This is a genomic window from Planktothrix tepida PCC 9214 (genome assembly GCF_900009145.1).
GTDB lineage: Bacteria > Cyanobacteriota > Cyanobacteriia > Cyanobacteriales > Microcoleaceae > Planktothrix > Planktothrix tepida.
The window spans coordinates 865,074-922,744 of record NZ_LN889813.1 but is presented as its reverse complement, the minus strand read 5'-3'; the positions used below and the strand labels follow the sequence as shown (position 1 = coordinate 922,744).

Annotated in this window: 36 protein-coding genes and 1 pseudogene (2 of these 37 cut by a window edge); 22 read left to right on the top strand and 15 right to left on the bottom strand. The window is 39.7% G+C overall.

What is annotated here, in order from left to right; translation table 11 throughout:
* Positions 1–1,482, top strand: the 3' portion of a protein-coding gene (locus PL9214_RS26620; protein ID WP_072722286.1) for a HEAT repeat domain-containing protein. 861 nt of this gene lie to the left of the window's left edge; 1,482 of the gene's 2,343 nt are visible here — the last part of the coding sequence; its start codon lies off the left edge, out of view; the stop codon is at positions 1,480–1,482.
* Positions 1,483–1,610: 128 nt separating this feature from the next.
* Here the strand turns inward: PL9214_RS26620 and fbp are convergent, their stop codons facing one another.
* The 4 genes from fbp to PL9214_RS26600 form a co-directional block, all read right to left on the bottom strand.
* The gene (fbp, locus tag PL9214_RS26615) at positions 1,611–2,687 is read right to left on the bottom strand and encodes a class 1 fructose-bisphosphatase (protein ID WP_072722285.1); all 1,077 of its coding nucleotides are present in this window, start codon (positions 2,685–2,687) and stop codon (positions 1,611–1,613) included.
* Between the two features lie 101 nt (positions 2,688–2,788).
* Positions 2,789–3,910, bottom strand: a complete 1,122-nt coding sequence (locus PL9214_RS26610; RefSeq protein ID WP_072722284.1) for a fatty acid desaturase — start codon at positions 3,908–3,910, stop codon at positions 2,789–2,791.
* 50 nt (positions 3,911–3,960) lie between these two features.
* Complete coding sequence (locus PL9214_RS26605; RefSeq protein WP_072722283.1) at positions 3,961–4,323, bottom strand: rhodanese-like domain-containing protein; 363 nt, start codon at positions 4,321–4,323, stop codon at positions 3,961–3,963.
* 109 nt (positions 4,324–4,432) lie between these two features.
* Positions 4,433–8,758: a hypothetical protein gene (locus PL9214_RS26600; protein WP_072722282.1), complete on the bottom strand. Its 4,326-nt coding sequence runs from the start codon at positions 8,756–8,758 to the stop codon at positions 4,433–4,435.
* On the opposite strand from PL9214_RS26600, the gene PL9214_RS31625 reads away from it, so the two are divergent.
* Positions 8,757–8,927: a hypothetical protein gene (locus PL9214_RS31625; protein WP_186440465.1), complete on the top strand. Its 171-nt coding sequence runs from the start codon at positions 8,757–8,759 to the stop codon at positions 8,925–8,927. The genes PL9214_RS26600 and PL9214_RS31625 overlap by 2 nt on opposite strands.
* A gap of 5 nt (positions 8,928–8,932) precedes the next feature.
* On the opposite strand, the gene PL9214_RS26595 is transcribed toward PL9214_RS31625, so the two are convergent.
* The gene (locus PL9214_RS26595; RefSeq protein WP_072722281.1) at positions 8,933–10,144 is read right to left on the bottom strand and encodes an RNA-guided endonuclease InsQ/TnpB family protein; all 1,212 of its coding nucleotides are present in this window, start codon (positions 10,142–10,144) and stop codon (positions 8,933–8,935) included.
* 465 nt (positions 10,145–10,609) lie between these two features.
* Positions 10,610–11,752: a calcium-binding protein gene (locus PL9214_RS26590; protein WP_139295163.1), complete on the bottom strand. Its 1,143-nt coding sequence runs from the start codon at positions 11,750–11,752 to the stop codon at positions 10,610–10,612.
* Positions 11,753–13,974: 2,222 nt separating this feature from the next.
* On the opposite strand from PL9214_RS26590, the gene PL9214_RS26575 reads away from it, so the two are divergent.
* Positions 13,975–14,238: a hypothetical protein gene (locus PL9214_RS26575; RefSeq protein ID WP_072722278.1), complete on the top strand. Its 264-nt coding sequence runs from the start codon at positions 13,975–13,977 to the stop codon at positions 14,236–14,238.
* A 254-nt stretch (positions 14,239–14,492) separates the two neighbouring features.
* On the opposite strand, the gene PL9214_RS26570 is transcribed toward PL9214_RS26575, so the two are convergent.
* Both PL9214_RS26570 and PL9214_RS26560 read right to left on the bottom strand, forming a co-directional pair.
* Positions 14,493–14,744, bottom strand: a complete 252-nt coding sequence (locus PL9214_RS26570) for a hypothetical protein (protein WP_072722277.1) — start codon at positions 14,742–14,744, stop codon at positions 14,493–14,495.
* A 1,107-nt stretch (positions 14,745–15,851) separates the two neighbouring features.
* Positions 15,852–17,735 carry a DUF4347 domain-containing protein gene (locus tag PL9214_RS26560; protein WP_072722275.1) on the bottom strand — a complete coding sequence of 628 codons (1,884 nt, stop codon included), beginning with the start codon at positions 17,733–17,735 and terminating at the stop codon, positions 15,852–15,854.
* A gap of 519 nt (positions 17,736–18,254) precedes the next feature.
* On the opposite strand from PL9214_RS26560, the gene rimM reads away from it, so the two are divergent.
* Together rimM and PL9214_RS26550 are read left to right on the top strand one after the other, a co-directional pair.
* On the top strand, positions 18,255–18,878 hold the full coding sequence (gene rimM / locus PL9214_RS26555) for a ribosome maturation factor RimM (RefSeq protein WP_072722274.1): 624 nt from the start codon (positions 18,255–18,257) through the stop codon (positions 18,876–18,878).
* A 191-nt stretch (positions 18,879–19,069) separates the two neighbouring features.
* Positions 19,070–19,339: a hypothetical protein gene (locus PL9214_RS26550; RefSeq protein ID WP_072722273.1), complete on the top strand. Its 270-nt coding sequence runs from the start codon at positions 19,070–19,072 to the stop codon at positions 19,337–19,339.
* Between the two features lie 326 nt (positions 19,340–19,665).
* Here the strand turns inward: PL9214_RS26550 and PL9214_RS26545 are convergent, their stop codons facing one another.
* From PL9214_RS26545 to cruF, 3 genes are all read right to left on the bottom strand, one after another.
* Positions 19,666–20,004: a type II toxin-antitoxin system antitoxin SocA domain-containing protein gene (locus PL9214_RS26545; RefSeq protein WP_072722272.1), complete on the bottom strand. Its 339-nt coding sequence runs from the start codon at positions 20,002–20,004 to the stop codon at positions 19,666–19,668.
* A gap of 114 nt (positions 20,005–20,118) precedes the next feature.
* Entirely contained in the window at positions 20,119–21,345 is a 1,227-nt protein-coding gene (gene cruG, locus PL9214_RS26540; RefSeq protein WP_083580195.1) for a 2'-O-glycosyltransferase CruG, read from the bottom strand.
* 80 nt (positions 21,346–21,425) lie between these two features.
* A complete protein-coding gene (gene cruF, locus PL9214_RS26535) occupies positions 21,426–22,343 on the bottom strand; it encodes a gamma-carotene 1'-hydroxylase CruF (RefSeq protein ID WP_072722271.1) in 918 nt (305 codons plus the stop codon).
* Between the two features lie 247 nt (positions 22,344–22,590).
* Between cruF and PL9214_RS26530 the strand changes: the two genes are divergently transcribed.
* The 16 genes from PL9214_RS26530 (at position 22,591) to sbcC (ending at position 43,989) form a co-directional block, all read left to right on the top strand.
* Positions 22,591–23,760 carry a F420-0:Gamma-glutamyl ligase gene (locus tag PL9214_RS26530; protein WP_072722270.1) on the top strand — a complete coding sequence of 390 codons (1,170 nt, stop codon included), beginning with the start codon at positions 22,591–22,593 and terminating at the stop codon, positions 23,758–23,760.
* Between the two features lie 76 nt (positions 23,761–23,836).
* Positions 23,837–25,069 (top strand): GNAT family N-acetyltransferase, encoded by a 1,233-nt coding sequence (locus tag PL9214_RS26525; RefSeq protein ID WP_072722269.1) that lies wholly within the window; start codon positions 23,837–23,839, stop codon positions 25,067–25,069.
* A 2-nt stretch (positions 25,070–25,071) separates the two neighbouring features.
* Positions 25,072–25,539 (top strand): Holliday junction resolvase RuvX, encoded by a 468-nt coding sequence (gene ruvX, locus PL9214_RS26520; protein ID WP_072722268.1) that lies wholly within the window; start codon positions 25,072–25,074, stop codon positions 25,537–25,539.
* A gap of 206 nt (positions 25,540–25,745) precedes the next feature.
* Positions 25,746–26,333, top strand: coding sequence for a DUF3727 domain-containing protein (locus PL9214_RS26515; protein WP_072722267.1), 588 nt, complete (start codon positions 25,746–25,748; stop codon positions 26,331–26,333).
* A 154-nt stretch (positions 26,334–26,487) separates the two neighbouring features.
* Positions 26,488–27,561 (top strand): endolytic transglycosylase MltG, encoded by a 1,074-nt coding sequence (mltG, locus tag PL9214_RS26510; RefSeq protein ID WP_072722359.1) that lies wholly within the window; start codon positions 26,488–26,490, stop codon positions 27,559–27,561.
* A 154-nt stretch (positions 27,562–27,715) separates the two neighbouring features.
* A complete protein-coding gene (locus PL9214_RS26505; RefSeq protein WP_139295161.1) occupies positions 27,716–28,930 on the top strand; it encodes a hypothetical protein in 1,215 nt (404 codons plus the stop codon).
* Between the two features lie 15 nt (positions 28,931–28,945).
* Positions 28,946–29,458, top strand: coding sequence for a YqeG family HAD IIIA-type phosphatase (locus tag PL9214_RS26500; protein ID WP_072722265.1), 513 nt, complete (start codon positions 28,946–28,948; stop codon positions 29,456–29,458).
* A gap of 252 nt (positions 29,459–29,710) precedes the next feature.
* The gene (proB, locus tag PL9214_RS26495) at positions 29,711–30,844 is read left to right on the top strand and encodes a glutamate 5-kinase (RefSeq protein WP_072722264.1); all 1,134 of its coding nucleotides are present in this window, start codon (positions 29,711–29,713) and stop codon (positions 30,842–30,844) included.
* Positions 30,845–30,848: 4 nt separating this feature from the next.
* A complete protein-coding gene (locus PL9214_RS26490) occupies positions 30,849–31,175 on the top strand; it encodes an MGMT family protein (RefSeq protein ID WP_072722263.1) in 327 nt (108 codons plus the stop codon).
* A gap of 352 nt (positions 31,176–31,527) precedes the next feature.
* Positions 31,528–32,133: a hypothetical protein gene (locus PL9214_RS26485; protein ID WP_072722262.1), complete on the top strand. Its 606-nt coding sequence runs from the start codon at positions 31,528–31,530 to the stop codon at positions 32,131–32,133.
* A gap of 21 nt (positions 32,134–32,154) precedes the next feature.
* Positions 32,155–34,788 (top strand): BON domain-containing protein, encoded by a 2,634-nt coding sequence (locus tag PL9214_RS26480; protein ID WP_083580194.1) that lies wholly within the window; start codon positions 32,155–32,157, stop codon positions 34,786–34,788.
* Positions 34,785–35,312 carry a Rab family GTPase gene (locus PL9214_RS26475; protein ID WP_072722261.1) on the top strand — a complete coding sequence of 176 codons (528 nt, stop codon included), beginning with the start codon at positions 34,785–34,787 and terminating at the stop codon, positions 35,310–35,312. The genes PL9214_RS26480 and PL9214_RS26475 overlap by 4 nt, the downstream gene beginning before the upstream one ends.
* Before the next feature lie 93 nt (positions 35,313–35,405).
* Positions 35,406–37,223 carry a diguanylate cyclase domain-containing protein gene (locus PL9214_RS26470; protein WP_186440463.1) on the top strand — a complete coding sequence of 606 codons (1,818 nt, stop codon included), beginning with the start codon at positions 35,406–35,408 and terminating at the stop codon, positions 37,221–37,223.
* Between the two features lie 96 nt (positions 37,224–37,319).
* Positions 37,320–39,482 (top strand): adenylate/guanylate cyclase domain-containing protein, encoded by a 2,163-nt coding sequence (locus tag PL9214_RS26465; protein ID WP_072722259.1) that lies wholly within the window; start codon positions 37,320–37,322, stop codon positions 39,480–39,482.
* A gap of 51 nt (positions 39,483–39,533) precedes the next feature.
* Entirely contained in the window at positions 39,534–40,667 is a 1,134-nt protein-coding gene (locus PL9214_RS26460; protein WP_072722258.1) for a HetZ-related protein 2, read from the top strand.
* Between the two features lie 217 nt (positions 40,668–40,884).
* Entirely contained in the window at positions 40,885–43,989 is a 3,105-nt protein-coding gene (gene sbcC / locus PL9214_RS26455) for an exonuclease subunit SbcC (RefSeq protein ID WP_072722257.1), read from the top strand.
* A 17-nt stretch (positions 43,990–44,006) separates the two neighbouring features.
* On the opposite strand, the gene PL9214_RS26450 is transcribed toward sbcC, so the two are convergent.
* Entirely contained in the window at positions 44,007–46,571 is a 2,565-nt protein-coding gene (locus tag PL9214_RS26450; protein ID WP_072722256.1) for an adenylate/guanylate cyclase domain-containing protein, read from the bottom strand.
* A gap of 178 nt (positions 46,572–46,749) precedes the next feature.
* Positions 46,750–47,883 carry a glycosyltransferase family 4 protein gene (locus tag PL9214_RS26445; RefSeq protein ID WP_072722255.1) on the bottom strand — a complete coding sequence of 378 codons (1,134 nt, stop codon included), beginning with the start codon at positions 47,881–47,883 and terminating at the stop codon, positions 46,750–46,752.
* Between the two features lie 296 nt (positions 47,884–48,179).
* On the opposite strand from PL9214_RS26445, the pseudogene PL9214_RS26440 reads away from it, so the two are divergent.
* Positions 48,180–49,415: pseudogene (locus PL9214_RS26440) on the top strand (glutamate-5-semialdehyde dehydrogenase); the annotation flags it as partial.
* A gap of 509 nt (positions 49,416–49,924) precedes the next feature.
* Here the strand turns inward: PL9214_RS26440 and PL9214_RS26435 are convergent.
* Complete coding sequence (locus tag PL9214_RS26435) at positions 49,925–56,704, bottom strand: hypothetical protein (protein WP_186440462.1); 6,780 nt, start codon at positions 56,702–56,704, stop codon at positions 49,925–49,927.
* A gap of 817 nt (positions 56,705–57,521) precedes the next feature.
* Positions 57,522–57,671: the final stretch of a response regulator transcription factor gene (locus PL9214_RS26425; protein ID WP_072722251.1), read on the bottom strand. 519 nt of this gene lie beyond the right edge of the window; only the last 150 of its 669 coding nucleotides appear in the window; the start codon falls outside the window, past its right edge — the gene reads right to left on this strand; its stop codon occupies positions 57,522–57,524.

Here is a 57,671-nt window from a genome sequence, read left to right as displayed (position 1 = left end):
TTAGGGAAAATTGCTGTTGGAAATGAGTTAGCAATTCGGGCGTTAATTCGGGTTTTAGAAACCACTGAGGATGAAAATACTCGCAGGATGGTTGCCGAGAGTTTAGGGAAAATCGCCATTGGAAATGAGTTAGCAATACGGGCGTTAATTCGGGTTTTAGAAACCACTAAGGATGAAGATGATCGCAGGTATTTTGTCAAGATTTTAGGGAAAATTGCCGTTGGAAATGAGTTAGCAATACGGGCGTTAATTGGAGTTTTAGAAACCACTAAGGATGAAGATGATCGCAGGTATTTTGTCAAGATTTTAGGTAAAATTGCCGTTGGAAATGAGTTAGCAATACGGGCGTTAATTGGGGTTTTAGAAACCACTAAGGATGAAGATGATCGCAGTTTCGTTGCCGAGAGTTTAGGGAAAATTGACCCTGGAAATGAGTTAGCAATTCGGGTGTTAATTGGGATTTTAGAAACCACTGAGGATGAATTTGATCGCAGTTTCGTTGCCGAGAGTTTAGGGAAAATTGCTGTTGGAAATGAGTTAGCAATACGGGCGTTAATTCGGGCTTTAGAAACCACTGAGGAGGAAATTGAACGCTGGAGAGTTGGCAAGAGTTTAGGGAAAATTGCTGTTGGAAATGAGTTAGCAATTTGGCTGTCAATTCAGGTTTTAGAAACTACTGAGGATGAAGATACTCGCAGTTTCGTTGCCGATATTTTCGAGGAAATTGCCGTTGGAAATGAGTTAGCAATACAGGCGTTAATTCGAGTTTTAGAAATAACTAAAAATCGATCTACTCGCTGGAATCTTGCCACGATGTTAGGGAAAATCATCAAAACACAAAAACAATATGAATATGTAGTTTTTGCCCTCAACCATAACCTAACTGATGAAGTTTACAAGAATAATTTTGATCTTTTTTATAGATGCTATGAACTCCTCTGGCAATGCGCCCAAAATCTACCTTATCCCAAATTCTATCAAGCATGGCATCACAACACCCTTACCCCCCATCCTGAAATTATTGATAATACCCCCGTTGGCAATACCCCAACAGTACGACAATTAGAACAACAATTCACCGATATTTGTACCCAACTTCCTCACCTCCCCCTCCACTGTATCAACGTCAACAAACTACTAACCCTCAACACCAAAAACGAATTTGTCCAAGCATTTTGTAACCGTCTTTATCAAAAACTCTTACCCGATGAAACCCCTCCCGAAGTGCAGACCCCCGCTAACCTAGAAACCAAAATTATCCACCTGAAACAGCAACTCCAAACCCCCCATCTGTTCATACTGTTACTCGCAGATGGGACACCCACCCCCGAAGTCATCGACTGTTGCGACTATCTCACGGACGTTTTACACCTAGGTTGGATAACTCCCGACCCCCTCCCGTTACCATTTCCGCAACGTTCCTTTGTGGCGTCGCAGGAGAATTTATTAGAAGCAGTTGAAAGTTGGGTTAGGGAATATTAATTAACTGCTATTCTAATCTGAAATCCTCAAATCTTTGCTACCCATCCGTCCCCTGTAGAGACGCGCCATGGCGCGTCTCTACGTGGTTTAGGGAATAATTTGTAGTATCAATTGCTGAAATCCGCTATTTATTCCAGACCGCCTTCTTGTTCCCTACGTTTGCGATCTTGAATAAACGATTCAACTAAGGCAACATCCTCTTTACTTCCAATAATTAAAGGAGTGCGTTGATGCAATTTTTCAGGAACAACATCTAAAATTTCTTGCGTTCCCGTTGATGCTCGTCCTCCCGCTTGTTCGATTAAAAATGCCATCGGTGCAGACTCATATAATAACCGTAATTTTCCCTCTGGTTTCTTAACCGTCCCCGGATATAAAAACACACCCCCTTGATATAAAATCCGGTGAACATCTCCCACTAAAGCACCACTATAACGGGCAGTATATCCTTCATGGCGATGCACATAACGAATATAATCCCGAATGGATTCATCCCATTGCCAAAAATTGCCTTCATTAACACTATAAATCGGGCCGTGATTGGGGATAGAAATGTTTTCTTTCGCTAAAATAAACTCTCCTAAACTGGGGTCAAGAATGAAGGAATGAACCCCCGTTCCAATGGAATAAACTAACATTGTACTAGGGCCATAAAGAATATATCCAGCGGCAATTTGTTTATGTCCATTTTGCAATAAATCCGCCGCCGCGCCATCTTCATCATTGCCTTCTTGTTGACGAATGGCAAAAATTGACCCGACATTTAAGTTAGTATCTAAATTCGATGAACCATCTAAAGGATCATAAAGCAAGGTATAGCGTCCGATGGGACAGTTTTCGGGAATATAAAAGGGGTTTTCCATCTCTTCTGATGCCAAACGACAAACTAAACCGCTTTGTTTGAACACAGAAATAAAGACGGAGTTGGCATAAACATCCATCTTCTGGACGGACTCTCCTTGAACGTTTACGACCCCTGTAAACCCTAACGCATCATCCACTAAACCCGCCTGGGATAACCTGCGAGCGATGAGTTTTCCCGCCAGTCCGATGCGATTCATTAAAGCACTAATATCTTGAGCATCGGGGGAAAAACTATGCAATTGTTGAAGAACATGACGAGATAGGGTGGTGCAGTCCCGATCTAAATAATATCCTTGATCAATCGCATCTGAAAAATTAGACCCAACGGATGTTATTACCATAATTGATCGGCTCCTATTTTCCGGTAATTCCTATCTTAACGAAGCCGTTCCAGGGTGTACCAAATCTGAGCAAATTTGGGGGAATTGGCTTTAAAACTGAGTTAGTGAACGCCAATCTCTACCCCTTTAGGCTGGGAAGCCTCACGAAAGGATGAGATCGAAACAAGACGATTTGAAGCAGAATCCCAGAGGATAAACTTAAAACAATCTGAAATATCGGCAATTCGCAGGGTTTTTACACGAGTGAGCAGGTGTTGATTGTGATGATGGCAGGCTTCAAGATTATAATTAGGAATTCTTTCACAAAGATGATGAATATTATGATAGCCAATATCTGCGGAAAACCACTTTAAAATAAGCGGTAACTCTAGGTAACTACTTCCCTCAATCGCTCCTCGTAGATAATTCCAACCTTCGGTTTTATGGGCATAGGAACCCTCAAAGTTATGTTGAACAAAAAACACACAAATAAACAGTGCTGCTGAACAGGTGAGAGTAATAGAATAAACACTCCAGAAGAAACCAACCCCTAAAAAATAACTCAGAAAAATCCAGCTACCCACAACACAAATATTGTTGAAAAGTAGATCCCAAAACTCAGCCGTTGTATACCAAGTTTTGGATTTATAAGAAGAAAAACACCCCATTAAAGTAATATCAGGATATTGTTTTAAGTAATTGAGTAGATGACCCCAAAACCCATAAATTCCGGCGATTAAAGCCAGTCTGGGCTTAATAGCTAGGTAGAAAAAACCACCCGGAAAAATCATGAAGGGATGTCTGAGAAATTCATACCACCATTGACCTGATGGACTCAGTTTGGCAAATTCCTCCGTCGAAATTAAAGCAGATGGCCCCCGATAGCGTTCCCAATCTCCATTAGTTTTGTGATGATAGGCGTGTCCTCTTGACCAAGGGTATTGAGGAATGGCGTTAATCACACCAAACATAAAACCAACAACCCGATTCACCTTTTTTGAACTAAACAATGAATAGTGTCCGCAATCGTGCATTAAAGAAAAACAACGCACTGAAAACAGCACCATTAAAACCATAATGGGCGGAAGCAACCAAAAGGAAATAGAAGCCGCTTTAACGGCTAAAATCCATAAAAGGAAATAAGGAACAACTGTATTTAAAATTTGATAAGTAGCCCGTAAGTTGTTACTTTTGATGTAGGGAGATAGGACAAAATCAGACTTTTTAATCGGGTTTCCTATCATTATAAATTCACCGAATCCAGAAGAATAAAACAGTTGTTGTTCATGAATATTTAATATCGAGGAACTTTGGAGTCAACATAAATTGAGTAAGCATCAATACCCCCGGTAATATTTTTAACCTGGGTGAAGCCCTGGCGAATCAGCCATTGGCACATTTGAGCCGATCTCACACCATGATGACACAGAACCAAGGTTTCTTGGGTGGCATCAAGCTCTACCAAAATTTGCTCAGACCATTGGCTATATTGGCTGAGGGGATAATTCATAAACCCGTCAAGTTTTGCCATCTCAATTTCTTCAGGTTCGCGCACATCAATTAACTGAAGTTGATGGTTAGGAAGGGTTTGCAGTAACGCTTCTAATTCCTTAACGTTGATTTCGAGAATGGGTTGAACAAAAAATTGGGCTGACATAGGGTTATTTGTATTAGCTTTGCTTTTGTTAATTAGAAGCCAAAAACTGGTTAGTCATGAAGATATCTAGCCTTCTTGATTAGAACTGTCTAGGATTCAATTTTATTCCCTACAAGGAAATAATACTAGAGATGCCGCGAATATGCAACTCGACCCTCGGCTTTTCATCTCGATAGAAAACAACGCCTCGATAATCTCCTGTGGTACTATTAAAGGACAGTTGATGACCATCTGCGACTTCTAGCATTAATTCTCCAATTCTAACTTTACCCTGTTTACCATCAACATCAATTTGTAAAGCTTTGGAACTGTAAATATCGGTCAAGAGCACCCATAAACTATTATTCCGTTTAGCGCGTTTCACTTGAATATGACCAATTTGGAAACTAAACCCATCGGCTTCTGGCCCCAAAAGACGGATTTTTGTACCGGGAGGTAAACCTTGAATTTCATTATCGGGTAAACTATCAGAACGATGTTGGGTATCGCCGGGATGAAGTTGTAAAAGTTCAGGACGGTCTAACAAATCTAAGCGCGGAGTGTCAATATTTAAGGTGGCGGGATTGATTTTCCAATCATTAGATTTCCGCATAATATCTTGGTGAATTTCTTCCGCCCGAATGGGTTCGGCGACTAAAGCATAATCTTTTTGTTTGAGTTTGGTGGCTAACCATCGTTCTCTCGCAAAGTCTTGTAAAGCCAGTTCATTACAGTTAATAAATCGTTCATAGAATTTGAGGGTGGGAACAAGTTCCCCAATTTTTTCTAAAGTAATTCCCACTTCAACCATTGTTAATTTTTGTCGCCAGTTGTCACTGGATAAGACTTTTTCAATTAAAGTTAAATAACGACTTCTAAAATCCCGTGCTTGTTCAGGAGTTAAATTAGAACGGGCAATTTGACGCAACAGTTCAAATCTAAATAGAATAGCTTCCAGTTTACTACATTTTTCAATCGCTGCGATCGCATCAATCCAACGTTTAATTTTAATTAAATAATCAATCCAATCTCGTAGGCGATTTTGTCGTTCTAAAGCCCGTCCGAGACAATCTAAATGTTTTAACCATTGTTGACTTCCTGACTTTCCTGATTTTTCCCATTCTACAATCATCCGTTCAAAATCTCCCGCTTTTTCTAAATAAGGTAATCCTTCGGGAAATCCTGATAATTCGGCTTGGGCAATATTATATTCTCGTTTTTGAGTGGTGTTACTATCCTGCCAACAGCGCACCGCCCGCCGTAAATTTCTCGCCCGATAATAACAATCTCCTGCTAATTCTAAAACCCCATTATATTTAGCTTCATCTAATCCTTCTAAAACCTCTGCAAACCGTTGCCATTCTTCCGGGTCTAAGATTTTTTCCCGCATTAAAATCCGAATTTGACGGCTATAATCTTGAACAGCCGCTTTCCAAGCTTTGACTAAACGATTTTCTTGGAGAATTTGGTTGCTTAAACTCTCTTCTAAAAATTGGGTAAATTGTCGAATATTGGGCAAGGTTTTTGGGGTTTGTGCCATAAATTCAACTAAAGGCTGTTCTACCTGTTTTTTCTGAGGAAATTGGCGATACCATTCAGCTAAAGCTTGCCAACACATTCCATCCCAAAAACAATCCCAAGCCTCTAATTCTTGATTACGTTTGAGGAATAAACGCCCTGCTTCTCGAAAGCGTTTATCAAATTTTAGCGCGAAGGCTTCACAAATATCTGCTTTTTCTAAATAGCCTAATTCTCGATAAAATTGTTTCGCCCGTCGCATGGACGTAGCATCTTTTTGATTACGACCATTTTCTTCAAATTCCTGCGCTTGGGAGTTGCGATTATCCCGTTGTAATTCTTCTAAATTATCCCCCCAACGGACTCCCCCAATATAGGTTTCCCAGTTCTCTCGATTGTCAACTTGAGTTAACCAATATTCATCATAATGTAGAGACGTGCCATGGCGCGTCTCTATCGCTGGGTCTGTTTCAACAGTAGCATATTGCCATAAATAGCGATCGCCCATTTCCGTATCAATAACCACTAAATCCGACATTCCCCGACTAGCAGCAACATAAAGCTTATTAAAAAAGTATTCTAATTCTAAAGGATGATTTTCTGTTCCTTGGACATAATCAATTAAGGGACGTTGATTAAATTCTTTAGCAAATTGATCGCCAAATTTATATAAAATTACTAAGGGAAATTCTAATCCTTTCGCTTGAATGGCACTTAAAATATTCTTGGGGGGATGTTCTTCAGTTGCATCAGGAAATAAAGGCGATAAAAATTCATCTCGTCGAATATAGTCTAATTCCCCTCCCGCTTCACAAGGAACAATAAAAATAGGAGATTTTTCAATATGTTTTTTTAAGGCTTCTGAGGAAAAATTATTCTGTCCGAAAATAAACTTTTGAGGAATGGGAGACTCAATATAAGATTGCCAAGATTCTTGGGGTTTTAACTCCTGAATCTTAAATAAAATATGTCTCCAGAGATGAATTAAATTAGTTACTTTGACAATAGACGGACTCGATCTATAATTGGATTCAAGTTCATAAAAGGTCATGGTTAAATTCAGTTGACGAGTTGGGTCAAGGGCGGCAATGACTTGATCAAAAAAGGTCGCCTTGACACTTTCCCAGCGAAATCCTGTCGGGTTTAAAGTTTGAAAGGGATCTCCCGCAAAGGCAAAGGGTAAACACCAGACCGGGGGATATAAATCACAATGGGAAAAGATAGATAACTGCATAATTAATCGCAGTTCTAAGCTGGTGAAATCTTGAGCTTCATCACAAAAAATAGCAGTATAAAGCGGTAAATGATCTCGACGAACTTCTAAGACTTTTCTAATTAAATCTTGATCATCCCAATAGCCTTCTCTAGTCGTTAATTGATAATACCAAGGCCAAACTTGTTTATAAATCGCTTGAAAAATTTCAACCGATAAACTGCGTTCCCGTCGAGGCACTTCTTGATAATCATCGGGGGTCATATACCCTTCATGTTGTCCGCTTAGGGTATAACCTTTAATAAACGTTCTAATAATATGCCAACACAGTTCGGGAGAATAACGACTATAGCGACGACCACATCGTTGCCTAAATTCATGAAAACAAATATATTTATCAGGATCAAATCTATCGCTTTCTTCAGGAGGTAATAAACTTAATAGAAATTGCTGAAAAGATTTAAAACAAACATCAATAGAAGGTTTATTTCCTTGCCCATTAGTTTCTAATAAAAATTTATGGTGACTTTTTAGAAGTTTTTCAACCCCTTCTTTAGCCTTCCCTAATAATTGTTCATTATACGTTAAAAATAAAGGATGGGGAACTTGGGTTAATTTTTGGCGATATTGTAAATAATATTTTTGATATCGATAACAATAATCAGCAAACAAATAAAATAACATGGTAGATTTTCCACTTCCGGCTCGTCCATTAATAAAAACCGGAAGAGAACTACTTCCTAACTCTGGAGTCGATAATTCATGCAGAATCTTTTCTTCCTCCATTGATAACGCCCAATTAATTCCGAATTCCTGTTCAATTTCTAACCAGATTTCGGAATCTCCTAATAAATAATCAGGATAAGAGCGTCGAGTATAACGGGCTAAATCTTCTAACGTTAATTCCTGAGCTAAAATATTACTAAAATTAGAGTGATTTGAAGATTCTGTTAAATCAGGTTCTCCTGAATTAAAATTAAATAAACGAGTAATTTGACCGACTTCAAGAATATCATTGAAGTTAGGATGATGATCAAACGTAGATAGCAGAAATAAAACGCTGCGGTTAGGAATATCTGAGGTGAGAATCCAACTATAGAGAATATAACGATTGTCTTCAGGTTTACCTGCAATTTCAATATTATCAAACTCTGTTTTTATAATTTTAATTGCTTCTTTCCCTTCCACTAAACTATCAACAATGTCATAATAAGTTCGCCATTGTAGTTGAGTGTCTCGCTGCTTAAACTGTGCCACCCAAATTTCACTTTCACAAATAACCGCATCCGTTGTATTCTTAATCCAATCTGGCCCTTTTAACCAAATTTGGCGTAAATCTTCCGGCAAACTCGGACGACGGGGAAAGGATTTTTGTTCCTCCCGTTGGGCATTAATACTATTATCTAATTCTTTTTGATCAATTAAGGTATCCAGATAATCTCTTCCATAGTCATCGGGATTTCTCAAAAAGGCCTCATATTCTTTTCCCCCTCTGGGAAAAACGGCCAATAAACATAAAATTGGGTCATTTTTAACCCATAGAATTTTTCCCAGCAAGCGCAAATTCCGTATAGGCCGCTTTAAGTAGGGATAATTCCACTCAAATAGTGCCTGTACTGCTACTGTCCCTTGAGCCTTGAGGGTGACGAGTAATTCTGCCACTTGACTCTGGATGCCCTGCTGTTTCGCTTGTGCGTCGAATGTCGGGGTTGTGTAGATTAACATGACTTCGATTTTGACACAATCTGATAAGTGTCACCATAAAGTCATTGTGCGTTATTTAATGGGAAAATATCAAATCGAGGTGAAGCTTAATCTTCAACCGTTAAGGGTGATCCCGATAATCTCCAGTATTTTAGGACATTATGGACTCGAAAACCTGGAAAAATGGTGAACTACCTACACCGCCCTAATCGGGTCGGTGTAGGCTTCCGAATTCACAGACCGATGCCCCTTACTTTTGCAAGCAGGTGGACTTACACAGCCTCCATCGGCAAAGACGGGGTTCCCTCCGCCTTCAGTTAATATTCTGATGCCTTCGTTCCTGATATTTAATGCAGCGTTTTCATCACGGTCATGATGAGTTTGACAATTTAGGCAATCCCATTCTCTAACATCCAGAGACAACTCACTTAGGATATAACCGCAACTCGAACAAGTTTTGGAACTAGGGAAAAAGCGATCAATTTCTACAAGTTCGCCATTTTTTTGCTTCAACTTGTAATCAATAAAATTGACAAATTTTCCCCAACCCACATCAGATATAGCTTTTGATAGCTTCCGGTTTTTAACCATCCCCTTGACGTTGAGGTTTTCAACGACAATGACTTGGCTTTCGTCAACCAATTTTCTTGATAATTTATGCAAGAAATCTTGGCGGGAATTGGCTATTTTCTCATGAACCTTAGCTACAGTTTTCCTAAACTTCTCTCTCGATTTACTACCTTTAGTTTTTCGAGAGAGTTTTTTCTGTTTTCGGGCTAAATTTTTCTGATGACGATATAAATATTTAGGGTTAGCATATTTAGTTGCATTCTCTCCATTGTGAGTAATTGCAAAATCTTTTAACCCCAAATCAATCCCAATAATCTGATCTCCCGACTGTTTAACGTCGGTTCCTTCAATTTCACATAAGATGGAAGCAAAGTATTTATCAGTCGAAGTTTTGGAGATTGTTACCGTTTTAATTTTTCCCGTAATCTCTCGGTGAAATATTGCTTTAATTTCACCAATCTTAGGGACTTTTAGATATTCACCGCTAACAGTAACACTTTGGGGATACTGAATTGATTGCTTGTGATGTTTAGATTTGAAATTAGGAAATTTAGCTCGTCCCTCAAAAAAGTTCTTGTAAGCTCTATCTAAGTTTATAGCTACACACTGGAGAACCGATGAGTAGCAATCTTCTTTGAGCCAAGGATATTCTTTTTTGAGTTGAGGGAGCATTCCCTTATAAGATGGTAATTTTAGGCTTTTGCCAGTTTCTTGATAGTGCTGAACACAGGCATTTAAGGCAAAATTCCAATACCATCTTGCACAACCAAATGACTTGGCTAACGCCAATTCCTGTTCTGGTGTTGGATAGAGTCTAACCTTTGTAGCCTTCAGCAATTTGAATCACTTCCTTTTTTATTATATTATATTTTATAATAGCCAATTATTGAACATTCTATAGTCCCCGGCCGCAATTCATCCCACGCTGCCCTATCGGGTCAGTCGTGGGGCTTCTTGCGGAAGATGCTAAAATTAACAAAAACCCATGTATTATTTTTGAAGCATGAGTGTTTCCTAATCTGGCATTATGTCCAGGGCTATTTCATGGGTCGGGTCAGAAACCGAGGGTACTAGCCATATTTGCTAACGTATCGCCAGCAAATAATATGAAATCCTGAAAATTATACTACAGATAATCCCCTAAACCCCCTGTAGAGACGCGCCATGGCGCGTCTCTACAGGGGGGAATTTGTAGCAAATATTTAGGGATTTCATATTACTATCTGTGTTTGCAACAGCAGTCTTCGCTAAACATTTTGTTTTACAAAGACTGCTATACGGATACTTCTTTGCTAACTGCTATCAAGCGATAAATTCTGAGGAATTAATTAAGGTACTATCAAAACCCAACAGTTTAACAAGTTCCTCTCCCGTATTGGCAAGTTTAATGATTGTATTACCATTAACGGTTGTGATTTGCAACGCTTCAAGACTTAATCCGCCTGTTAACTGAATTTGATCTTCGCCTAGAGTAAAATCATTAATGATATCTACTCCTGTATTCCCTGCAATATAAAAGCGATCGCGTCCTTTACCTCCGATTAAAATATCATTTCCTAAATCTCCAAATAGGTGATCATCCCCTTCTCCTCCCTCTAAGAAATCATCTCCTTGTCCACCATAAAGGCTGTCATCTCCTAAATCTCCAAACAAGTTATCATTGTCTTGATTTCCAAATAGCAAATCATTATCTTTTCCACCATAGAGAAGATCTCCAGCAGCGCCGCCATGTGCTTCATCATCTCCTTGACCTAATGCAATGGTTTGGCCTAGTTTATCTCCAACAACAATATTTTTTCCGGCATCGCCCAAGAGTTGCATTTGCCCCCTTAATAAAGCAACATTAATATTTTGGAGTTGAATAATAGAATTAGGCAAATCCGTACTATCAATCAAGCTAATTTGTTGATTTCCGACTCCTGTTTGTTGTGATAAAGCTACATTGGCTTGTATCAGAATGGGCTGACTACTCGGTAAATCTCCTGGCAATTGGGAGAAAGGAGCAAACATAGAGAAATCCCATTGGGTATTGGCATCAAACCGAGTTAAAATTTGTTGAGCCAATTGATTGAGTTCAGAAGATTCAGTTCCTAGCGTTTCTTGAAGATCTGTTTGTAAATTTTGCAAGGTGCGATTATTTCCTGTCAAAATTGCACCGCCAATCTTTTCAGGGACAGAAACTTCAAAGCTTTCTCGATTGAAATGTTCAAAGATTTCTTGATTCGTCGCGTTGGCCTTAATCGGTTGTTCAGAAATACTCAATTTCTGGGGAACTTCCAGAGGGAATACCATACCCCCATTGGAATTCAATACATAATAATGCTGAGAAAATGTATCGTCTCCTGGATCTAACAGGGGGATAGAATTAAAGTTCTCAGATGCCAGGTCATCAACAAAGGATATCACATCATATTGAGGTGCGATTAAGGTTTCTTGATATTCCATGCCCTCACGCTCGTCGTCATTATTGCTACGCTGTCTATTGAAAATGAAACGACTGGGGGGGACAATTTGGCCACTAAGCCCCGTAAGCTTATAACGAACCATGTCACCTAATGTGATCCGAAAGTATCGGATTCTCCTTTTGCTGCTAAATTCTCTAGCTCGACGTAGAGGCCAATTGTCAAACTGTCCCAAACCTAATCGATTTAGCAAAGTAAATTGTGCAACACTTAGTCCGTTCAATGTTTGTATAAGGTCAGATGAATTTGCTGCGGTTGTTATTAGGTTTACAAAGGCGGAATTGCTGAATGCGCTAATACCTATACTACTAGCATTCGTTTTAAATACAAATGCTTCAAGTATGGGCTTGGGATCTTTATAATTTGCGAATGTTGCTTGAAACAGTGGTGTTGTCGCTAGTTGTTCTGGGGTAAGCCCCAGAGATGCAGCAATAGGGTTAAGATAGTCAGGGAGATTGTTGTATTTTATCAGTTGATCGATGACGGTATTCTGTAGGTTAAAATTGCCCGCTTCATCGGTAACAGTATTGGCTGNCATCATATTGAGGTGCGATTAAGGTTTCTTGATATTCCATGCCCTCACGCTCGTCGTCATTATTGCTACGCTGTCTATTGAAAAGACCGGGGACAATTTGGTTACCAGGCCCCGTAAACCTGACCAGCGTAAACTTATAAGTCGCCATCTGAGTTAACGAGATCTCAGAGTATCTGATTCTGCTAAATACTCTAGCTCGACGTATAGGTGAACTGCCAAACTGTCCCAAACCTAATCGATTTAGCAAAGCAAATTGTTCAACACTTAGTCCGTTCAATGCTCCTATAATGTCAGATGAATTTGCTGCGGTTGTTATTAGGTTTACAAAGGTGGGATTGTTGAATGCCGAAACATTAAAGAGACCACTAGCCTTCGTTTTAGATACAAATGCTTCAAGTATCGGCTTGGGATCTTTATACTTTGTCAATATTGCTTGAAACAGTGCTGTTGTCGCTAGTTCTTTTGGGGTAACTCCCAGGTCTTTAGCAATAGAGTTAAGATAGTCAGGGATATAGTTGTATTCGATGACGGTATTCTGTTTGTTAAAATTGCCCGCTTCATCGGTAACAGTATTGGGTAGAAGTGTAGCCGAAACATTCCCAGAGGTTGTCATTCCCCCAACCGCTACCTCATAGATGCTCCCACTACCTGTAATAGTTGCGGTTTTGGGGTTCGCAGTTCCTCCTAAGATGAGATCATTCGCTTCAAACCCCTGAACCGATTCACTAAATGTAACCTTCAAGTAAACAGTATTGTCAGAGGGGGGACGATTTTGCTCAATGATAGCCGTCGGGGGAGTGGTATCACCAGGAGGTAATGGTGTTGGCGTCGGGGCTAAGGTTGGTGTGGGTGTTGGGGTCGGGGCTAAGGTTGGTAAGGGTGTGGGCGTTGGAGCTATTGTCGGCGCTGGAGTTGGTTCTAACGTCGGTGTGGGCGTTGGAGTCGGTGATATTGTCGGTGTTGGAGTTGGAGTTGGTTCTAACGTCGGTGTAGGCGTTGGTTCTAACGTCGGTGTGGGCGTTGGAGTCGGTTCTAACGTCGGTGTGGGCGTTGGAGTTGGGGTCGGTGTTGGATTTGGTGTTATCGTCGGTGTTGGATTTGGTGTTATCGTCGGCGTTAGATTTGGTGATATTATCGGCGTTGGAGTTGGTGATATTGTCGGCGTTGGAGTTGGTGATATTGTCGGCGTTGGAGTTGGTGATATTGTCGGTGTAGGCGTTGGTTCTAACGTCGGTGTGGGCGTTGGAGTGGGTTCTAACGTCGGTGTGGGCGTTGGAGTGGGTTCTAACGTCGGTGTGGGCGTTGGAGTCGGTGATATTGTCGGCGTTGGGGTCGGTGATATTGTCGGTGAGGGCGTTGGAGTTGGTGATATTGTCGGTGAGGGCGTTGGAGTTGGTGATATTGTCGGTGAGGGCGTTGGGGTGGGTTCTAACGTCGGTGTGGGTGTTGGAGTCGGTGTTATTGTCGGTGTTGGGGTCGGTGATATTGTCGGCGTTGGGCTAGGTGTTATCGTCGGTGTGNTATTGATTTCTGTCGCATAGCGGGTTTCTCTTAAACTCTGAAACCACGCTAGGTAAAATCATTAGTGCAGCAACAGCGCAAAACCAAGCAGTTTAACTGCACCATTCTGCACCCTTCATATTTGACGATAAACTGACGAGGAAACCATTATGGATATTAGCGATCGCACATCTTTTATTAAAAGTTCAACCTTACAAACTTTGATAGCAGAACTTGGTGAAGAATGTCAAACCGTTATTCAGCTTTTAGATACAATTCAGACAGGAAACTCATTAAGTGATAGTGAAAAACTGGATAGTTTAGCAGAGTTATTAGCAGTAATAATTCATTTACAAACCCATTGTGGCGAAGATTTGCAAACTTTAATTGCTGAAGAATTAGAACAGTTGCCTGATTCAGAATTATCAGAGTAAGATTGTTAATGATTAAATTATCCCACCGTAGGGGGTGAGGCGCGCCCAAAGTCCGTCAACAATGGTGCTAAAAGCCTTGAAATCAATTTCAGGCTCAAAGCTCAAACCCGTTAAAACGGGTTAATGAAAAATGATCTGAGTCATCTTTAGATGACTTCAGCTTTTAGCCCGAACTTGAGTTCAGGGCTAACGTGGGTTAAGTAAACACGCTTTGGGTGTGGCTTCGCGCCTACCTTAGTTAAGTATTTCATCGGTTATTCTTGACTGAAATTATCATCTTTAATAACTTGTTCTAGTATAGCTTGGCGAATATCAGACCAATCTTCCGCCGTCATCGGTGTTACTTCTCCAGAGTTCAAACCTTCTAATAATAAAGTTTCTAATTCTGCCTCTTCTTGCTTTTGGTATTCCTCCATCAAGAGTTGGGCTGTTTTTTGATCAATTTTAGCTTTTCTGTCAGGTGGAAGATTCTCTAACAATTGCTTAAATGTATGATGTCCGGTCATAATACACCCTCCTGTTGTAGTTCTTCAAGGTATTGATAGAGTTTTTGTCCCGTTGAAAATTAGAGAATTTTGAGATAATATTAATAATAGCCAGAAAAACCTAGACTTGTTAAAAAATGTCTACATCTCGCAGTGTTGCCGCTACTTCTGAGGGAATCGCTAAAATGAAAGCGAGAATGGCTGAACTGCAAAAACCAATTCTCGAAGGGAAAACCGGAAAAAGTTGCTGGACACAGGACTATTTAGCGACACAAGCTAACGTCAGTTTAGACACGGTTAAACGCTTTTTGAAAGGAACTCCTATTGATCAAGATTATGCGATCGCAATCGTAAAAGCGTTAAACTTAGAATTAGCAGATATTGTCAATATCCCCAAACCTGAACCCGAACCGATACAACCGGATGATATTAACTGGCATCAAACCTGTCAATCTCGCCTCGATGCCTACGAAGAACGCTTTCTTAAGAATAACCCGTTAACGGGGATTAATTTTTATGTTCCTTTGGGGTTAGTGGAACCGAAACGGGAACAGGATAAACGACACAAACAGGAATTTAACCCAGAGGACGGGTCAGATTTTTATCAATTAGGGGAAACGGAAATAACGAAAACCTACAGCGAACCGAATCAATTTTTTGAGGAAGTATTACGACAAGGAAAGAGTAAAAGTAAAGGTCAACGGTTGGCGGTAATTGGGGAACCTGGGGCGGGAAAAACAACGTTATTATATCAAATTGCTCGATGGATTTTGCAGGAAAATTTAGGCTATCCGATTTTAATTCGGTTGGCGGATGTTGATAAACCGATACGAGATTATTTAACTCAAAATTGGTTACGGGATGCAACCCCAAGTTTAACGGGGGTTTCGTCGGAATGGGTTGCTGGGTTTGAAAGGTTGATAAGACCCCTCCCTAACCCTCCCCTAAGAGGAGAGGGAACTGGAAAGCATGGGGGAACAAACTCCCCTCGCCTCGCAGGAGAGGGGTTGGGGGAGAGGTCGAACTCCCCTCGCCTCGCAGGAGAGGGGTCGGGGGAGAGGTCAACTCCGGTTTACTTACTCCTCGACGCCGTTGATGAAATGGGGATAACGTCACCTTTGACAACAATTAATCAACAGTTGGCGGAAGGATGGACGCAGGGGTTACGGGTGGTGTTAACTTGTCGGTTGAATGTTTGGGAGGGGGAGAAAAACGCTNTTGATTAGGTGTGAGGGTAACATCAACAGTTGTACTAGCATTAGGAGCGAGTGTAGTGGTGGTAAAATTTCCTAATCCGGTGAAGCCTGTTCCGCTAAAAGTTATCGGATTAGTTAATAATAAATCCCCTAATCCTGTATTTTTAATCGTGAAGGTTTTAGTTAGACTTCCTCCCAGGGATATCTGACCCAAATTAATAGCTGTTGAAGTTCCATCAATAATATTGGTGCTTCCGTCTAAGACTTCTATTTCTGGGGGAGCATATTCAAATGCACCAATATCAACAATATTATTAGCAATTCGGGCAAATCCAACGCCTCGTTGGTCGGTTGTTAATCCGGTCGCATTAGTCGTATTTCCTGTATCAATCCCTGGACTTCCTGCTAACAAAGCATGGGTAAAACTTAAGCCACCATTATCTTGTAAAGGGCCTAATTTAGCATCTAAAGGATTGGTGGCTGTTCCGACTAAACTACTGGCTGGAAATGTGGTTTCAACACCGCTATTATCTCCGATTAAATTTCCACCTCCATCCGTCCAAGTTCCTCCGGCTATATCGGGGTTTTTAATATTTGTTGATAAATCTTGATTTCCAGCAATTAATGTGTTTTTAAGGGTAGCTGTTCCACTATCTTGAAAAATGGCTCCACCACTATCATAAGAGGTACTATTAGTCGTATTAATATCGGCTTTGTTGTTCGTAAAGGTACTATTGGTAATGGATAAGTCGCCAACATTATAAATAGCACCGCCACTATCTTCTGCACTGTTACCGGAAAAGGTACTATTATTAATTGTAGCGGTACTGCTGTAGTAAATAAAAATTGCCCCACCGCCATTTCCTCCATCACCTGTAACTTTGTTATTGGCAAAGGTACTATTATTAACGGTAAGATTGCCTAAGCTACTACTAACATAAATTGCTCCTCCCCGTTTGTTTGCTTCCCCATTACTGAAGCTGAGGTTATTGAGGGTGAGGTCACTATTGGAGGGAACATAAAAGAAACGGAAAGCAGGTGCTGTGGTGCTTCGTTCAATAATAGCCCCATTCCCGTTCAGGGTCAGTTTTCCGCCAACGGTTATATCTGTAGGAGTGGGTAAACCGTTAGCATCACTAGCATTACCATCGGAGGTGTTGTTATCAACGGTTGTTAAGCTGTAGACTCCTTTTGTTAAATTAATAATATCGTCTTCTGGTGTGGTGTTAGCCGTGTTAATGGCTGTTTTTAGCCCATCAACGGTACTGACGTTATAAGTCCCTAATATTGCTGGATAATCAGCAATTTTTTCTTGATTAAATGGAAATGGAGTGGTAATTTTTCCTAAGATAACATCTAGGTTCCAATTTCCTCCCAAGGGAGTATAACCCACTTTTTGACGCGAAGCCGCTAGGTTGACTCCTAGATAATGATGAAGACGAGACAGAAACCCACCGTTATCCGATGCGAGTTCACAACTATAGATTAAAACATCGGTATTTTCTGTAAAAGTTTGTCGCCACGTTTTGAGTTGGGGCGCATATTTTTCAAGATTATTGACGTTTAAGGTGGTATTTCCTAAATGCAGTGTTCCTGAACTTCCATGGGTGAGCAGATGAACAGCTTTTAAATTTTTGTAGTCTGATAAAATATTGGTAATTTGTTGAATTCCATCTTCAGTTTTGGAGAGGATGATAAAATCAATATTTTCACTAATTGCGTCTAATAATTGGGGGATATTCGTAACGGATGAATCAATGATCAGTAATATATTATCCGTGAAGGCTGAACTTAGGTCAAAATTAATGGTACTCATGATCAATCCTTTATTTTCTATTACCTGAAGAGGTTCTAGTTTAGTCTGAATCAGTTGAAAAATTAGGGAGGTTTGTCAAGTGGAAAACCCACCCCTCGGCTGGAGGAGTCAAAAGATTATAGGAGATCGCACCCAGTTTAGGTGATGCTTCTAAAGGACAATCTCTAGGAATTTTATCCAAGCCTTTGGGTTTTGTTAGAGAATATCCTCATTTACAATTCCTAACTTTAGTATAACTGACTGATTCTTTTTTTTTTGAAGCGTCGAAAATAATTACAAAACTTTACATTTAAAGAAATAGTAATTTTGTAACGGTGTTAAATTTCAGGGTTCCAAAACCTCTACATAACTTAGATGACTATTAAGAAGACTAGCCAGAGCCAATATTTTCCGGTAATCCTTGACTTTTTTCAGTTTTTCTATTAGAGTTGTTAATATATTTATTGTTGTAAAAAATGAGCCACTGCTTTTGATTTTATCAGGTAGCGATGTGTTCTTCTGTTGCGGTTTTTAATTCTTATGGAACTATCTAAAATGATAGAGATCGGCACTATTGTGGCGGCTCACGGGTTAAGAGGGGAAGTTCGAGTTTATCCCAATTCAGATTTCCCAGAACGGTTTATCGAACCGGGTCAGCGCTGGCTATTACCCCCCGGACAAACCGAACCTAAACCTGTGGAGTTTTTGGGAGGCTATTTAATGCCCAGCAAGGGCATTTATGTCGTTGAAATCGAGGGCATTGAAGATCGAACTCAGGCAGAAGCATTACAAGGTTGTCCGTTGTTGATCACAGACCAAGATCGCCCCCATTTAGAAGAAGATGAATTTTATGTTTTAGATTTAATTGGGTTGGAAGTATTCGACCAAAGAAAAGCGGAAGTGATTGGAAAAGTCATAGATGTGATTTCGGCTGGAAATGATTTACTAGAAGTGGAGTTACATTCCCCAACTCCAGCCCCAGACACTCTCGTTGCTGACCCCCTCCCAGAACAGATTCATCGTAAAACCAAAAAGAAACGTAAACCCAAACTCCTACCCACCGTTTTGATTCCCTTTGTCAAAGAAATCGTTCCCATTGTGGATTTAGAGCAAAAACGGATTGAAATTATTCCCCCGCCTGGATTAATTGAGGAAACAGTTTAAGACCCCTCTGGATGGAACTTTGCTTCCTCATCTGATGCAATCACAATCACCTGTTGAATAAAGTGATAGCTAAAAAATAGCTCATTTCCTATCCTTATTTTCAGAATGTCTTTCTTGCAACTAACCTAATTTTGAGCAGAACGATACAATGCTGTGTGATAGACTCTAATCTTGCTGTCTGAGATCTTGCCATGACTGACCTAATTAACGATTCATTAGACAATCTACCCCGCGAGGTTAGGGTTAACCAACTTCGCAATTTGATTGAAACCCTGCATATTGCTGATGAAATTGCTACTAAAGGCTACTTAATCAGTAGTTCTGAACTGGCCGATCTCATGGATATTAACGCCAGCGCTGTGACCAGTCGAGGAGATAACTGGGCATGGCGCAACTGGGAAGTATCCAGAGTGCGGCGAGAAGGTAATCAAATTCTCTGGCAATTAGAACGAGTCGATTAACGGTTGGCTGGCCGTTGATGGTTTATTATCAAGCGCTGATTTAGCGATGTTCTGCCCTGTTATAGCACTACGCTATAATGGGGCAAAATATTATTTTGATGCCTGAACTTCCGTCTTTTGATGCGATCGCCGTTTTTGTCTAAAAGATTCTGTTAGCGATCGCCCTATTGGAAAATATTTCCCACTGTGCTGGCATAAAGTTCTAACCTAGGGGTGTGGATTTTGCAAATGTTCAAGAAGTTCTACAGAATTATCAAAGGTTTTGATCATATCTTCCACATTAATTATATCGTTCTCATCCGCAGATTCCCAGGCGCGATCATGACTTAACTCCGTAAGCTCTGCAAAAGACAAACTTCCATTATCTTGAAAGCCTGAAGAACCTGTTCAGATATTTCTTGCGAAGGCTGAAAGCTAGGAGACAAATCTCCACGCACTAATTTCAGTAAATCATAAATCTGACTGGGTACAGGGCCATGTTTCATGGCGTAATAGCTATCCCCAAAAATAAATCTTCCATATTTTTCTAAGTGTTCCTTATCTGCAAAATATAAAAATTTAGAAACACGATGAATTGTTGGTTGAACCTTATTCTCTAATAGCTCCAAGATGTAAAGAATAGACTCTATTCCTTTCTCAATATTAAAATCAAATTGGTATTCCATAACAGCTTTTTCTTAATTACACCAATAAACAGTGTATTTTTTCGGTATTTCTATTATAGCAATACCTAATAACAGTTTTAAAAGACGTAACAATTAATCATGAATTTTTAGGTTTTAATTCTTTCCATAGGTTCTCCCTCGCCATTGAATTTGAGTTTGAGTTGCAGATATCCATAATCGTAATACCGCCACCGCATCAGCGAGGGGAGATAACCAAAATACCCAAGGCTGTTTAGCTTGGCTGAAATCATAGGATAACGAAATGGCAGCCGTTAATATTAACCGCAGAAACAGTAAAAAACCATTTAATCCTAACAACGTTGAGCTTAAAATAGGGGGTAAAGATAGACTAGAGGAAAATAACAGATTAATCAGTAATAAAGGTAACGGTAAGGCTTGAACTGCTAATAAAATGAATAAATCTGACCACAATTGAGTCTTAGAACAAGCATCTTTAAGATCGAGCGATCGCCCCCAACCTTCCCAAGTATCTTTTAAGCCATCATACATTCTAACGGTTAATACATTTGCCCCATCTAAAAACCCAACTTTAAATCCTTGTTGAGCTATATTTCGAGCTAAGGTAACATCATCACAAAAGGAATTTTTAGCGCTGGAATATCCCCCAACTTTTTCTAATACCGAACGACGACATAAAAAACATTGACCATTTGCCATCACTCGTTCAGGTTTTTGGGGTGATAAATCCGGTGAACCAAAGCGATAAACTAAGGTCATTAATAGGGCAGGTTGTAACCACAATTCCCCTGGATATTTGAGAATAAATTTACAAGATAATGATAATAAATCATATTGATTTGCGATCGCAGTTTTCACCACACTTGCCACTAAACCCGGTTGCGGTAGAGTATCAGCATCAATACCTAAAATCCATTCACTTTTTTCAGAACTATTTAAAAAACCCGTATTTAACGCCCAAGGACGACCTACCCAGTCCGACGGTAATGGTTCATCTAAAACTAATCTAAATCTGGGATCAGATTCTGCAAATTGTTTGACAATATCCTGAGTACCATCTTGGGAATGGCTATCGACAATTAAGATTTCTCGAACTTCATAACTTTGTCGGGTTAAGCCTTCTAAACAAGGGGTAACTCGCGCTGCTTCATTCAAAGTCGGAACTACAATACTAACCGTTCCCAAGAGGTCTAAGGTGGGAGATTCAGGTTGTAAAGGAGGAACTCGAATTGCTCCTTTGAATAACCGAGATAAGATAATAATTGTGGCTGGAATTTGTAAGATTAATATTATTGAAAATAATAAAAACCAGAAATTAATATTTGAAAAATTAGCAATATTTAAGAAAATTGGATTCAACATTAAATTTAGTTTGACTTGGACTTCAATTATTTTCCCATAAATAAAGATGGGCAAAGCCCATCCTACTTAAATCTTAATTGTTACTTTGCAGCAACTTCTACGGGAGAGGGATTAATATTGTCACTGGGTAATAAACTTTCCATCGTCTCTAAAGAAGGTTTAGCATTCCACCAGAAAATCAAGGCAGGAATGACCCCAAATAAAATACTTAAGGCCGTTGGAAAGAGGAAACGAGCATCTAATTCAACAACGGTAATGGCTGCCCCAAAGAAGAAATTAGTCAGATAAACAATTAGGGGTACAGTTAATTGAGAACGAGATAAAGCAATGGGAGTTCGTCGCCATAAAAACGCCCCAACGCTCATGAATACCAAGCCTGTTCCCATCCAACCGACTAAATTTCGATAAGGCATTCCAAAAAATTCACCGACTTCTTGAAATTGCCAAAAGGGAAAAGGAGCTTGACTCATGGCGGGGTCTAATACTAAATCCCAAGCGGTGAGTAAAACCGCTCCTAATGCCAAAGCTGCTAATTGACGTCCCCAACGATCTCCCATTGTTAATTTTAAACCTGCACGGGCTAACAAATAGCAGGTTAAACCCATATAAAACCAAGATAACGGAATGGTGAAGGGAACTAACCCTGCAATTTTATAACCTAAACCACTCAAATATTGATAATGACCAAAGGGAAATCCGGTACTGGTTCCTAAAAGTTCACTAGATAAGGATAACAAGACCGATGGAATCATAAAAGCTAAGGTTGTTCCTAACCCTAACGTGCGATACCCATATAAGGCTAGTGTTGCCGCCCCAAACACAATATAGGTTATGCCTCCTGCTGTCATTCCCCAGGAGAACAATTTCATCCCCATCGGAGGTAAATTCGCGACGAGTTCAGGGTTGGGTAGAATAAACAATAACCCAGCTAGTCCAAACAGCGTTGATACAACGTGAGCCGTGAGGCAAAATCGTTCTGCAATTGACTTGTGCTTCATGGGACTCCTAGAGAAAGTATTAAGATACGTCAAGCGCTCTTCTGAATTTTACAAATCTTTAAATAAGAATATACCCTTTGGCGCTAGATCGGATGGAATCTGACCGTAAGATCCCGATAGCATAAGTCTTGCTAATAGTTTAGGGGAGTAAGCCGTTATTTTTGTAATTAAATTTAACAATTGTAGAAGATCCGGGCTGCGGTAGGATGAAAGTGCAAATCGGACATTTACAAGGGGAAGTGGTGTAATGGCAGCAGGTTTGAGCCTAGTAACAACAGCCGCATTTGTTTTACTGGGTTTAGGAACATTAGCCCTAGAAATTCAATATCGTCTGCGTCCAGGCAATAAACTAGAACTAACTCAAGGAGAGTGGAACCTGGATTTATCCGACTCCACCCATTATGTGTTGAGAGGGGAAATGGAATTCCGTAATCTCACCCCCAACCTAGAGATTATGTTGCCAGAAGTCACGGCTCAACTTCACCTGCTCTCTAAAGCGAGTTTAGACGGTATTAAGCACACCATTAAAGTGATTTCCGCCCATCTTGATGCCCCTAGCCGAGAGGATAATTATTGGTTTGGGTATATTGTTAAAGTCAAAAAAACCACCCGGATTAAAGTCTTAGTCGAAATTGAAGGACAAGACCTCAGTGCTTTACAATCAGCTTGGGTGAAAGTCGATTATATTACCTACGGGCCAGAAGGACGCATCCCCAAAGTTCGCCACGTTGTCCTTCCCCTCAAATATCCAGACCCGACCCTAGCCCCCAATAAACGAATTATTGAAGGGATAGCCGAAGTTTACCCCATCCGTACCCATTTATTAACTCATATTGATCATCCCGTTGAGGTGATTAAAAAATATGTACTTCCCTATGCTCAACCGGGGGATATTGTTACCTTGGGAGAAACCCCTGTTGCGTTAATGCAAGGGCGATTTTTCCACCCCACCCAAATTAAACCGGGATGGGTTGCTAAACGGGTTTGTTATTTCTTCATGCCCACCTCTAGTTTAGCCACCGCCTGCGGAATGCAAACTTTAGTAGATGTTGTCGGGCCAGCACGAGTTTTATTTGCTATTGTGGTAGGAACCTTAGCCAAACTTTTAGGAAAACCCGGAGTATTTTATCAATTAGCCGGAGAACAAGCTCGACTGATTGACGATGTGACCGGAACTTTACCCCCCTATGATCAATTTATTGTCCTAGGGCCAGATGATCCCCAAAATGTAGTCAATACCCTACAACAAGAAACAGGGTTAGGGGCAGCAATAGTAGACGTGAACGATTTAAAAGCCGTTAAAATATTAGCAGCAACCCCCGGTCTTTCCACTGCTTTGATCAAACAAGCCTTAAGGAGTAATCCCGCCGGAAATGCCGATGAGCAAACCCCCCTGGTGCTAATTCGTCCTTTATAAAATCAGTTATCAGTTATCAGTTATCAGTTGTCAGTTATTGATAACTGATAACTGATCCTTTACCCGACTTGATCCCATGAATTTATTTCTATCCCAAAATCAAAATCAATTTAATATTCGCCAATTTCAATACCGCGATTTAGAAGCCATTGAACAGCTATATCGCCAAGCCGATGATCAAGCTAATTCTGACACAGGCTTGAGCCACGAGTTAGAACAATTGCGACGTTGGTATGGGTTGCTCAAATTTTTAAGCTGGTTTCCCAACCCCTGCCAAAACCTGTTTAACGCCTATATTGCGGAACAGTTTGGTCAACTATTAGGGATGATTAAAGTATCTCCCTTTAACACCAGTCGTAGTACCTGGCGGATTGAACGTATCTTTGTAGATCGGTTAAACGATCAAAGTAGTATTGGATCACAACTATTACGCTATTGCTTTGAAACGTTGTGGGAAGCGCGAACTTGGCTATTAGAAGTCAATGTTAATGATAGCGGTTTGATGGCGCTGTATCGACAAAATGGATTTCAACCCTTAGCTCACATGACCTATTGGGTTGTGGAACCGGAACTCCTGCAAACCTTAGCCACCACTCAACCTGATTTACCCAACCTTCTCCCGGTCAGCAATGCAGATGCTCAACTGCTGTATCAACTTGATACCGTTTCTATGCCTCCCCTGCTGCGACAGGTCTTTGATCGGCACATTTTAGATTTTAAAACCAGCTTTATTCAAGCCGTTGTGGATGCTATCAAACAATGGTTGAGCCATAGCGAACAAGTCAGTGGCTATGTATTTGAACCCCAACGTAAAGCAGCCATTGGTTATTTCCAAGTGCAGTTATCCCGTGATGGCTGTCAGCCGCACGTTGCGGAGTTAACGGTTCATCCTGCCTATACCTGGCTTTACCCCGAACTGTTATCCCAGATGGCTCATTTAGCCCAGGAATTTGGCCCCCAGTCCCTGAGACTGGCATCCGCCGACTATCAACCCGAACGAGAAGCTTATTTAGAAAAAATTGGAGCACAACGGGTAGAACATACTTTGTTAATGTCTCGCTCTGTTTGGCATAAATTACGGGAATCAAAATCTTCCTTAGAGGGATTGCAATTATCCGATGTGTTACCCAGTTGGCAACCCGCCCATAAACCTGTACCCACCCGAATGTCCTGGTTAGGGCCAACAATTCAACATCCGTCCGCTACTCAAAAATCTTCTGCTGGGGATGGACTCTCAGAAGGGACAGAATTAGACCCCAAAAATCTAACTCAGAAGCCCTCAGATGTACCGTCTGATCCCCGTGAATAATAATGGAACAACAGACAAAATCCGCTTTTATTTCTGCTTTGGGATTAGATATTGGCCGCAAACGGGTTGGTGTCGCAGGCTGTGACGGGACAGGCTTAATTGCTACTGGACTCACCACCATCCTGCGGCGTTCTTTTTCTCAAGATATTGAGCAATTTCAAGAACTTGTTCAGCAACGACAGGTACAAGTCTTAGTAGTGGGGTTGCCTTACCATCTGAATGGTTCCTTGGGATCTCAAGCCAAACAGGTGCAAAACTATGCTCAACGGTTAGCTTCTGCCTTGAAGTTACCCCTAGAGTACATCGATGAACGGCTAACGTCCTACCAAGCCGAACAACTGATGATTTCAGAAAATATTTCCCCCTCTCGCAACAAAAGTCTGATTGATCGCAAAGCCGCCTCTTTGATTTTGCAACAATGGTTAGACCAGANTGGGGAAGTGGATTTGCTCAGTGGAGTGAAGATTTGATGATTGATGAAGGATCTCCTCATCATCATATTGCTCAAGAACTAGGGGGGATAAGGGGAGAGAAGGGGAGTAGGGGGTTGGCGGTGGTGCTGCGTTAATAGTCAACCAATTTGATGATATCCTGGTGTTGAAAAGGGTTGAGCGTATCCCTTGGGAACTCCTCCCCATTGCCGTTTAGTGCGGCTAAAAATAGTACCGTATAAATGATGCTCCCATCTAAATTTCCCAACGATAATGGACGTTCTGAGGAAGCCTATGTCACCCTGACCGATGAGCAGGGGCGATCGCTGGTTTGCACCTTGCAATCCTCAATTCAGTTAGAAGGTCAAGAGTATGGATTGCTTCTTCCTGTGGACACGCCCATCGAAATCTTAACTTGGAATGACGAAGAAGATGATGATGAATCTGCTGTTCCTGTAGAATCAGAAGCAGAAATTAACAAAATTTTTAAAACGGCTAAAGCTGTTTTAGCAGAACACAATTTAGATCTCAAACGCACAGGAATTACCCTAACTGTAGAAGGAGAATTACCAGATTTTCCTGAAGAAGGAGAATCTAATGCTGATCTCGATTCTTCTCAACCTGACCAAGAAGAATTTGAGGAACTCCTGTGGTTAGCTAGTTTCTATCACGAAGAGCAAGAATACGGAATTTATACCCCAGCCGATCCGTTCTTTATTCTAGCTAAAACCAATGAACAGGGAGAATATAAACAACTTTCCCCGGAAGAATTTCAAAAGTTAGAACCTTTGTTACCCCTGATTGAAGATCAACTTTTTGATGCTTTGGAGTAACTGATTCAGGTCTAGGTATACCCCTTAATAATAAATATCTCCTCAGAGGGAGATGGGCAGGGTTTCAGTAGAAGGTAAAATCGAGTTTTGATTTGGGAGTGGCAATTTGGAAATTGCAAAAACAAAACAAAAGAAACCTCAAAATAGACAAACTTTGAAACGGTTTTCTAAAGGTTTTTTTTATCTTCTTATTCTACCGATAATCTGGGGATTCTTCGGATGGCAAGGTTGGAGGTGGTGGAGTTGGGCAAGTGCGGCTCCTCAAAGTGAAGAACAGGTGAGATCCTCCAGTGGGGGTGGAAACAGTGTGAAAATCCTGATTCCCCCTGGAACATCAAGCCAGCAAATTGGGGAAGATTTGAAAGCAGCCGGATTAATTCGTTCCGATTTGGCTTGGAGACTGTGGGCACGGTGGTTAATCTTCAAAGATCCTCAAGGAGATTTTAAAGCCGGAAGCTATTCTCTGGCTCCAACTCAATCCTTGAGTGAAGTCGCTTCTAAAATCTGGAATGGGGAAGTGATGACGCTTAGTTTCACGATTCCAGAAGGCTGGTCAATTCAGCAAATGGCGGAATATTTTGAACAACAGGGATTTTTCTCGGCGCAGGAATTTATCGCAGCGAGTCGTCAAATTCCCTATCAAGATTATCCTTGGCTCCCTCAAAATTTACCTTTATTAGAAGGCTTTTTGTTTCCCGATACTTATCAAGTGGAATCGGCTGAAGTGACACCCCAAGTCATCATTCGTCAGATGTTAGATCGGTTTCAAGAATCGGCTTTACCGATCTATCAACAAGCGAAATCCCAACTGAATTTGGATTTGAATGAATGGGTGACACTCGCGAGTATTGTGGAGAAAGAAGCCGTTGTCGCTGAAGAACGAAATCGCATTTCCGGGGTGTTTCACAACCGTTTGCAAAAGGGAATTCAACTCGCTTCTGATCCGACGGTAGAATATGCTTTGGGAATTCGTCAAACCGTTGATCAACCCCTAACCTTTAAACAGGTGGAAACGCCGTCTCCCTACAATACTTATATTAATGTGGGTTTACCGCCAACGGCGATCGCAAGTCCGGGTTTAGCGAGTTTAAAAGCAACACTTAACCCTGAAAAAACCGATTATCTCTACTTTATGGCACGTTACGACGGAACCCATATTTTCAGTCGAACAGAAGCGGAACATCAAGCAGCAATTGCTGAAGTTGAACGCAATCTTTCTTCTCAATAAGAGAGTTGAATTTAGCAAAATCCTCTCTTTTTAGAAAAAAAGACTTACTGTTTTTTAATCAATCTCCTGACTCTAAAAGAACGTGCGCTCTGGTTATTATTTTTTTACTCCCAAACTTAAGTTTTTAGCCAAAATAAAAAGCCTCTATTGGGCTATGTTGTTTGGGTTATCTACGGTTTCACCAGTGGTGCAGAATTCTTTAATTCCGTTATCCTCTGGTCAAATTCCAGTTCTTCACTCTCAGCAGACTCCTACTCCCCCATCTGCTTTAATTCCTTGGGGTTGGGATGCCGGTTTAAAAATTCGCCGAGTGGCGGGATATTATCCCCATAGTCCTGTTTACTTTGAGCGTTGTCCTGATGGTATTGGTGGCAAATGTTACGATGCTATTGCTAATCGTGCTGGATTTTATACCTTAGCCTATGGCTCATTTAGTCACCAGGAAAAAGTAGGGCCAACGGGAAAGTTAAGTTGTATTCCCAATGAAGCTGAAAATCCCAACGCCCCGACCAATCGAATTTTAATGGAAGCTAACCCGTCTGAACCTGTTGGCACTCCTCCGGTTCAAGGTCGCTGTCCTTACTTTTTTTACTGGAGAAATCACGGTGTCGGGGGTAGTCCCTCCGCTTATCTAATCAATGACAGTTTAAGTTTGTCTCAAATTCCTGCTGGTTATGGGAGTTTTTATATTGGACTGCAAGAAAACCTGAAAACCTATCGGGGGACTTATGGGGGATTAGATCACCGAAATCGAGCTACAACTCCCTTGTATGAGTGGGTAGATGGTGTACGTTTAAAGCTACGGGCTAAGGTGTGCTTTGGCGATAAATCGTCGGACTTATACCGCAAAATCCGTGTACATACGGATATGACCTTTTATAATTTACAACATCATCAAGGATTTGGCGTATCGGTTAATTTAATGGATTATGGGGTTCATGAGGGTAAACCTTCAACATTACCCGAATTACTTCGTGAGCCAAAAGTGCTGGAATATTCTTTAGCTCAACTTCATGTGAGTGGGGAATTATGGAATGTGACACCGAAGGATTTAAAGTTTACGGTGGATCGATCTTCAGATTGTAATTTACCTTTAGAAAATCTACCGTTTCAGGATGTTTATGTTCCGTTCAAAACCATTTTTGAACGGTTAATTGCGGAAGGCAAAATTGATCCCCGTTTAACAAAAGGCGCAATTCTTTCCAGTACGATTGTAGTCGGCTTAGAACAGTGGGGACGAAATCGCGCGGAGGTGGAAATTTCTGATCGCAGCTTGATGATTGCTCTGCCCCCTACAGCCTCTAACGAAAACTCTTTTAGGGAGGATGCAGCCAAGTCACCTCGTTTTCGGTTAAAATCAAGGGGCTAAAATTTTATAATTATTATGTCTTGGGGGAAACTCTTACAACCTGATTTAGTTTTGGGAGATTGCGTTGTCCATTTGACGGCGGATCTATTAGAACAGCACCAAATTAAAGGAATGGTGCTAGATGTGGATGAAACCTTAGTTCCGATTACGGAAAAGTCCGTGTCTGAACATCTTAAAGGTTGGATCGATACCCTCAAACCTCATACTTGTCTATGGTTGGTGAGTAACAATATTAGCCAAGCTCGGATTGGTAGTATTGCTGAAACGTTAAATTTGCCCTACATTAGTGGCGCTGGTAAACCTTCTCGTCGGAAACTCAAGCGAGCCGTTGAAGCGATGGATTTACCCGTAGAACAGGTGGCAATGGTGGGCGATCGCTTATTTACAGATGTTTTGGCGGGAAACCGTTTAGGAATGTTTACAATCCTGGTAGAGCCGATGGTTGATCCCACCATGATGCCTCCAGCTAATTCTGTTCGTAATATTGAAGTGTGGCTCTCCAAAATGCTAGGGGCAACCCTGCACTGATTCAAACGGCAATCGGTTTTTTCTGTAACCAAAATAACTTAAAATCTAAAGAAAAGATTATGAAATTTCAACGGGTTAAAGTTTTATGGGATCATGATAATGACTTAATAACAAATCGGGTCAGCTTATATAAAGACCCTAATTTGATAAAATCTTAAATTCCTGTGTAAAACGCCAGCCTTCCCTGCTTTGGGGGGGTTGGCGTTTTACGGTGAGTCATTAACCGTCAACTGTCAACCGTCAACACCCTTTATGTCTCAAACCCTTGTTATCAAAATTGGTACATCGAGTTTAACCCAGGCTACAACTGGACATTTAGCGTTATCGACGTTGGCAACCTTAGTCGAAACCTTGACTCGGTTACGATATCAGGGGTATCGAGTGGTTTTGGTTTCTTCCGGTGCGGTCGGAGTGGGACGCGATCGCTTAGGATTAACCGAACGTCCCCGCACTATTGCTTTAAAACAAGCGGTAGCCGCCGTGGGTCAAGGTCGGTTGATGCGCGTTTATGATGATTTATTTAGTTCCCTCCAACAACCCATTGCTCAAGTCCTGCTGACACGGGGAGATTTAGTTCAACGTAACGGTTATGTGAATGTTTATAATACGTTTCAACAATTGTTAAAATTAGGCGTTATTCCCATTGTTAATGAAAATGATACCGTTGCCGTTGATGAACTAAAATTTGGGGATAATGATACTCTTTCGGCATTAGTTGCGAGTTTAGTAGAGGCGGATTGGTTATTTTTATTAACAGATGTTGATCAATTATATTCAGCCGACCCGCGTGAAAATCCCAATGCTCAACCCATTAGTTTAATCACCAGTATGAAACAATTGGAAGAATTTCAAGTGCAAACGGGAGATTCTCGCAGTGGGTGGGGAACGGGAGGGATGATTACGAAAATTGAAGCAGCCAGAATTGCTACGGGATCAGGGGTGAGAACGGTGATTACAGAGGGAAAATACCCCCAAAATTTAGAAAAAATCCTGCAAGGGGAAGCCATTGGGACTCAATTTGAACCCCAAATTCGACCTGTTAATGCTCGAAAACATTGGATTGCTAATGTATTAATTCCACTGGGTAAACTGTATTTAGATGCAGGGGCTGTTAAAGCAATTTCTCAACGGGGGAAATCTCTATTAGCGGCAGGAATCACGAAAATTGATGGAGAATTTACGGTTCAGGATTCGGTACAAATTTGTGATTTAGAAGGACAGGAAATTGCTAGGGGTTTAGTTAATTATAATCGTGGAGAATTACAAAAAATCAAGGGTTTGCATTCGGATAAAATTCCTGAAATTTTAGGGTATGAAGGTGCAGAAACAGTGGTTCATCGAGATAACTTAGTGATCAGGGAACAGGGAATAGGGAACTGGGAGTAGAAATATGTCAAAGTATGAGCAAATCTATGCCATTGTCTCTCAAATTCCTTGGGGAAAAGTTGCGACCTATGGACAGATTGCAGAACTCGCTAATTTAGGTCAGCAGGCGCGTTTAGTCGGTTATGCTTTATATAAAATTCCTTTAGAAACTTCCGATATTCCTTGGCATCGAGTTATTAATGCAAAAGGAGAAATTTCCCATTCCTTGTGGCGTAAAGGTACAGATTTTCTTCAGCGATCGCTTTTAGAAGCAGAAGGAATTCAATTTAACGCTCAAAATAAAATTAATCTTTCTGAGTATCTTTGGATACCTCAAATCCAGGACATCTAAACTCGAAGATTGTCCGAAAACTGGGAATGAATAGAGGGGTCAGACCCCCTACAGACTAGGGCGTGCTCAGTTGTAACCAAAATTGTAGCCTAACTTCAATCTAAAGTAGGACATCAAAACTTTGCTGATGAAAGAAAACCGAATCTATCCGTTTAGACTGTTGTGTATCCTAATTTTTGATGCTGTTTCTCCAACGGCAACAACGGGATGGTTGAAAATTACCCCTTAGCTGTTCTTCTGGCTGAATTTTTGATACAGTTCTAGGGTAAAACGCTAAACTTAGGCAAAAAACTCAACTATAATTCCTGATTGGCAAATTTTCCCGACTACAAGCATTGATGAGGACGTAAACATGGCTGAAATCACGAAAGAAGAAATGCGAGAGCGTTTAGGCAATATCGACCAAATCCGTGATATTATCTTTGGATCTCAACTCCGAGACTATAACGGTCGGTTTGAAAAAATGGAGTCAGATCTCGCAACTCTACAACAAGATATCCAAGATCGTGTTGAACAACTGAAAACGGTTTTAACGTCAGAAATCAAGTCCTCTGTAGAAAATTTAGATAAAAAAATCAAAATTCTGACCTTAAATTCCCAGGAAGAATTAACAGATCTGCGACAACAAACCGATCGACTCAACCGCAAATTTTCCAGCAGTATTGAAGCGTTAGATGAAGCTTTAGATCAACAAACTAATTCTCTACGCGAAGAATTAGGACAAACTCGTGATCAATTACAAGAGGAGGTTCGCAATCTTAAAAACCAAGTATTAGAAGAACTGGAGCGACGCTTTTCTCTATTAACAGAAGTCAAAGTCTCCCGCGATGATATGGCTGAAGTGCTATTTGAAGTTGGGATGAGATTAAAAGGAACTGAATTTGTCCCGGCGATCAAACAAGCCGCCGATGATCAAGCCAATGGAAGTTTTGCACTTCCTGAACATCACCACTTTTAAATTCTAAATTCGGTCAAAACTATGACCTCTTCTCAGGATAATTTAAGCTCTATTGATCAACAACAGGGGATAACCTCTCAACAGAATTCATCCGATGCTGTTGAGGGTGATCCTCTAGCATCGTTGATCAATTTATTACTAGATTTAAACCTGAGTCATGAGTCTAAATCTCCTCCTTCTCCCTCAATATTACCCCTAGACCCAGAACCATTCCCCACCCCCTTAACGGTTGATTCTGTAGTCTCTGAGCCTGAGTTTCTTAACTCAAATCCATCGATTCGTCCTGTGCCTTTTCAACCTTCAACGCCAGAAGATGATGGGGTTTTGCGACTCCTTCCCTTATTGGAAAAACCTCCTTCTGCGGCAATGGACATTGACTATTCCGTAAGCAAAATAGAAGAGAATTTCCCTTCAATTCCTTCCTCAACACCCTCTCAAAATTTAGAAGCTTCTGTTGAGCTAAAATCAACCGAGGAAATTCCTGAAATTGTTTCATCTAATCGGGAGAAAATTGAAGAAGATGATCCTTCTGATCTTCTTGATTTAAAAGCTCTTGAACCTTTATTAAAAGCCTTTAATTTAGATCAACCTTCGCTTCAACAGAATTCCCAAAATACGGAATTAAAAGTATCCAAACCCTCAGAGATCAAAAAAGCTTCTAATCCTGATGATCCCTTAGAGCAATTACAAGAGTTAATGTTTGGCTCTAACTTAACGGATGATTTAGAAGAATTGAAAAATCAACTGTTAGGATCGGAATTACCGGAAGTGCGAGAACTGGTAGACCGGATTACACAGCAACTCAATCGCATTGAAATCCAAATTTATGAACCGCAAAAATTAATTGAACTGTTGCTTCCCAGTATTGGTCAACTTTTAAATTTAAAAGTTAATGAATCCAAAGAGGAGCTTATTCAAGCTTTTATTCCAATTATTGATGAAGTGATTCGAGGAAAAGGTCAAACGGATCGAATGGCGATGAGTGCTGCTATTGCGGATTTAATTCCTGAAGCGATTAAAAAACAAATTCAGGATTCTCCTAAAGAAATTGCTCAAGCGATTGGGCCAGAAATTGGGGCGGCTATTCGTGAACAAATTAGAATTGATCGCAATGAAATTGCTGAAGCTTTAGCACCGATGATGGGTCGGACAATTAAAGAACAAATTAGTTTAGAACGAGATTCAATGGTGGATGCGTTGTATCCGGTGATTGGGAGTACGATTAGCCGCTATTTAGGGGAAGCCATTAAAGATATTAATGACAAAGTAAATAGTGCTTTGAGTATGCAAGGAATCAAACGGAAAATTCAATCGAAAGTTCAAGGGGTATCGGAAGCGGAACTGATTTTAATGGAAGTGAGTAATTTTATCGTGCAAGCGGTATTTTTAATTCATAAAGGTTCCGGTTTAGTCATTGCTCAAATGCAACAACCCGATCAACAACTTGAAGCCGAAATGATCGGTGGAATGTTAACGGCAATTCGCAGTTTTGTGAATGATTGTATTGTAAAAACGGGTGAAGTCTCAGAACTGAATGAAATTGAGTATGGGGATTCTAAAATTATTATCGAAGTCGCTGGATATTGTTATTTAGCAATTGTAGTAAAAGGAGAACCCCCCAAAGAATTTATTAAAAAAATCCGCCAAACGATGACGACTTTAATTGTCAAATATAGTCAGCCGATTGAAGAGTTTGAAGGCGATCCCGATTCAGTTCCTGATGGAATTCCGTGCCAGCTTGAAGCTTTAATGCGGTTTGGAACTGATATAAAAGTTTATCAAAAGCCAACCACTCTTTTAATTGGTGGCGCAGTGGTACTAAGTTTGATTTTAATTTCTTTGGGAATTTATCAATACCGCCAGATGAATTTGCGCCAATTAGAAGCTACATTAACGACAAAATTAGGATCAGAACCTGAGTTAGCGATTTATCCTTTATCCGTTCAAGTGCAGGGAAAAATACTAGAATTAGAAGGGAAAGTTCCGACGGCTAGATTGAAAGATAAAGCGAAAGCGATCGTTCAACAAACGGCTCCTAATTTTCAAATTGAGAATCGAATTATTGCAGTTAAACTTCCTCCCGATCCGGTTAAAGTTGCCAGCGAAGTTAAGCAAATGGTAATATTGCTGAATCAAATCAGTGGGATTTCTATTTCGGCTGATTATCAAAGCTCTCAAGTTACCTTGAAAGGAAAAGTAATTAAAGCTGAAGATATCCAGAAAATCACCCAAGCCTTTGAGAAAATTGAGGGGGTAGATTCTGTCGTTGCCAATCTGGTTGTACAACCCCTTCCGATTCCGACTCGGATTTATTTTAAGGTGAATTCGGCTGAATTAATCTTGAAAGATTTACGCGGTAAACTTGTCCCTCTGGCTCAATATTTAAAGCGATACCCTGATCTCAAATTACAAATTATTGGTTATAGTCATCAACAGGAAAACGCTGGTAAAAATGATCAGTTGGCCGTAAAACGTGCTCAAACCGTTCAAAATATTTTGGAGGATTTAGGGATTGATCGACGAAGGCTGGAAGCGGTCGGAAAAATAGAATATCCTGGGGGAGTAGATGAGAATCAGGAACCTTGGTTGAGTCAAACCGTTTTGTTTGAGATAATACCCTTACAATCAAAAGATAATAAACCCCTGAAACCATGATTTCTAAAAAAATTTGCTTAGTCGGTGATTTTGGAGTCGGAAAAACCAGTTTGATTCGCAGATTTGTGGATCGCCAATTTAGTGATCAATATTTGTCTACGGTGGGAGTTAAAATTTCTCGCAAAGCTGTTGAGATCGTAGCCCTGAATCCTGAAAAAACGGGAACTGTACAATTGTTAATTTGGGATATTGAAGGGCATACTAAATTTAAAGCGATCGCCCCCAGTTATTTACAAGGAGCAAGCGGTACAGTCATTGTTGCAGATGTGACCCGTCAGGAAACGGTAGAACGGCTCTCGGAACATATTGACTTATTTTTATCAGTCAATCCGAAAGGATTTATGGTCATTGCGTTTAATAAAATTGATTTGGTTGACTCAACTGAACTGGAACGAATTGTTAAACTCGCTCCTGATTTTAAGCAATGTGGACAAATTTTAGCCAGCTATCAAACCTCCGCCAAAACCGGGGATCATGTTGATACAATTTTTTACCAACTTTCTCAGAAATTTCTAGCGTCATAAACCATAAAATTTAGTTTTACATTTGTTCTGGGATAAGTTATGAACACACTGTTAAAAAAAATCTTAGCGCCTAAAAACATTGAATATTTGACCATGAATTCAGAGCTTAGGATTGTCGAATTATCTTGGGGTGTCGCCAGATTTGCAGATTGTCCAGAGCAAGTGCGATCTGGAGAAGATGTCTGTGATGCTTTTCCTGAGTTAATTGGATTAGAAGAAACCTTTAAGAAAATTATTAATCATCAAATTAATCAATTTGAAATTAAAGGAATCTGTCGCGGTTTGAGAGAGGAAGAAATTATCTATTTTGATATTTATGTTTTAAATAATCCTGAAATTTCTCTCAATCGTGAAGAATTATTAATTATCTTTGAAGATACAACAGATGGGTTTTTAAAACAACAAAAAATTACTCAAGTTGCGAAAGAATATGGATTGGCTTTAAGTGCTTTAGATAAGACTAAAACCTATCTAAATCAAATCATTAATTCTATGACTGATTTGTTGATTGTAACAGATAATCAGGGAATTATTAAAATTATTAATAGAGCAACCATTGTTTTATTTAACTATTCCCAAGAAGAATTAATTCAACACTCTATTTTTAAATTATTTGAAGATGAAAAAATTACCCATAATTTTAAAGAATCAGAATTCTTAGCTTCTTTTCATTTATTAAATCCGATAAAAATTCTCTGTAAAGCTAAAACTGGAACGTCTTTTCCGATCTCATTTTCTTGTTCCTCCCTCAATTTTGATATTTCTGAAAATCAAGAATTTGTTTGGATCGGTCGAGATATGACGGAACAGAAACGGGTGGAACTTCAGTTACGTCAACAAGGAGAACGTGATCGGCTTTTAAAAACGATTACCCAACGCATTCATCAATCTTTAAGCTTACAAGAAACTTTACAAACCATCGTCGGAGAAATTCTTCATTTTTTACAGGTTGATCGAGTTTTAATTTATCGATTTTTCACCCCAACAGAAGGACGAATAATCGCTGAAACCGTCATCAATTCTTCTATCCCACATCTGAATCCATCTATTTTAACCCCAGATTTTAATTTTCTTTTATTATCTTATTTTAACTCTGGAAAAATCGATGCAATTGATGATGTTTACTTAGTTCCTATTAATTTCCCCTATCTCTATTCTTTACTTCAATTAAAAGTTAAAGCGAGTTTAGTTGTACCGATTCTAATTTATGACTCGTCTCAAGAGTCTAATTCCACCAATCAACTTTGGGGGTTATTAATGGCGCATCAATGCTATCAACCTCGCCATTGGGAAGTCTGGGAAATTAACTTATTAGAGGAATTAGCAACCCAAATTGCTATTGCGTTGCAACAAGCTGAACTTTATGAACAATTACAAATTGCTTATCAAGGATTACAACAGTTAGTGATTCAGGATGGATTAACAGGTCTAGCCAATCGTCGTCATTTTGATCGGATACTTTATCAAGAATGGAATCGATTGAGACGAGAAGGAGCACCTTTATCGTTGCTTTTACTCGATATTGATTATTTTAAACAATACAATGATAGCTATGGACATTTAGCGGGGGATTTTTGTTTACAGGAAGTCGCTCAGATTTTACAGAATATTGTTCAACGAAGTAGCGATTTAGTGGCTCGTTATGGAGGGGAGGAATTTGCTGTAATTTTACCCAATACCCAGACTTCAGAAGCCATTCAGGTTGCAGAAAAAATTCGAGAACAGGTGGAAGCCTTGCAAATTCCCCATCAGGAATCCCAGGTCAGTAATTATGTCACAATGAGTATTGGAGTAGCGACGTTAATTCCTATCGAACATTTAACCCCTCAAATTGTCATTCACACGGCTGATCAAGCTTTATATCAAGCTAAACAAAATGGCCGAAATTGCATTTTTATAGCCTCTCCTTAATTGTACCTTTCATTCGATTGCATCTACCCAAAAATAGCGTTTTCTAACGCTATGATTTGAGAAAAAGAATAACTTTATTGAAGTCATTCAGGGATTATGGATAATTTATTTAAACAGTTTTTAACTCTTCGTCAAATGGATTACTTGATTGTCAATCCAGACTTGAGCATTAAAGAGTTTTCTCCAGGAGTTGTTCGGCTTGCGGAAGATGCTGCATCGATTGTAATCGGAGAAAACGTTCAATCTTATTTTCCTGAACTGTTTGGAACCGAGGAGATCATTGATGCCATTATCCAGGGGGATCAAGATTATTTTGAATTGAATTCCATGAGCCGACAAATCCCGGACAGTGAATTAATTTATTTTAATATGTACTTTTTAGGCGTTTCAATCCAAGGTAAACATATCCCTGAATTAATGATCCTTTTTGAGAATGTTACACAACAAATGCAGTTAGAACAAGCATTAGTTCAAGAAACCAATGAATCTCGGTTGTTGTTAAATGCTTATTCTCATTCTCAACAATATATTGACCGAATTATTACCTCAATGGAGGATATTTTAATTGTTACCAATCAACAGGGTATGATTAAAAAAGTCAATCTGGCTACTTTATCATTGTTAGGATATAATCAATCGGATTTAATTAATAATCCTATCTTTGATTTTCTGGAAGATGACACGGCTTTAAAAGAGTATTTGACCGAATCTTTCCTTAAAAAAGAAGACTTTCTATTTAAGAATTTGGAATTAAGTTGTAAAAAGAAACATGGGGGTCTAATCATCTTAGAATTTTCAATTTCAACTCTAACAACTGATACGGATGATAGCCTTGATTTTATTTATGTAGGGCGGGATGTCACGGCTCGAAAACGTGCTCAACAAAGAATTTTTACTCAATACCAAATTTCTCGAATTCTATCAGAAGCCGCCAATATTCATGAAGCTTTTCTGCAAATTTTATGCTCAATTTGTGAAAGTTGGGGATGGGTTTTAGGCGAAGTTTGGATGTTAGAACCTTTTTCAGCAGATCTGTTAATGTTAGAGAATGAACTGGCTCAAGAGTCTGCTTTTAAAGTAAAGTCAATTAACCCGAAACTTCAGTGTCTTGAAGTCTGGGCAAAACCCATGATTGAATTATCAAAAATTGAAAAGCTGTATGAAAATATAACCTTAGATCTGAATATGGGTTTACCGGGTCAAATTTGGGGAAGTGGATTTGCTCAGTGGAGTGAAGATTTGATGATTGATGAAGGATCTCCTCATCATCATATTGCTCAAGAACTAGGGCTACAGACGGCTTTTGGATTCCCTATTCAAGATGGAAAAGATGTCTTAGGAGTGATGGCTTTTTTCAGTCAAGAAACAACTTCGCCTGATCCAGAATTAATGCAAACTATGACCGCCATTGGTAGTCAGTTAGGTCAGTTTATTAAACGAAAATTGGCAGAAGTTGCACTGCGTTATCAACAGAAACAAACAGAACGCTTACTCTTAAATATTTTACCCGAACCGATTGCAAATCGTCTGAAACAAGAAACAAAAACGATTGCTGAACATTTTGGACAAGTAACTGTTTTATTTGCCGATATTGTTGGATTTACCCAAATTTCATCTTCCTTAAGTCCGATTTCTTTAGTCAATTTACTGAATGAATTATTCTCCAGTTTTGATCGATTAACAGAAAAATATGGATTAGAAAAAATTAAAACCATTGGAGATGCTTATATGGTGGTGGGGGGATTGCCTGATCCTCGGTCTGATCATGCAATTGCGATCGCAGATATGGCATTAGATATGCAAACTGCAATTCTGGAATTTAATCAAACCCATCATAAAGCCTTTAGTGTGCGAATTGGAATTCATAGTGGCCCTGTTGTTGCGGGTGTGATTGGGATTAAAAAATTCTTGTATGATTTATGGGGAGATACGGTTAATATTGCGTCTCGGATGGAATCTCATGGGTTAGCAGGACATATTCAAATAAGTGAAGATACTTATCATCTTTTACCGAAAAAATATGTTGTCGTTAAACGAGGTTTAATTTCAATTAAAGGGAAAGGTAGTATGAATACTTATTTTTTATTAGGTCGAAAAGGAGAAAATTATCTAGCCGTTATTGACAAAATGGTTACGCTGAATGAGCAACAAATAACCGCAGAAACTCAACATTTAGTTGAAATAATCCATAATAAACTCAATGACACTTCTCCAGTTCAAGCCCATAAAATCGATGGTAGCTTACCCGATTTAGGATAAAATAGGAAAACAGCTTAAAATTGATAATTGTTTGCACCTTTTAAATTTTAAATGACGTTATCAGAATCTTGGAAAAATCAGTGGCGTTTTCAACTGGAAAACGACTACCCTCACTTAAACCCAAACACGCGAGAAAGCCTGATTCGTTGGTTACTGGGAGAAAATTCTGAATCCTTAGAGACTCTCCCTCCTGACCAACAAGACCGGATCAAACAAGGGTTAAACTTTCGTTATCGCATTCTACAACAGCGCTATTTAGAGATGTCTCCCGAAAAAGCTTATCGCAATTTAATGCAGCGCTTAGGGAGTTTAGTGATTTTGCGACAAAAAGTTCGCCTGTGGGTTGCTACCAGTCGAGATCGTCAACGTCAAGTGGTGGATGTTTTACAAGAAGTGGTACAGGAAATGTTGAATAGCGATCGCTATTTGCAACAACAAATGCAATGGATTTCTCAATGTACCTCTAATCAACAATTAAGAAATGCTTTACTATTAACAACTGTAGAAGAATATTGTCTGCGTCCTATTCGGAATCAACCGTTATTAGTTTATCGATTTGTTAACTATTTACGTCGCACTCAACGGGGTGGATTAACCCAAGTTCCTACGGGAGAATGGATTAAACAGTTATCTGATGAAATCCTATCCGATGAGACAGATGAAACTATTAGTTTATTCGATCATCAAGCGGTTTCTCACTATGAAGATGAACAATATTTCCAAACCCAACAAAACCAACGGTTAGCTGTTCAAGCAGAATTTGAAGCGTATTTAATTAAAAATGTTGACCCCATTGCGGCAGAATGGTTGCGGTTATATTTACAAGGATTATCCCAAGACGCGATCGCTCAAAAACTAAATTTACCCATTAAACAAATCTATCGACTGCGAGAAAAAGTCAGTTATCATGCCATTAAAAATTTTACTTTAAAACAAAACCCAGAATTAGTCACCAGTTGGTTAGGAACCTCTTTATCAGAACATCGTTTAGGGTTAACATCCCAGCAATGGCAAGAATTTTGGCAAGGTTTAACCCCGACCCAACAGCAAATTATTGAACGTTTAAAAGCGGGGGAAACCTTAGAAACAATTGCTCAAGCCTTAACCCTCAAAATTACCCAAATTCAGCAGGAATGGACGACCCTGTATTTAATGGCTCAAAATCTGCGAAATCAATCAAGTTGATTCCCTTCTATAGTTTTGTTGAAGTCCAACTAACACAAATTGCGTTAATATAAGATTGATGAATGCAGCAACATCCTAAACTTATCCCCGTCAAGATCCAGTTATAGCAGTCGTAGCTAATAGTTAGGACAAGGACTGATGCAGCAAACCTAGGCTTGTGTCTATCTTTTTCTTTCTGTTCCCTGTTCCCTGTTCCCTGTTCCCTGTTATATAACCCATGATTCCCCAAAAACTGACCCTAAAAAATTTCCTCAGCTACCGAGAAGCGACTTTAGATTTTAGTGGTTTACATACCGCTTGTATTTGTGGTTCCAATGGGGCGGGAAAATCTTCCTTATTAGAAGCAATGGCTTGGGCTATTTGGGGAAATAGTCGGGCAGAATCGGAGGATGATATTATCTATATGGGGGAAGTAGAAGCTCGTGTGGATTTTACCTTTATTAATCAGGGGAATTTATATCGGGTGATTCGGAACCGTCGTCGAGGTCAGTCAGGAACCTTAGAATTTCAAGTCGCAACCACTGCGTTACAAGAAATAGAAGATTTAGATACAATTAAATTTCGTCCTCTTACTGAACGAGGGTTAAGAGCGACTCAACAAAAGATTTTAGATTACTTAAAATTAGATTATGATACCTTTATTAATTCTGCTTATTTGAGACAGGGACGGGCGGATGAATTTATGATTAAACGTCCGACAGAACGGAAAGAAATCCTCGCCAGTTTGTTAAAATTAGATCAATATGATGGGTTATCGGAAAAAGCCAAAGATTTAGCGCGTGAGTATAAAGCTCAAGGGGAAGTTTTAGAACAAACTTTAACTACAAATCAAGCTCAAATTGAACAAAAAGGTCAATTAGAACAGGATATTATTCAATTACAAACAACGATTGATCATCTGCAAGAAAAACAAGCCCAAGATCGAGATCATTATCAACAATTACAAGCCCAACAACATCATCGTCAAGCGTGGGAAAAGCTCTTAACAGGACAACAACAACAACATCAAACTTTTGCCCAAGATTATCGACGTTTACAACAGGAATTAGCCGCTACTCAACAGCAACGTCAGGAACTCGAAGCAGTCTTACAACAAGAAACGGAAATTCAAACCGGATATCAATATTTTCAAACGCTACAAACAACGGAAGAATCTCTATCAAGTCAATTTAAACTGTATCAAGAGTATCAACAGCAACGCCAACAATTACAAGAACAACAACGCCAACATCTGAATAGTTTACAACAGCAAATTCAAACGTTACAAGCTCGTTTAGAAGCCTTAACCCAACAGGAACAAGATTATTTACAAATTTTAAGCCAAAAACCTGATATTGAAGCGGGGTTAGAACAGTTACAAACGGCCAGAACTCGGTTAAATCAGTTTGATCAATTGCAATTAGAAGTAACGCCACTTTTACAACATCGTCAACGCCTACAAACCGAGTTAGATCGATCTCAATCTCGTCAACAAGCTCGGTTAGAAGAATTAAAAACCTCCGTCGGAAAACTCCAACGAACCCTCAAACAACATCGCCCCCAATTAGAAGCACAATTAGAAACTATTGCGAATCAAATTACAGAATTAGATAAGAAAAAAGTTTATCAACTGCGGGTGCGAGAAAAAGGGCAAGAACGCCATACTTTTATGGAACGTTTGAATAATTCTAAACGAGATTATGAAGAAAAATTAGCAGAATTAGAACAAAAAATTCAACTATTATCAAAATCGGAATCTGAGGAAAAAGAAACTGATGATGCACCGTTATTGCGATCTCAATTTCCCCCCTGTCCCTTATGCGATCGCCCCTTAGATGAACATCACTGGAATCTTGTGATTTCTAAGCATCAAAATCAACAACAAGAATTCAGAAATCAAATTTGGGTCGTTCATGAACAATTAGTCGTTGCGGATCGAGAACTGAAAATTTTACAAGAGGAATATCGACAAATTCAACAGGATTTATTACCCTATGAAGAATTGCGAGAACACCGAGGAAAGATTCAAGCACAATTAGAAGGTTTGTATCAAGATGAACAGCAGTTACAACAACTGATTTTAGAACAGAAATCTGTTCAAGATATGTTAGAAACGGGAAGTTATGCAACGGATTTATATGCAGAATTGCAGGATTTAGAACAAAAATTAAGCCAAATTAATTATAATGAACAAAGCCATGCTTTAGCCAGAAATGAGGAAAAACGCTGGCGTTGGGCAGAAATTAAATATAGTCAAATTCGGGATGCTGAAGATAAATTAACAAAAATAACGACTCAAAAGCCTGAATTAGAAACTCAAATTCAAACATCAACCCAAACTTTAACCGAACAGAAAAATAATTCTGAAATTCAACAACGAATTGTTACGATAGAGCAAAAAATAACCGCAATGGGTTATAATGTAGAAGAACATAATCGCATTCGTTCTGAGTTACGTCAAGCCCAAGTTTGGTTAACTCGTACAGAACAATTAAACCAAGCCAAACAACAATATCCGATTCTTAAACAGCGCATTGAGGAATTAGAAACCCTAACTCAAGAACGGGTAAAAAATTTACAAGCCATTCAAGGACAAATTGAACTATTACAACAGCAATTAAGAGAAACTCCCGACCCCACAGAAGCGTTAAAACAGTTAGACCAATTAATTCAACAACAACAACTAAAATTAGATAGTTATTTAGGTCAATTAGGCAGTTTACAACAACAACAAACCCAACTTGATCAGCTAAACACTCAACAAACAGAATTAAAAACCCAACTCGATACAGTTCGCCGTCAATATCGAGTTTATCAAGAATTAGCGCAAGCCTTTGGAAAAAATGGCATTCAAGCGTTAATGATTGAGAATATTTTACCAGAGTTAGAAGCAGAAACCAATCAAATTTTATCTCGATTATCTGCAAATCAACTTCATGTTCAATTTGTCACCCAACGCACCGGACGCAGTACCCGATCTGCAAAAACCGCTAAAATGATTGAAACCTTAGAAATTTTAATTGCGGATGCGCGGGGAACTCGTTCTTATGAAACCTATTCGGGGGGAGAAGCCTTTAGAATTAATTTTGCGATTCGGTTAGCGTTAGCTAAATTGTTAGCACAACGGGCGGGAACCTCTCTACAAATGTTAATTATTGATGAAGGTTTTGGAACCCAAGATGCAGAAGGATGCGATCGCTTAATAGCGGCAATTAATGCGATCGCTTCTGATTTTGCTTGTATTCTGACTGTTACCCATATTCCCAGTTTAAAAGAAGCCTTTCAAGCTCGAATTGAAGTGCATAAAACCAGTCAAGGTTCGCAAATTTATCTGTCAATTTAAGGGTAAAGAATGGAATATTATTTGGTTGTCATGGTATAAACTCCATCCCATTCTTCTGGAACAGACGTTTGTAAATATTGTTGCGATCGCGCAATATGAATTTGTACCGCCCGATCATCTGGACGCATTTTTTTTGCTTCTTCAAAAATCAAAATTGCTTGTTTAAACTCTCTCGTTAAATAAGCTATTCTGCCTTGATTAAAACAATCTAAAAACTCTTTCGTAGATGAATCTAAGGAAACAGAACGATTACTAATTAACTCATAAATACTCACCGCCTGATGTTTTCCTTTCACTCGAACCCGATCTAATTCTCGCACCCAAATTTTATCTCGACATAAATGATAAGTCATCTCACTAATAATAATATCACAGCCATATTGTTTCGTAATTTGTTCCAGACGGGAACTTAAATTCACCCCATCTCCAATCACCGTATAATCCATCCGTTTTTGTGATCCAATATTTCCCGATACCACTTCACCCGAACTCATCCCAATCCCAATTTTAATTTGGGGTTCATCGGGTCGCATTTGGTTAAATTCCTTTAAGCGTCGGCGCATATCTAAAGCTGATTGTACCGCCATCCACGCATGATTATCTCGCAAAGGAAGCGGTGCACCAAAAACCGCCATTAACGCATCGCCAATAAATTTATCTAAGGTTCCTTCATGGGAAAAAACCGCTTCTACCATCGTTTCAAAATATTGGTTTAATAATGCAACAACATCCGACGCTTCTAAATTTTCAGTTAAGGTTGTATAACCCCGAATATCTGAAAATAAAATCGTAACTTCTTTACGTTCTCCCACCATTAATACATCTTCTCCAAGCGCCATCACCTGTTCAGCAACACCCGGAGTCATATACCGATACATAGTCGTTTTCATCCGTTTTTCGCGGCTAATATCTTCTAACACCACTAACCCCCCTCGAACCCCTCCTTCTGGGTTAGTCAGGGGATTTACAGTTAAATTTATACTGCGTTCAATTTCCCGAAATTGTGTTATAGGATCAAGGGTTCCCTTGGGTTGTAAAGGAGTCGCTTCTCCCCAAGGATAATAAATCTCAGCATGATAGCGATCAGGAATCACTAAAGTCGGAATTAAGCCCGCAATTTTTCCTTGGGGTTCTTCTTGTTTAATTAAACCCACTGTTAAACTTTGTTCAGGGACATAATGACGCGCCGCATTGCGTAAACTATCTTCTAAACGGAATCTTAAATTTTCAATGGGTACAACATCCCACACATAACGACCCGTTAATTTTTCTTCCCAATATTGACGAATAGTGCGATCATTGGTTTGGGGTTTGGGACAGCCTAATAATTCCAAAGCCGCATCATTAATCGTGACAATTCTTCCTTGTAAATCCGTCGAAATTACTACATCAGAAAGACTTTGTAAAATATCCTTCTGATATTGTTTTTCCACCATCACATTTTCAAATAACTGAGCATTTTGTAAGGCGATTCCCGCTTGAGCATTAAATGCCCTTAAAAATTCCTCATCAGAATTGGTAAAGCTGCCTTTATTTTTATTAATTAACTGCGTTACCCCGATCAATTCTCCAGCCCCATTATAAACAGGCATACATAAAATATTGCGGGTTTGATAGCCCGTCCTGCGATCAGTTGTAGGGTCAAACCGAGGATCGCAATAGGCATCAGGAATATTCAAAACTTGACCCGTAGAAGCCACATATCCCGCAATTCCTCGATTAGCCGGAATCCGAATTTCCATCATTTGTGAACCATCAGCCGTGGCAACTTTTGTCCACAATTCATGGGTTTCTTTTTTTAATAAAAATAACGTGCTGCGATCGGCTTGCATTAAATCTCTCGCCTGTTCCATCACCGCTTTTAAAGTTGTTTCTAAATCCAAACTTTGCCCTAAAGTTGTTGTTGCTTTTAATAAAGCAGCCACTCCCCGTTGATTTCGCGCCGCAACAAAAAACGATTGACAACTTTCTAAAATAATCCCAATAGCATCTGCAAAAGAACGAAATTGTTGTTCATCTTCTTCTGTAAAAGCCAAATCTCCGGCTTTATTCAACAACCGTACCACAGCCACCGCTTCCTCTGGGTTTTGACTGCTGAAAATGGGCATACACAAAATCGTGTGAGTATGATACCCGGCGGGTTCATCCACTTCCGCTTCAAATAACGGACAATTGTGGGCATCTGCCACATTCATGGCTTCCCCCGTCCGGGCCACATACCCTAAAATTCCCGCATCTATCGGTAAACGGATTTCTTTTGCCTGTCCCGTTTCTTCATCAACTTTGGTATACCAGAGTTGATTCTTGCTGCGATTAATTAAAAATATTGTTGTACAATCCGCTTGTAAAATTTGCCCAATTTTGAGGGTAAAGGCATCAAGCAACTGTTCTAAGAGGGTTTCGATCGCTTCATTATTGATCAGATCAATTGCCCGAAGAAATTGCTGAAATTCTGCGGTAATAAAATCTAAAATGCAAATAAATTCCCCAATTGGCAGGTTTTTAACACGCGCTGCCAAGAGGCCCATACGATCCACTTGTGTCAGCGTAGCTAAGATGCTACCAGCATTAGAAAAAGTCATGGGAAGGGGATAGTTTGGGTGATGGAGATAAAACGGTCGGACTCTGATCCCAAAGGGTTAAGTGGCTTTGATGGAATAGAACCTTCCCAACTAAGAGAGACAGAATGAGTAGATGATAGCAGACAAAGGATGGTCATGGCTTCCATCCTCGTCTTCAGTCTAAAGTTTCTGACGAACCCTAAGCAGCAGAAGACAAAGAGTAACGACTGAGAATCCCTAGATAATAGGAGCGTAATTGTTGGGTTGCAGCTGCCCATCCCCAACGTTCTGCTTCTAAACGAGCATTTTGGCGCAGGGTTTCCCGTTCTTCGGGGTTTGCCAATAATCGTTGGGTTGCTGTCATTGCGCCTTCTTCGTCATCGGGATCAAACAAATAGCCATTGATGCCATCGGTGACAATATCAGGAATTCCCCCAGACCGAGCGGCTACCACCGGCGTTCCTGCGGCCATTGCTTCTAATAACACTAACCCTAGGGTTTCGGTACGGGAGGGAAAAATAAACGCATCCGCCGACGCATAGGCTGTTGCTAACTCTTTCCCTCGGAGATAACCGACAAAATGGGTGGGAGTTCCCTGAAAATGGGTTTCTAGGACTTGACGATTAGGGCCATCTCCAACGAGGGCTAAACGAGCATTCGGAATTTGTTCTAAAACAGGTTTGATTCGTTCAATTTCTTTTTCTGCCCCCAAACGGCCAACATAGAGTAATAAATGACAATCGGGATGTCCTTGACTAAGGCGATCGCGCATTTCTCGGCTGGCTAAGGAGGGTTGAAACAGTTCCGTATCGACTCCCCGTTGCCATAAATCCAGACGTTCAATCCCGTGATTCCCCAGTTCTTGTACCATTGCTGTTGAGGTACAAAGATTTAATTGAGCTTGGTTATGGGCTGCTCGTAACATACTCCACAGTACCTCCTCCAACATTCCCAAACCATAATGGTGCAAATATTGGGGTAAATGGGTATGATACGATGCAACTAAAGGAATATTTAACTTTTTGGCATAATATAAGCCCCCTAACCCTAAAATAGCTGGATTCGCCACATGAATCACATCCGGTCGAAATTTCTCTAACTCAACCCGAATACCGGGATGGGGAATTCCCAGTTTTAACTCTGGATACAAGGGTAAAGGAACGCCCTCAACCCCATAAATTCTAGCCCCTTTATATTCCGTGAGTCCCCCTGCTGGTGAAATCACTAATACTTCGTCTCCCAACCGTTGTAACTGTTCGACCGTATGACACAGCCGCGTCACAATCCCATCAATTTTGGGCAAAAAGGTCTCAGTGAAAAGAGCGATTCGCATACAAGCTATACACTGATGTCAATAGTCCTAGCTTTCTCATCATCTCAGAATTTGTCATTGCTGTTAATGGTTGGACAGTTATCAGTTATCAGTTATCAGTCTAAGAGTTAACCATCAATCAGCTAATGACTATTACTTACTTTTCCTTCATCCCCTCATCCCCTCATCCCCTCATCCCCTCATCCCCTCATCCCCTTGTCCCCTTGTCCCCCCGTCTCCCGTTCCCTCTTCCCTCTTCCCTGCTATATCATAAAAAATATTGATCTTTTTCCAGATTTAGGGGTTAAATTTTAACAATGACAGTTTCGGAAACTCGTTCTATTCCTCTGGTTGATTTAGCTGCAAAAACTCGTTTAGCGGCACAGAAATTAGCAGGATTATCAACAGTAGAAAAAAATCAAGCCATTGAAGCCGTTGCTCAAGCCTTAGAAGCAGCAGCACCAGAAATTATTGCAGCGAATGAAGCCGATTGTCGTGCCGCAGAAGCCGAAGGAATTCCCAAACCGTTATATAATCGTCTTAAATTTGATGCGACTAAATTAAACAGTACCATTGCCGGATTACGAGACGTTGCTAAGTTACCCGACCCCGTAGGAGTGGTACAAATTCATCGGGAATTAGATCAAGGATTAACACTGAAAAGAATCACTTGTCCGCTAGGAGTTTTAGGGGTAATTTTTGAAGCCCGTCCTGAAGCAGTCATTCAAATTTCTGCCTTAGCCATTAAATCAGGAAATGGGGTAATTTTAAAAGGGGGAAAAGAAGCGATTCATTCCTGTCAAGCTTTAGTGAATGCGATTCGTCAAGGATTATCTCAAACGGCGGTTAATCCTGAAGCGGTGCAACTATTAACTACACGGGAAGAAATTTTAGAATTATTGCGATTAGATGATTATGTTGATTTAATTATTCCGCGAGGTTCTAATTCTTTCGTTAAGTTTGTTCAGGATAATACTCGCATTCCGGTGTTAGGTCATGCCGAAGGCATTTGTCATGTTTATATTGACAAATTGGCGGATATTAAAAAAGCCATAGCCATTACTGTTGATTCTAAAATTCAATATCCGGCTGCCTGTAATGCTGTAGAAACCTTATTAGTGCATCAAGAAATAGCCTCTCAATTTTTATTAAAAGCGGTAACAGCCTTACAAGCTAAAAATGTAGAATTGCGCGGAGATGCTCAAACTTTAGCAATGGTTAATATTAAGCCAGCAACGAACGAAGATTGGTCAACAGAATACACCGATTTAATCTTATCGATTAAAATTGTTGAGAATTTAGAAGAAGCGATCGCTCATATTAATACTTACGGTTCCGGCCATACTGATGCCATTGTTACCGAAGATCAAACCGCAGCCAATATCTTTTTAAATCAAGTGGATGCGGCGGGAGTTTTTCATAATTGTTCCACTCGTTTTGCAGATGGATTTCGGTATGGTTTCGGTGCAGAAGTGGGAATTAGTACCCAACAAATGCCTCCTCGTGGCCCCGTTGGTTTAGAAGGATTAGTTACTTATAAATATCAAATTGTTGGNTCATTAACTGATAACTGATAACTGATAACTGATAACTGATAACTGATAACTGATAACTGATAACTGATAACTGATAACTGATTACGTCTGACTCGCATTTTAACGAGTTTAAGGCTATTAGGTTTAGAAAATCAGGCTCAAGCATTATTTCAATGTTTAGATAAAATTTATCAAGAAGAACCAGATAAAATCGGGCTAGAAACTTATAGGTATTGGAAAAATGCTTTAAGGGGTTGATTGGGGTAAGTTTAGAGAAGGTGTAGGATTAGAGAGATAATATTTTATAGCCAAAGTAATGATAAATTCTGTACTCTCATATTTCGAGGAATTGAGTTAAATTTGTCCTTGATACTATTGAATAATTTGATAGGCGATCGCTAAACTTATATTAACTCTGTTCCCTTTCCAATGGCTTGTTGGGTAGTGCTATATTTCCAAAACGCCACATAATAAAAAAACTCCCCTGGGGAGCCAGGGGAAGTCAGGAGGTGTAATTTAAAATTAGATTAGACTAAACCATTGTTACTGGTTGTTGAGTTCAACAAACCTGCACTAGCCTCATAGGAGAAGACATTCAAGTAAGTCACTTGTTCGATCGCAACTCCTGTGTATTGAACTAAAGCTTGAGCATTAGCTTGTTTGAAGGCTTCAAACTCCAGTCCAGGATTATTCGTTAAGAATTCATCGCTGAAGGGTTCGTGACCATCTGACAAACCTTTACCCACCATATAGGTCATAATTTGAGGATTTGTCAGTGCATCAACCGACTCGGTATTGTAGTAGGTTAAGAGGTCTTTTTGCACTTGAGGATCAGCAACATATTGATCGAAGTCTTCTAATAATTCAGAGGGTTTATTTCCTTTAATTAAACCTTCTCCGGTTGCATAGACAGACAACTCATCGTTGCTAATTTTGCTGTCTTTATTGGTATCGATTTTAGCTTTATTAGCTGCAATATCATCAGCATATTGTTCTTGATACCAAACTAAGTCAATTGTTGGAGCCGTACTGGGAACCTCTTGAGGATTTTCAACGGTGTAATCAAAGACTTTCTTGGGGTCAAGATTGTAGACGTTTTCCTCGCGGTAGTTGTCTAACAATTCTTCTCCATCTTGATTGCGATAGTAGTCGAGATTGGTGTATTTTTTGCCATCTAAATCGTAATCTTTGGCTTGTTCGAGAATAAAGTCTTTGAGGAAGCCTTTATCCAGTTTTTTGAGATCTTTGGGTTCGACTCCAAAAATATCAGACAGTTCTTTCTTGTATTCCTTAACAAATCCATCAACATCAACAGGCGCAATCGGTTTTCCTTGAGGAATTGTTACGTCTAAAGCGTGTTGCAGGATTTCAGTATCGGTCAATTGTTCAACAGATTTGCTGAAGGTGGTTTCTAACTCGGCTTTGTAGGTTTGGCTATAGAATTTGTAGTCAATTTCTGCACCCAAAATCCCACCGTAAACATAGTCAGCTACCAAGGAATCATCGAGTTGATCAACAGCAGAAACTTCAACGTTGTAATGAGTCGCTAGTTCTGCTTTGAAAGCTGTTTTCAGATATTCTGTATCAACGAATTCCAGAGGATCAATTCCTTGTTTGATTCCTTCACTGAAAGCAAACTTAATGATGTCTTTGTCGCTCAGTTTATCAACCAAATCCAGATTTACATTTCCACTATCACCTTCTTCAGGTTGATTGGTTGTTGTAGTAATTCCGCCATCAGTAGTATCTTCTGGTTTGGGTTCAACGCTGGTTGTACCGACATCAGTAGTATCTTCTGGTTTGGGTTCAACGCTGGTTGTACCGACATCAGTAGTATCTTCTGGTTTGGTGTCAACGCTGGTTGTACCATCGCCGGGAGTACCGCTATCGGGAATATTATCGTTAGCGGGGAAGTAATAATTAACAAGTTGTTCGGCGTATTCTTGGCGATAAGCATCAACATCAATGGCTGTGAGTTGGATGCTCTTATCCGACGACAGTTCTTTGTAAGCGTCGCTAAAGGTAATAGAAATGATGTCTTTATCTGTCAGAGAATTAACATCTTTCTCAATTTGCAGTTCAGTTAATAACTGCGTTTGTTGTTCAACGCTTAACTGTTCAACTTGATAACGCAGATAGTTGACATCCAGTTCATTGTAGTCATCTTTCAGCCAATTCAACACCACCTGATCATCAATTTCAACACTATTAATGGCACTGCTGTAGGTGTTTTCGAGATAATCAAGAGCGAGATATTTGTCAATCTCAATTCCCTGTTTAACACCTTCGCCATACATAAACTGTTTGACTTGTTCCAGAGTTAAGTCATCGATATTAGTAACCTCTGGATAGGCTGCTTTCAACGCATCGGTATTGTCCTCAATATAGTGTTGATAATCAACTGGAGACAGTTCCAATGTTTGATTTCCTGCTTTTAACAAATCCTTGAATTCGGGACTATAGACTAACTGAATCAGTTGAGAATTAGTTAAATCTTCAACAGTTGTAAACGTTGCGTCTTCAGTCCCTAAGAATTGTTTGACTTGATCTAAATTTAATGTTCCATCAGTAATCAATTGTTCCACTTGATAACTGACGTATCCCACATCAACCGTTGACAGACTTTCTGTAAAGGCTTGGAGGATTTGTTCGTCCGTGAGTGGGACAACATCTCCAGCTAAAACGTCATTGACTGAAACTTTATAAGCATCAGCTAAGTCCTGAGCATAAACGCTACGCACATATTGATAATCTGGCGTTTCTGTTTGTGTCAGTTTCAGAGCTTTATCTTGACCCAGTTCTTTGTTAAAGGCTTCGTTGAGAACTAATTCTTTAACTTGTTCATCTGTTAACGTATCTAACGACTGAACATCAGTAGTCAGAACATTATTAACATCTTGGAGAGTGATTACATCCTGATCCAATAAATCTTGGAGTTGGAATTTCACATATTTTGGATCAAAGTCTGTTGTTGGTTCGGTTGTTGGATTAGTTGCAGGAACTTCTGTCACCGTAAGTTGTTGAATATATTCTTCAACGCTCACACCTGCGGCGGCAATTTTATCAGCATCTGTGGTACTGAAATAATCCTTAATTTGTTGTTCAGTAAATTCAGTATCGACAGGTAAATTGTATTTGGCTGACAGTTCATCCTGATATTCAGCACGCAGGAAATTAAGATCTAAAGTCGCAGGTTGAACCAACTCAATACTGTTCTCACCTAATGCGGTTTGAAATTCTTCATTGAGTAATAAATTCGTCAGATCTTGATCAGTAATTGCGTCTACAGACTCAATGGGTGCAGGTAAGAATTGATTAACAGTATCGAGGGTGAGGGTTTTATCCGTAACTAACTGTTCGAGTTGATAACGGCCATAAACTAAGTCAATTTCAGTGGGTGTACCCTCAGCAGGTGTACCTCCATTATCAGTAGCACCATCTTGATTTAAGGGAACAACATTGGCTTCAAGTAGCCATTGTTTTGCTAAATCTGTTGTAACTTCAGCTTCAGTAACTTTGGCGAATGCAGCAATATCTGCGGCTTTATTTTCCACCAAATAAGTTAGAACTTCATCGTTAGTAACAACGTTGGTTTTATCATCCGTAATTGAAGCAAAATTCACCCCTAAAACTTCTGCTAAGGCGGGAGCAAAGGTTTCTTTGATATAATCTAAATTCGGGGTATCTTGAGACAGTTTAATTTCAACACCTTCACCTAAAGCGGTCTTGAATTCACTGTTGTTAATTAAATCGATCAGTTGTTTTTTACTCAACAAATCAACGCTTGCAACAGTAGTTCCTAGAACTGTATTAATTTGTTCTAAGGTAACGGTTTCGGCTGCAATCAAATCACTCAGTTGAGACTCAACATATCCAGCATCAACGCTAATATATTGACTGATCCATTTTTCAGTAACTTGATCGTTTCCAACAATTGCGCTGCTGAAGGTATCAGTAACGTATTGTAAATCAATTAATCCTTCTACACTGAATGCTTTGGCATCAACGCTAAAGGCAAACTGAATAATTTGCTGACTGGACAGTTCACTAATGTCTTTAACGTGGTAGCAATCTTTCAGTGCTTTTTCCAGGTCTTTACCGTATTTTTTGACATATTCATCGGTATTAAACCAGTTGATTGTTTTTGGATCAACGGTTTCCTGTTCATCCAGGTATTCGAGAATTTGTAAATCCGTAACTTCAGCAATAGTTGCTACACCAAATACAGCCTGAACATCTCCTTCAAATTTAAACCGGAAGTAGTCAGTATCAAGATCATTAGACCATCCACCAAAGACAACATCAAGTAGTACATTGGCATTTAGTTCTTGCACAACGCTGACTTCAACGCCATATTTTACCGCGATTTTTTCAGCATATTGTTCCTTGTAGAATGCCAGACCTGCTTCTGAGATAAATCCAGAAAGATCGAGATTAAATTTGTAAGCTTCGTGGGTGATGAACTCATAAACTTGGGTCTGATTCAGTTCTTCAACAGAAGTGACATTATAAAATGCAATCAACTGTGATGAATATTGGGTAATGAACGCTTTTAAATCAAAAGCAGTGAGGTTTTTATTAACATCAAACCCTTCATTACTGAGGAAGTATTGTTTCACATCCTCTGGCGTTAAATCTTGTAGAGTTTTGCCTAAACCTTCCGCATATTGTGTGAGTTTATCTGCATATTGATTTAAGCAGAATTCCACGTCAATTACGGGAGCGGCATCACCAAACACGAATTCAACAACCTCTTCTGCGGTGACATCTTCTCCAAATTGAGCCGTTAGAGCTTCACCATAAATTCCTTTATAGTATTCGATATCAACGGCTTCACTAATTTGTTTGATCAGTCCGATTTTTTTACCTTCACCCGATAGAAACGCATTAATTTGTCCATCGGTTAACTCTTTAACATCTTTGATCTTAAAGAAATCTTTGAGTTCTTTTTCCAGTAATTTCTCAACTTTCTTAAAGTCAATTGCATTTCCATTTAATCCCAGTTCTAACCCAATTCCGAGGATATAAACCTTGATTTGTTCATCGGTCAAGTTAACAACTTCTTCCTGAGAAACTTTGAAGTAAGCTGCTAGTTGAGTTACATATTTAACGCGACAGTATTCAACATCAATCGAGTGATCTACATTGACGCTTTCAAGAACATCTTCATCTTCAATCTTGGTTACATCTGTGATGTTGTATTTTTCGATAATTTTATCGAGATGCAACTGTTTCACATAGTCTAAACTGATGAACGGAGAAACCGTATGTCCATTTTTAATGCCTTGTTCTTCAATCAACTGAAGAATTTGCTCAATGGATGGATTTTCGCCTAACTGAGCGACTAACTGTGTACCATAAACGGCTTCGAGATAATTTAAAGAGACTGTCCAGGAGGTATCAATGGTTTGTTCCGGGGGAACATTATTAATAAACTGGAGAATCTGAATATTGGACAGAGTAACAACTTGGTCAATGGTAATACTGAAGTAAGCAGCAATCTGTTGTGCATAAACCACTTTGATAAAGTTAATATCAACGGTGGGTGCAGGATTTGTAATTACATTAGATCCTTCTTCACTGTTGATAAACTCAAAGATTTGCTGATTCTTGATCAGTTCGATACTAATGCCAAATTTAGCAGTCAATTCAGCACTATAGGTTAACCGAATATAGTCAAAGTCTAAGCAACCACAAAGTTTATCTCCGTTCTTAATTCCTTCTTGGTCGATGTATTGTAAAATGTCCTTCTTGGTGATTTTGTCAAGGGCTTTTTTAAAGAATTTCTCTAGTTTTTTGGCGTGGTTTTTCTTGACAAAATCAAGATCAATAAACAGAGACGGGCTATTTCCTTGGTTTAAACCTTCCCCACTAATATAGTTAAGAATTTGGGTAAAGGTTAGTTCAGAAACCGAGGTAACTTTGTAGAAACTGATCAGTTGTTGACTGTAAGTTTGGGTGTAGATCTTGATATCTACATACAAAGACGGATTAATTCCCAGTTCTAATCCTTTTTTATTGAGAAAGTCGATAATGTCCTGTGCTGAAACAGTGCTGAGATCCTCAACTTTTAAACCTGCTTTCAGTGCATCTGCGTAGGTGGTTTTGATATAGTCAAGATTGAAAAACTCTTGACTGGGAACTGGAGTGGGTTGCGGTGTCGGTGCAACCGTCGGTTCCGGTGTGGGAACTGGAGTGGGAACTGGAGTGGGTTGCGGTGTTGGTGTAACCGTCGGTTCTGGTGTGGGAGTTGGTGATAGTGTAGGTCGCTCAGGAATATTGAGATCGATGGGAGGTCGCTGCTGAGTGGAAGTTGTGGGTGTCTCCGTTGAGGTGTTGTCGTCTGTAGACCCCTCGCTTTCATTGAAAACAATTTTAGGAGTATCAGAGGTTGTAGTTCCCGGTGCGGGTGTTGGTGTTGGAGTAGGAGTGGGAACAGGTGTTGGTGTTGGGGTAGGTGTAGGAGTGGGTGCTGATAACGAGGCTTCAATAAATTGCTTGATTTGCTCAATACTAATGGCTGCGAGGCTACTAATATTGAATTTTTGCAGAATTTGGGTGACAGAAATGTTGGGATTAAAGGGACGGTTTTCAGCTAGACCAAATTCCAGAAAATGAGCGATCGCACTAATCCGACCTTCTTCAACAGCTTTCTGAACATCTGGATTTGCTGCTAGATAATCCTTGACATTGAAAAACGATTTATTACATTCTCGCTTTTCAAATTGACCAAAATCAAAAAAGTGTTTAATGGGGTTAATTAAACCCTGTTTAACTTGTGCCTCAATATCAGGATTGAGAGCTAAATAATCTGGGAGATTGAAAACAAGACTAAAGCTCCTGTTTTCATCAATTCCAGCATCCAGGAAGTGTTCAGTTGCATTGGTTAAGCCATCTTGAACAGCTTGCTCAACATCAGGATTTAGATTCAGGTACTCATTAATATTAAATAGAGGATTCCAGGGACGGTTTTCGCTCTGGCCAACATCGATAAATTGTTCAATGGCACTCAACCCTTCTTGCTCAACAGCAATCTTAATGTCTACATTCAGTTGTAAGTATTGACTGACACTGAAGACATTACTGCATTCCCGATTTTCATAAATCCCATAGAGTAAAAAGTGTTCTTCTGGTGTAATTAAGCCGGCTTCAACGGCTTGTTTGACATCAGAGTTTAGTTTCAGATAAGCATTCTTATCAAATATCTTATCTAGCTTTTTAAAAAACTTCTCTGGTTTATCGGCTAACTTGCCGATTTTATCTCCGAGCTTATCAAATTCTTTGACAAATTTTTGTAGGTCATCCATAGTTTTCTCAACCTTGTCAGATCTAAGACAGAAAAGTGGTGTTTTAGCATACTCATCTTGAAACTCCAGAATAGAAGGGCGATCAAGATTTAAAAGATCATCCGGTTCTGAGGTTTTTTGGCTGCTTATCTTAATCCTAGAAAATAGATTTAAGATAGGTATTAAATCTATATGAGAAATATCTTAATATCCAAATTTGAAGATTTTGCTTTTTTGAAATAAAACGTAAAAAAGCCCACCTATTCTGAAATTTTAGGTGGACTTTTTGGGAAAAATGTACAAATTAATTCTAAACCTTTTGCAGGATTTAATCAAAGATTATTTTTATCGAGATCAACTCTTAATCTCCCTCTAAAAACGAATTCAATAAAATTTAATGAGGTTTAAATTTATTAATAAGACAGGATATCTAATCCAATATTTCAGGGAAATACTAACAGATTAGAATCCGCCTCATTACTCAATTTTGATTGTTATTCACACTCCTGTTATTAATCCTTAGCACCTAACTTAATCTTTCCCTAAGTTGGGGCAATAATTAACAGTTTTCCAAATCATTGTTAATAACTTAATCTATAGATGCAACCTGACAATTCATACAGAAGAGATCGCTAATTCTCTTGCTTTTGCCAAAACTTATCAGTTGGACTTTGTTTACAGTCTCAAGCCCCAACTTCAGGTAATCGAATATTTCTGAGGATTTAATTAGAAAGGGGTTTAAGGCCCTTGACTCTTGTTAATGAATTTATCTCAATCGCACGTTCTCGCAGCGTTGCGTCCCTCGACGCTTAACACAACTCAAAAGTTCCCAACCTTTTTAACAAACCAGACGATATCCCATTCCGCGTACCGTTTCAATCCGCTCACCCCCCAACTTTTTGCGGAGATAACCGACATAAACATCCACAATATTCGATCCGGGATCATAGTCATATCCCCAAACTTGATCCAAGAGTTGTTCTCGACT

Excerpts from the sequence above, each read along its gene's own strand:
- fbp (WP_072722285.1), bottom strand. The coding sequence starts at position 2,687 with ATGGTAATAACATCCGTTGGGTCTAATTTTTCAGATGCGATTGATCAA.
- PL9214_RS26610 (WP_072722284.1), bottom strand. The coding sequence starts at position 3,910 with ATGATAGGAAACCCGATTAAAAAGTCTGATTTTGTCCTATCTCCCTAC.
- PL9214_RS26605 (WP_072722283.1), bottom strand. The coding sequence starts at position 4,323 with ATGTCAGCCCAATTTTTTGTTCAACCCATTCTCGAAATCAACGTTAAG.
- PL9214_RS31625 (WP_186440465.1), top strand. The coding sequence starts at position 8,757 with ATGACTTCGATTTTGACACAATCTGATAAGTGTCACCATAAAGTCATT.
- PL9214_RS26600 (WP_072722282.1), bottom strand. The coding sequence starts at position 8,758 with ATGTTAATCTACACAACCCCGACATTCGACGCACAAGCGAAACAGCAG.
- PL9214_RS26590 (WP_139295163.1), bottom strand. The coding sequence starts at position 11,752 with ATGGAATATCAAGAAACCTTAATCGCACCTCAATATGATGTGATATCC.
- PL9214_RS26575 (WP_072722278.1), top strand. The coding sequence starts at position 13,975 with ATGGATATTAGCGATCGCACATCTTTTATTAAAAGTTCAACCTTACAA.
- PL9214_RS26570 (WP_072722277.1), bottom strand. The coding sequence starts at position 14,744 with ATGACCGGACATCATACATTTAAGCAATTGTTAGAGAATCTTCCACCT.
- rimM (WP_072722274.1), top strand. The coding sequence starts at position 18,255 with ATGGAACTATCTAAAATGATAGAGATCGGCACTATTGTGGCGGCTCAC.
- PL9214_RS26550 (WP_072722273.1), top strand. The coding sequence starts at position 19,070 with ATGACTGACCTAATTAACGATTCATTAGACAATCTACCCCGCGAGGTT.
- PL9214_RS26545 (WP_072722272.1), bottom strand. The coding sequence starts at position 20,004 with ATGGAATACCAATTTGATTTTAATATTGAGAAAGGAATAGAGTCTATT.
- cruG (WP_083580195.1), bottom strand. The coding sequence starts at position 21,345 with ATGTTGAATCCAATTTTCTTAAATATTGCTAATTTTTCAAATATTAAT.
- cruF (WP_072722271.1), bottom strand. The coding sequence starts at position 22,343 with ATGAAGCACAAGTCAATTGCAGAACGATTTTGCCTCACGGCTCACGTT.
- PL9214_RS26530 (WP_072722270.1), top strand. The coding sequence starts at position 22,591 with ATGGCAGCAGGTTTGAGCCTAGTAACAACAGCCGCATTTGTTTTACTG.
- PL9214_RS26525 (WP_072722269.1), top strand. The coding sequence starts at position 23,837 with ATGAATTTATTTCTATCCCAAAATCAAAATCAATTTAATATTCGCCAA.
- PL9214_RS26515 (WP_072722267.1), top strand. The coding sequence starts at position 25,746 with ATGCTCCCATCTAAATTTCCCAACGATAATGGACGTTCTGAGGAAGCC.
- PL9214_RS26505 (WP_139295161.1), top strand. The coding sequence starts at position 27,716 with ATGTTGTTTGGGTTATCTACGGTTTCACCAGTGGTGCAGAATTCTTTA.
- PL9214_RS26500 (WP_072722265.1), top strand. The coding sequence starts at position 28,946 with ATGTCTTGGGGGAAACTCTTACAACCTGATTTAGTTTTGGGAGATTGC.
- proB (WP_072722264.1), top strand. The coding sequence starts at position 29,711 with ATGTCTCAAACCCTTGTTATCAAAATTGGTACATCGAGTTTAACCCAG.
- PL9214_RS26490 (WP_072722263.1), top strand. The coding sequence starts at position 30,849 with ATGTCAAAGTATGAGCAAATCTATGCCATTGTCTCTCAAATTCCTTGG.
- PL9214_RS26485 (WP_072722262.1), top strand. The coding sequence starts at position 31,528 with ATGGCTGAAATCACGAAAGAAGAAATGCGAGAGCGTTTAGGCAATATC.
- PL9214_RS26480 (WP_083580194.1), top strand. The coding sequence starts at position 32,155 with ATGACCTCTTCTCAGGATAATTTAAGCTCTATTGATCAACAACAGGGG.
- PL9214_RS26475 (WP_072722261.1), top strand. The coding sequence starts at position 34,785 with ATGATTTCTAAAAAAATTTGCTTAGTCGGTGATTTTGGAGTCGGAAAA.
- PL9214_RS26470 (WP_186440463.1), top strand. The coding sequence starts at position 35,406 with ATGAATTCAGAGCTTAGGATTGTCGAATTATCTTGGGGTGTCGCCAGA.
- PL9214_RS26465 (WP_072722259.1), top strand. The coding sequence starts at position 37,320 with ATGGATAATTTATTTAAACAGTTTTTAACTCTTCGTCAAATGGATTAC.
- PL9214_RS26460 (WP_072722258.1), top strand. The coding sequence starts at position 39,534 with ATGACGTTATCAGAATCTTGGAAAAATCAGTGGCGTTTTCAACTGGAA.
- sbcC (WP_072722257.1), top strand. The coding sequence starts at position 40,885 with ATGATTCCCCAAAAACTGACCCTAAAAAATTTCCTCAGCTACCGAGAA.
- PL9214_RS26450 (WP_072722256.1), bottom strand. The coding sequence starts at position 46,571 with ATGACTTTTTCTAATGCTGGTAGCATCTTAGCTACGCTGACACAAGTG.
- PL9214_RS26445 (WP_072722255.1), bottom strand. The coding sequence starts at position 47,883 with ATGCGAATCGCTCTTTTCACTGAGACCTTTTTGCCCAAAATTGATGGG.
- PL9214_RS26435 (WP_186440462.1), bottom strand. The coding sequence starts at position 56,704 with ATGGATGACCTACAAAAATTTGTCAAAGAATTTGATAAGCTCGGAGAT.